Annotated in this window: 39 protein-coding genes, 1 tRNA gene and 2 pseudogenes (1 of these 42 running past the window's edge); 34 read left to right on the top strand and 8 right to left on the bottom strand. The window is 71.3% G+C overall.

Annotated features, from left to right (window positions below):
- Positions 1–206 precede the first annotated feature (206 nt).
- From ndk to B073_RS0110540, 6 genes are all read left to right on the top strand, one after another.
- Positions 207–620: a nucleoside-diphosphate kinase gene (ndk, locus tag B073_RS0110565; protein WP_018538063.1), complete on the top strand. Its 414-nt coding sequence runs from the start codon at positions 207–209 to the stop codon at positions 618–620.
- A 298-nt stretch (positions 621–918) separates the two neighbouring features.
- Positions 919–1,938, top strand: coding sequence for a rod shape-determining protein (locus B073_RS0110560; RefSeq protein WP_003985182.1), 1,020 nt, complete (start codon positions 919–921; stop codon positions 1,936–1,938).
- 239 nt (positions 1,939–2,177) lie between these two features.
- Positions 2,178–3,107 (top strand): rod shape-determining protein MreC, encoded by a 930-nt coding sequence (gene mreC / locus B073_RS0110555; RefSeq protein WP_018538062.1) that lies wholly within the window; start codon positions 2,178–2,180, stop codon positions 3,105–3,107.
- Positions 3,108–3,110: 3 nt separating this feature from the next.
- Positions 3,111–3,845 (top strand): rod shape-determining protein MreD, encoded by a 735-nt coding sequence (gene mreD, locus B073_RS0110550; protein ID WP_018538061.1) that lies wholly within the window; start codon positions 3,111–3,113, stop codon positions 3,843–3,845.
- A 51-nt stretch (positions 3,846–3,896) separates the two neighbouring features.
- The gene (gene mrdA / locus B073_RS0110545) at positions 3,897–6,038 is read left to right on the top strand and encodes a penicillin-binding protein 2 (RefSeq protein ID WP_018538060.1); all 2,142 of its coding nucleotides are present in this window, start codon (positions 3,897–3,899) and stop codon (positions 6,036–6,038) included.
- On the top strand, positions 6,035–7,249 hold the full coding sequence (locus B073_RS0110540) for an FtsW/RodA/SpoVE family cell cycle protein (protein ID WP_018538059.1): 1,215 nt from the start codon (positions 6,035–6,037) through the stop codon (positions 7,247–7,249). Before mrdA ends, B073_RS0110540 begins: the two co-directional genes overlap by 4 nt.
- 20 nt (positions 7,250–7,269) lie before the next feature.
- Here B073_RS0110540 and B073_RS0110535 read toward each other — a convergent pair whose 3' ends face one another.
- Entirely contained in the window at positions 7,270–7,716 is a 447-nt protein-coding gene (locus B073_RS0110535) for an ATP-binding protein (protein WP_018538058.1), read from the bottom strand.
- A 154-nt stretch (positions 7,717–7,870) separates the two neighbouring features.
- Between B073_RS0110535 and B073_RS0110530 the strand changes: the two genes are divergently transcribed.
- The 5 genes and pseudogenes from B073_RS0110530 to B073_RS0110510 all read left to right on the top strand — a co-directional run bounded on the left by B073_RS0110530 (position 7,871) and on the right by B073_RS0110510 (position 14,436).
- Entirely contained in the window at positions 7,871–9,466 is a 1,596-nt protein-coding gene (locus B073_RS0110530) for a CYTH and CHAD domain-containing protein (RefSeq protein WP_018538057.1), read from the top strand.
- A 127-nt stretch (positions 9,467–9,593) separates the two neighbouring features.
- Positions 9,594–11,513 (top strand): TIGR03960 family B12-binding radical SAM protein, encoded by a 1,920-nt coding sequence (locus B073_RS0110525; protein ID WP_018538056.1) that lies wholly within the window; start codon positions 9,594–9,596, stop codon positions 11,511–11,513.
- A 229-nt stretch (positions 11,514–11,742) separates the two neighbouring features.
- Positions 11,743–13,227 carry a hypothetical protein gene (locus B073_RS47110; protein WP_199788129.1) on the top strand — a complete coding sequence of 495 codons (1,485 nt, stop codon included), beginning with the start codon at positions 11,743–11,745 and terminating at the stop codon, positions 13,225–13,227.
- 25 nt (positions 13,228–13,252) lie between these two features.
- A pseudogene (locus B073_RS0110515) lies at positions 13,253–13,929 on the top strand (IS630 family transposase); the annotation flags it as partial.
- Between the two features lie 165 nt (positions 13,930–14,094).
- On the top strand, positions 14,095–14,436 hold the full coding sequence (locus tag B073_RS0110510) for a hypothetical protein (RefSeq protein WP_018538054.1): 342 nt from the start codon (positions 14,095–14,097) through the stop codon (positions 14,434–14,436).
- Positions 14,437–15,041: 605 nt separating this feature from the next.
- On the opposite strand, the pseudogene B073_RS43800 reads toward B073_RS0110510, so the two are convergent.
- A pseudogene (locus B073_RS43800) lies at positions 15,042–15,239 on the bottom strand (recombinase family protein); the annotation flags it as partial.
- A 332-nt stretch (positions 15,240–15,571) separates the two neighbouring features.
- Between B073_RS43800 and B073_RS0110500 the strand changes: the two are divergent.
- Entirely contained in the window at positions 15,572–16,744 is a 1,173-nt protein-coding gene (locus B073_RS0110500) for an alpha/beta hydrolase family protein (protein WP_234025044.1), read from the top strand.
- Between the two features lie 517 nt (positions 16,745–17,261).
- Complete coding sequence (locus B073_RS0110490) at positions 17,262–17,822, top strand: sugar O-acetyltransferase (RefSeq protein WP_026247247.1); 561 nt, start codon at positions 17,262–17,264, stop codon at positions 17,820–17,822.
- Positions 17,823–17,935: 113 nt separating this feature from the next.
- On the opposite strand, the gene B073_RS0110485 is transcribed toward B073_RS0110490, so the two are convergent.
- Together B073_RS0110485 and B073_RS0110480 are read right to left on the bottom strand one after the other, a co-directional pair.
- Positions 17,936–18,250: a DUF1330 domain-containing protein gene (locus B073_RS0110485; RefSeq protein ID WP_018538050.1), complete on the bottom strand. Its 315-nt coding sequence runs from the start codon at positions 18,248–18,250 to the stop codon at positions 17,936–17,938.
- Positions 18,251–18,359: 109 nt separating this feature from the next.
- Positions 18,360–18,776 carry a MarR family winged helix-turn-helix transcriptional regulator gene (locus tag B073_RS0110480; protein ID WP_018538049.1) on the bottom strand — a complete coding sequence of 139 codons (417 nt, stop codon included), beginning with the start codon at positions 18,774–18,776 and terminating at the stop codon, positions 18,360–18,362.
- 182 nt (positions 18,777–18,958) lie between these two features.
- Between B073_RS0110480 and B073_RS0110475 the strand changes: the two genes are divergently transcribed.
- Entirely contained in the window at positions 18,959–19,678 is a 720-nt protein-coding gene (locus tag B073_RS0110475) for a class II aldolase/adducin family protein (RefSeq protein ID WP_018538048.1), read from the top strand.
- A 6-nt stretch (positions 19,679–19,684) separates the two neighbouring features.
- Positions 19,685–20,566: an alpha/beta hydrolase fold domain-containing protein gene (locus B073_RS39620; protein WP_018538047.1), complete on the top strand. Its 882-nt coding sequence runs from the start codon at positions 19,685–19,687 to the stop codon at positions 20,564–20,566.
- Positions 20,567–20,816: 250 nt separating this feature from the next.
- Here B073_RS39620 and B073_RS46305 read toward each other — a convergent pair whose 3' ends face one another.
- Positions 20,817–20,990 carry a hypothetical protein gene (locus tag B073_RS46305; RefSeq protein WP_018538046.1) on the bottom strand — a complete coding sequence of 58 codons (174 nt, stop codon included), beginning with the start codon at positions 20,988–20,990 and terminating at the stop codon, positions 20,817–20,819.
- 425 nt (positions 20,991–21,415) lie between these two features.
- On the opposite strand from B073_RS46305, the gene B073_RS0110460 reads away from it, so the two are divergent.
- The 6 genes from B073_RS0110460 (at position 21,416) to obgE (ending at position 29,452) form a co-directional block, all read left to right on the top strand.
- Entirely contained in the window at positions 21,416–21,946 is a 531-nt protein-coding gene (locus B073_RS0110460) for a GNAT family N-acetyltransferase (protein ID WP_026247246.1), read from the top strand.
- 269 nt (positions 21,947–22,215) lie between these two features.
- Positions 22,216–23,043, top strand: coding sequence for a TIGR03936 family radical SAM-associated protein (locus B073_RS0110455; RefSeq protein ID WP_018538044.1), 828 nt, complete (start codon positions 22,216–22,218; stop codon positions 23,041–23,043).
- 215 nt (positions 23,044–23,258) lie between these two features.
- On the top strand, positions 23,259–26,978 hold the full coding sequence (locus B073_RS0110450; protein ID WP_018538043.1) for an Rne/Rng family ribonuclease: 3,720 nt from the start codon (positions 23,259–23,261) through the stop codon (positions 26,976–26,978).
- A 246-nt stretch (positions 26,979–27,224) separates the two neighbouring features.
- Positions 27,225–27,545, top strand: a complete 321-nt coding sequence (gene rplU, locus B073_RS0110445) for a 50S ribosomal protein L21 (RefSeq protein WP_018538042.1) — start codon at positions 27,225–27,227, stop codon at positions 27,543–27,545.
- Positions 27,546–27,559: 14 nt separating this feature from the next.
- Positions 27,560–27,817, top strand: coding sequence for a 50S ribosomal protein L27 (gene rpmA, locus B073_RS0110440; protein ID WP_018538041.1), 258 nt, complete (start codon positions 27,560–27,562; stop codon positions 27,815–27,817).
- Positions 27,818–28,015: 198 nt separating this feature from the next.
- Positions 28,016–29,452: a GTPase ObgE gene (gene obgE, locus B073_RS0110435; RefSeq protein WP_018538040.1), complete on the top strand. Its 1,437-nt coding sequence runs from the start codon at positions 28,016–28,018 to the stop codon at positions 29,450–29,452.
- Positions 29,453–29,643: 191 nt separating this feature from the next.
- On the opposite strand, the gene B073_RS0110430 is transcribed toward obgE, so the two are convergent.
- Positions 29,644–31,731 (bottom strand): hypothetical protein, encoded by a 2,088-nt coding sequence (locus B073_RS0110430; protein ID WP_018538039.1) that lies wholly within the window; start codon positions 31,729–31,731, stop codon positions 29,644–29,646.
- Between the two features lie 364 nt (positions 31,732–32,095).
- On the opposite strand from B073_RS0110430, the gene proB reads away from it, so the two are divergent.
- The 5 genes from proB to B073_RS0110405 all read left to right on the top strand — a co-directional run bounded on the left by proB (position 32,096) and on the right by B073_RS0110405 (position 37,214).
- Positions 32,096–33,214 carry a glutamate 5-kinase gene (gene proB, locus B073_RS0110425; protein WP_086023773.1) on the top strand — a complete coding sequence of 373 codons (1,119 nt, stop codon included), beginning with the start codon at positions 32,096–32,098 and terminating at the stop codon, positions 33,212–33,214.
- 215 nt (positions 33,215–33,429) lie between these two features.
- On the top strand, positions 33,430–33,927 hold the full coding sequence (locus B073_RS0110420) for a hypothetical protein (RefSeq protein ID WP_018538037.1): 498 nt from the start codon (positions 33,430–33,432) through the stop codon (positions 33,925–33,927).
- 121 nt (positions 33,928–34,048) lie between these two features.
- Positions 34,049–35,317 (top strand): glutamate-5-semialdehyde dehydrogenase, encoded by a 1,269-nt coding sequence (locus tag B073_RS0110415; RefSeq protein WP_018538036.1) that lies wholly within the window; start codon positions 34,049–34,051, stop codon positions 35,315–35,317.
- An 86-nt stretch (positions 35,318–35,403) separates the two neighbouring features.
- A complete protein-coding gene (locus B073_RS0110410) occupies positions 35,404–36,030 on the top strand; it encodes a hypothetical protein (RefSeq protein WP_018538035.1) in 627 nt (208 codons plus the stop codon).
- 59 nt (positions 36,031–36,089) lie between these two features.
- On the top strand, positions 36,090–37,214 hold the full coding sequence (locus B073_RS0110405) for a hypothetical protein (protein ID WP_026247245.1): 1,125 nt from the start codon (positions 36,090–36,092) through the stop codon (positions 37,212–37,214).
- Here B073_RS0110405 and B073_RS0110400 read toward each other — a convergent pair.
- Positions 37,177–38,271: a M48 family metallopeptidase gene (locus B073_RS0110400; protein ID WP_018538033.1), complete on the bottom strand. Its 1,095-nt coding sequence runs from the start codon at positions 38,269–38,271 to the stop codon at positions 37,177–37,179. The genes B073_RS0110405 and B073_RS0110400 overlap by 38 nt on opposite strands.
- A 130-nt stretch (positions 38,272–38,401) precedes the next feature.
- Between B073_RS0110400 and B073_RS47105 the strand changes: the two genes are divergently transcribed.
- The 8 genes from B073_RS47105 (at position 38,402) to B073_RS0110355 (ending at position 43,868) form a co-directional block, all read left to right on the top strand.
- Entirely contained in the window at positions 38,402–38,551 is a 150-nt protein-coding gene (locus tag B073_RS47105; RefSeq protein WP_018538032.1) for a hypothetical protein, read from the top strand.
- A 167-nt stretch (positions 38,552–38,718) separates the two neighbouring features.
- On the top strand, positions 38,719–38,880 hold the full coding sequence (locus B073_RS47100) for a hypothetical protein (protein ID WP_018538031.1): 162 nt from the start codon (positions 38,719–38,721) through the stop codon (positions 38,878–38,880).
- Positions 38,881–38,933: 53 nt separating this feature from the next.
- Positions 38,934–39,545, top strand: coding sequence for a nicotinate-nucleotide adenylyltransferase (nadD, locus tag B073_RS0110385; RefSeq protein ID WP_026247244.1), 612 nt, complete (start codon positions 38,934–38,936; stop codon positions 39,543–39,545).
- Positions 39,546–39,569: 24 nt separating this feature from the next.
- Positions 39,570–41,417 carry an LCP family protein gene (locus tag B073_RS0110380; protein ID WP_018538029.1) on the top strand — a complete coding sequence of 616 codons (1,848 nt, stop codon included), beginning with the start codon at positions 39,570–39,572 and terminating at the stop codon, positions 41,415–41,417.
- Positions 41,418–41,600: 183 nt separating this feature from the next.
- Positions 41,601–42,035 carry a ribosome silencing factor gene (gene rsfS / locus B073_RS0110375; protein ID WP_018538028.1) on the top strand — a complete coding sequence of 145 codons (435 nt, stop codon included), beginning with the start codon at positions 41,601–41,603 and terminating at the stop codon, positions 42,033–42,035.
- Positions 42,032–42,685 carry a histidine phosphatase family protein gene (locus B073_RS0110370; protein WP_026247243.1) on the top strand — a complete coding sequence of 218 codons (654 nt, stop codon included), beginning with the start codon at positions 42,032–42,034 and terminating at the stop codon, positions 42,683–42,685. Before rsfS ends, B073_RS0110370 begins: the two co-directional genes overlap by 4 nt.
- A 115-nt stretch (positions 42,686–42,800) precedes the next feature.
- Positions 42,801–42,873, top strand: a tRNA-Ala gene (locus B073_RS0110365).
- Positions 42,874–43,634: 761 nt separating this feature from the next.
- Positions 43,635–43,868, top strand: coding sequence for a hypothetical protein (locus B073_RS0110355; RefSeq protein ID WP_018538025.1), 234 nt, complete (start codon positions 43,635–43,637; stop codon positions 43,866–43,868).
- Positions 43,869–44,179: 311 nt separating this feature from the next.
- On the opposite strand, the gene B073_RS0110350 is transcribed toward B073_RS0110355, so the two are convergent.
- Positions 44,180–44,595 carry the end of a glycosyltransferase 87 family protein gene (locus B073_RS0110350; RefSeq protein ID WP_018538024.1) on the bottom strand. It continues 979 nt past the right edge of the window, so only the last 416 of its 1,395 coding nucleotides appear in the window; its start codon lies beyond the right edge, outside the window — the gene reads right to left on this strand; the stop codon is at positions 44,180–44,182.

Here is a 44,595-nt window from a genome sequence, read left to right as displayed (position 1 = left end):
CCCCCTGCCCCTCCGGCCCGTCCCCTCCCGTGGGGGGGGGTGGGAAAGACGGTGGGTGGGGGCTTCCGTGGGTGGGCGGGTAAAAGGCGGGGCGCAGGCCGCAAAAGCGGCGAACCCTCACGGCAGGGGAAGCCGGCAACCTCCGCCCCGTACCCAGGCGATAGCCTGGCGCCCCTGATCGTCGTTCAGATACCGGGAGTCCCTCCGTGAGCCAGCGCACCCTCGTCCTCCTCAAGCCCGATGCCGTCAAGCGCGGTCTGATCGGCGAGATCATCCGCCGCATCGAGCGCAAGGCCGACTGGACGATCACCGCGCTGGAGCTGCGCACCCTCGACCGCGAGGTGCTGGAGCAGCACTACGCCGAGCACGTCGGCAAGCCGTTCTACGAGCCGCTGGTGGAGTTCATGTCCTCCGGGCCGGTCGTCTCGCTGGTCGTCGAGGGCGAGCGGGTCATCGAGGGTGTCCGGGCGCTGGCCGGGCCCACTGACCCGATTGCCGCGCCCAGTGGGTCCATTCGTGGGGACTTCGGAACGATCACCCGAGAAAATCTCATCCACGCCTCGGATTCCGAAGAGTCCGCCGAGCGCGAGATCAAGATTTTCTTCCCTGGCATTTCTTGATCCGAAGAGTACGGCCAACCCCCTTGTGACCAGGGGCGACCGGTGAAATCATCGGTCGCCCCTCGGTGTATTCGCCGCGAGCGGGGGAACGCGTTCCCGCGACACGACGTCACCATTAAGGGGGGCGGGTGCGTGTACGGCTGACAATGGCGGAACGGCCTCCTGCCGTGTTCGAGTGGGAACCCACTACGAACTACGATGGGGGCTTCCGCGCCGCACGGCGCATCACCTCCTGCCGACCTCAAAGTAAGCATTCGCTCCAGTTGGGAAGGCCAGACGTATCCTCATGGGGAACAACATGTCGTTCATCGGCCGTGACATGGCTGTCGACCTCGGGACCGCCAACACGCTGGTGTACGTCAGGGGCCGCGGAATCGTCCTCAACGAACCGTCGGTCGTGGCCATCAACACCAACACCGGCGGCATCCTCGCCGTCGGCGCCGAGGCGAAGAAGATGATCGGCCGGACCCCCGGCAACATCGTCGCCGTACGGCCCCTGAAGGACGGGGTGATCGCCGACTTCGAGATCACCGAGCGGATGCTCCGTTACTTCATCCTCAAGATCCACAAGCGTCGCTACCTCGCCCGTCCGCGGGTGGTGGTCTGCGTTCCCTCCGGTATCACGGGAGTTGAGCGCCGCGCGGTCATCGAGGCGTCGACCCAGGCCGGCGCCCGCCAGGTGCACATCATCGAGGAACCGATGGCGGCCGCGATCGGCTCCGGCCTCCCGGTCCACGAGGCCACCGGCAACATGGTCGTGGACATCGGCGGCGGCACCACCGAGGTCGCGGTCATTTCGCTCGGCGGCATCGTCACCGCCCAGTCCATCCGGGTCGCCGGCGACGAGCTGGACAACGCGATCATCCAGCACATCAAGAAGGAGTACAGCCTCCTGCTGGGCGAGCGCACCGCCGAGTCCATCAAGATCACCATCGGTTCGGCGTACGACCTGGAGCAGGACGAGCACACCGAGATCCGCGGCCGCGACCTGGTCTCCGGTCTGCCCAAGACCGTCGTCATCTCCGCCGCCGAGGTCCGCAAGGCCATCGAGGAGCCGGTCAACTCCATCGTCGACGCCGTCAAGACGACCCTGGACAAGTGCCCGCCGGAGCTGTCCGGTGACGTGATGGACCGCGGCATCGTTCTGACGGGTGGCGGCGCCCTGTTGCGCGGCCTCGACGAGCGGCTGCGCCGGGAGACCGGCATGCCGATCCACATCGCCGAGGACCCGCTCGACTCGGTCGCGCTGGGATCCGGCAAGTGCGTCGAGGAGTTCGAGGCGCTCCAGCAGGTCCTGGACTCCCAGCCGCGCCGCTGAACCACCGGTCCCGGCCCGTCGCGCGGGCGTCACACGGCGTTCGCGCGGGCCGGGCACCATACAGAAACGGCCGATCCGCCCGGCGGATCGCCGGGCCATACCGCAACGCCCCCACAGACACGGTGCACTGACGCTCCACCACCGCGCCGTCACAGCAAGGCACAACGCTCAACCCCCGAACGAGACCGGCGGGGCCCGCAGCCGGCCGGTCCTTACGAGGAAGGACACGGCCGCCGCACGTGAGGGACACACGAGAGAGCCGGCTGCTGCTGGTGCTGCTGATCGCGATCGCGTTCGCGCTGATCACGGTCGATATCCGCGGCGGCGAACAGTCCCCGCTCGATGGCGCCCGGCAGGCCGCCGCCTCCGCCTTCGGCCCGGTCGAACGCGGCGTGGCCCGCCTCGTCAACCCGGTCGGCAACGCCGTCAGCGCCGTACGCGACTCCGGCGAGCGCCACAACCGCATCAGCGACCTGGAGCACGAGAACGCCGCGCTGAAACTCAAGCTCGGCTCCCCGGACCGCAACCGCAACCGCGCCGCCGAACTCGACAAGATCCTCAAGACCGCGGCCGCCGGCCAGTACGCGATCAAGGGCGCCGAGGTCATCGCCATCGGGTCCGCGCAGGGCTTCTCCTGGACCGTCACCATCGACGCCGGCAGCCGCGACGGCATCGTCCGCGACATGACCGTCCTCAACGGCGACGGGCTGGTCGGCCGGATCACCACCGTCACCCCGCACACCTCCACCGTGCTGCTCGCCGCCGACCCGGAGTTCACCGTCGGCACCCGGATGGAGAAGACCAACGAGATCGGTTTCGCCAACGGGCAGGGCGTCCGCTCGCTCCGCGTCGAGCTGCTCAACGGCCGGGCCGACGTCAAGAAGGGCGACCGGCTGGTCACCTTCGGCTCCAGCAAGGACAAGCCGTTCGTGCCCGGGGTCCCGGTCGGCGCGGTCACCAAGGTCGAGCCGCTCAACGGCGATCTGACCCGCACCCTCCAGGTCCGGCCGTTCGTCACCTTCTCCTCCCTCGACGTCGTCGGCGTCGTCGTCCAGCCGCCCCGCAAGGACCCGCGGGACACCGTCCTCCCACCCCCGGTCAAGCCCAGGCCGACGCCGACGGTCACCGTCACGGCCACCCCCTCCGAGAGCGCTTCACCCAGGAGCTGACCGATGCGCATCAACCGGATCCTGCTCGCCGCCCCGCTGGCGGTGGTCGCCCTGATCGTCCAGGTCGGCATCCTCGCCAGACTCCATCTGCCGGGCGCCGTACCGGATCTGCTGATGCTGGTGGTGGTGGGCCTGGCCCTGGTCTACGGTCACGTCGGCGGCTCGCTGATCGGCTTCGGCGCCGGGCTGCTCGCCGACCTCGCCCCGCCCGCCGACCACGCCATCGGCCGCTACGCCCTCGTCCTGTGCGTCATCGGCTACGCCGCGGGCCTGACCAAGCCGGACACCGGCCAGCACCGCTCGGCGACCCTGCCGCTGGTCGTCGTGACCGGCGCCGCGATCGGCTCGACGCTGCTGTACGCCGGCGTCGGCTCCCTCGTCGGCGACACCGCGGCCCGTCATGTCGGCCTGGTCGGGCTGCTGCTCAGCGCCACTCTCTACGATCTGCTGCTCGCCCCCTTCACCGTTCCGCTGGTGATGGCGGTGGCGCGCAGAACCGAGCACGATCCGCTGGCCACGGACGCCGGCGGCACCACCGGGGCGGTCGCCGGGCGACAGGGCTGGGTGGGCGGCGGCTCCGGCGGCGGGTCGTGGGCCGGCGGGTGGCTCACCACCGGCACCGGCCTGAAGGCCAGCCGCAACGCCATGAAGGCGATCCGCACCGGCCGGGTGCCCAAGCCGGGCCGCGGCGGGCGCACCAAGGGGGTCAAGGGCATCAAGGGGGTCAAGCGCCTGTGAGCAATGCCCACCCGTCGCCCGCCGCCACCCTCAAAGGAGGCGCTGCGCGCCATGAGTAACATTCCTGAGACGGGGCGGACCTCCCGTATCAACACCCGGCTGATCGCCATTCAGATCCTGGTCTTCTCGCTGCTGGCGACGCTCGGCGGGCGGCTCTGGTACCTCCAGATCCGCAACGGCCAGGAGTACGCGGCCAAGGCCAGGTCCAACCACGTCCAGCAGGTCATCGAGCCCGCCACCCGCGGCTCCATCCTCGACGCCCGCGGCGTGCCGCTGGCCGACAACCAGACCCGGCTCGTGGTCTCCGCCAGCCGCACCGACCTGATGAAGATGAAGGACGGCGGCAAGGCCGTCCTCGCCCGGCTGGCCAAGGTGCTGGACATGCCGGTGCAGGAGATCCGCAACAAGGTCCGGCTCTGCGACGCCAAGACCCCGCAACCCTGCTGGAACGGCTCGCCCTTCCAGCCGATCCCGATCACCGACAAGGCCACCACCCAGCAGGCCCTGCAGATCCGCGAGCGCGCCGAGGACTTCCCCGGCGTCAGCGCCCAGCCCACCGCCGTCCGCCGCTACCCGGCCCCCGGCAAGGCCAACACCGCGCAGGTCCTCGGCTACCTCTCGCCGGTCACCGACGCGGAGATCCAGAAGGCCAAGAACGGCCCGTCGCCGCTGCTGCGCTCGGACCAGGTCGGCCGGTCCGGCCTGGAGCGGCAGTACGACAACTACCTGCGCGGCAAGGCCGCCGTCACCCGCTACGAGGTCGACAACCTCGGCCGGGTCATCGGCCAGGCCGACAGCGACAAGGGCCAGGCCGGCTCGACGCTGGTCACCAGCATCGACGCCCGCGTCCAGGCCATAGCGGAACAGCAGCTCGACAAGGCCATGAAGGACGCCCGCACCCAGATGGACCGGAACACGGGCACCAACTACAAGGCCGACTCGGGCGCCGTCGTCGTCATGGAGGCGAAGACCGGCCGGGTGGTGGCGATGGCCTCCAACCCCACCTACGACCCCAACTCCTGGGTCGGCGGGATCTCCGGCAAGGACTACGCCAAGCTGACCGGCAAGAGCTCCAACTACCCGCTGCTCAACCGCGCCATCCAGGGGCAGGCCGCCCCCGGCTCGATCTTCAAGGTCATCTCGACCTCGGCCGCGGTCAACGCCGGCTACCCCTTCGACGGCCACTACCCCTGCACCAGCGCGTACAGCATCGGCGGCCAGGTCTTCCGGAACTTCGAGGGCGAATCGGAGGGCGACATCAGCCTGGGCCGCGCGCTAGAGGTCTCCTGCGACACCGTCTTCTACCGGATCGGCCACGACGAGTGGAAGAAGGACGGCGGGGACAAGCCGGTCCAGAACCCCCGCGACTGGTTCTACAGGACGGCCCACCAGTTCGGTCTCGGCAAGGAGACCGGCATCGACCTGCCCAACGAGGTGCGTGGCCGGGTCCCCGACCGCCAGTGGAAGAACGCCTTCTGGAAGGCGAACAAGGACAGTTGGTGCGCGCACCCCAAGGACGGCAACGACTACGTCTCCAAGCTCGCCCGGGAGAACTGCCTCGAAGGCATGAAGCTGCACGCCTACGACTCGATCAACTACGCCATCGGCCAGGGTGACACCCTCGTCACCCCGATCCAGATGGCGACGATCTACGCGGCGCTCTCCAACGGCGGCACCCTCTACAACCCCCTCGTCGGCAAGGCCGTCGTCAGCCCGGACGGCAAGTCGGTGAAGACGATCCGGCCCCAGGCGCACGGCCACCTGCCGGACACCCAGGCGACCATCCAGCAGATCGACGCCGCGCTCCAGGGCGTGACCGAGCGGGGCACCGCCGCCTGGCGCTTCCAGGGCTGGCCGCAGGACAAGATCCCGATGCACGCCAAGACCGGTACCGCCGAGGTCTACGGCAAGCAGACCACCTCGTGGTTCGCGACGTACACCAAGGACTACGCGGTCGTGATGACCATCTCCCAGGGTGGTACCGGCTCCGGCGCCTCCGGCCCGGCCGTCCGCAACATCTACAACGCGCTCTACGGCGTCAACGACAAGGGCGAGATCGACCCCAAGGCCGCGCTGCTCCCCGCCCCGGAGAACAAGCTGCCCAAGATCGAGAGCGACGGCACCATCCTCGCGCCGCCCATCAAGCCGCCGGCCGACCCGTCGCCGTCCCCCTCCGGGAGCCCCCAGCAGTGACCACGCCGCTCTTCTCCCGGACCTTCTCCGTCCGCCGCTACGCCCCCGACCGCGGCGTCTGGGGCCGGCTGACGGCACGCGACTCCGTGGTGCGCCGGCTCGACTGGATACTGCTGCTGTCCTGCCTGGTGCTCTCCCTGATGGGGGCGCTGCTGGTCTTCTCCGCCACCCGCAACCGCACCGAACTCAACCGGGGCGACGAGTACTTCTTCTTCGTCCACCACCTGCTGAACACCACCATCGGCATCGGGCTGGCCGCCGGCACCATCTGGCTCGGCCACCGCACCCTGCGCGGCGCCGTGCCGGTCCTCTTCGGCGCCTCGGTGGTGCTGGCGATGCTCGTGCTGACGCCGCTCGGCGCCACCATCAACGGCTCGCGTTCCTGGCTGGCGATCCCCGGCGGCTTCTCGCTCCAGCCCGCCGAGTTCACCAAGATCACCATCACGCTGGGGATGGCGATGATCCTGGCGGCCCGGGTCGACGCCGGCGACCGCCCGTATCCCGACCACCGCACCGTCGTCCAGGCGCTGGGCCTGGCCGCCGTCCCGGTGGGCGTGATCCTCCTGATGCCCGACCTCGGCTCGGTGATGGTGCTCGGCGCCATCATCCTCGGCGTGCTGCTGGCCAGCGGCTGTTCGAACCGCTGGATCCTGGGCCTGCTGGGCACCGGCGTCGTCGGCTGCGTCGCCATCTGGCAGCTCGGACTGCTGGACGCCTACCAGATCGCCCGGTTCGCCGCGTTCGCCAACCCGAGCCTGGACCCGGCCGGCGTCGGCTACAACACCAACCAGGCCCGGATCGCCATCGGCGGCGGCGGGCTCACCGGCTCCGGCCTCTTCCACGGCAGCCAGACCACCGGCCAGTTCGTCCCCGAGCAGCAGACCGACTTCATCTTCACCGTCGCCGGCGAGGAACTGGGCTTCCTCGGCGCGGGCCTGATCCTCCTGCTGCTCGGCGTGGTGCTGTGGCGCGCCTGCCGGATCGCCCGCGAGACCGGCGAGCTCTACGGCACGATCGTGGCCGCCGGCATCATCGCGTGGTTCGCCTTCCAGGCTTTCGAGAACGTCGGGATGACCCTGGGCATCATGCCCGTCACCGGTCTGCCGCTGCCGTTCGTCTCCTACGGCGGCACGTCGATGTTCGCGGTGTGGATCGCCATCGGGCTGCTGCAGTCGATCCGCGTCCAGCGGCCGGTCTCCGCCTCCCGCTGAGGCCGCCGCGCCCGCGCCGGTCAGCGGCCCGTGTGCAGCTCGAACCACAGGGACGTGGTGTGCGGCGGCCCCTCGAACGGGGTCGTCCCCCAGTCGTCGGCGAGCCGGCTGATCAGCAGCAGCCCGTGCGCCGGGTCCCGGTCGCCGGGCGGACGGGACGGGGACGGGAGCAGCGCCGGGCCCTCGTCGTGCACGCTGATCCGCAGACCGTGCGCCGCGGTCAGCACCCGCAGCAGGATGTCCGCGGAACCGGGCGTGCGGAGATGGGCCCTGGTGACCGCCTCCGAGGTGAGCAGGACGGCGGTGTCCCGGAGCGCGGCGAGCGGCCCGTCGCCCAGCACCGCCCGGACGAAGTCCCGGGCGGTCTTCGGGGTGCCGGGCCGGCTGGGCGCCGTCAGCAGATATGGGCGGGCGCCCGCCGCGACGCGGAAGGCGGGCCGGGCGAGGGCTGCGGTGTCGGGGTGCACGGTGTCTCCCGGAGTCGGTCGAGCCGATCACCACGCTGTGTGCGCGGCTAGTCACACACCGTAAAACACCGTGCGCCGGCGGTGCCACCCGTTCTTGGCGCATATCGATGCCGGACGGCTGGTCGGCCGCCGCGTGGCTGACTAGATTCGATGCATGGCGGACACCGTGCGGGAAATCGAGCGGAAATACGAAACGGGCCCCGACGCCGGCCGGTTGCCCGACCTGACCCGCGCCGGCCGGGTCGCCACCGCGACGGAACGCGCCCCCCAGGACCTGGACGCCGTCTACTACGACACCGCCGACCAGCGCCTCGCCGCGGACGGCGTCACCCTCCGCCGCCGCACCGGCGGCCCCGACGAGGGCTGGCACCTCAAACTCCCGGTCGCGCTCCCCGAGGTCACCGGCGCGGTGCGCGACGAGATCCGCGCCCCGCTCTCCGACGCCCCGCCCGCCGAACTCACCGCCCTGGTCCGCTCCCGGGCCCGTGGCGCCGCCCTCGTCCCCCTCGTCCGCCTCCGCACCCGGCGCACCGTCCACGACCTCCGGGACGCCGCCGGCCGGCCGCTCGCCGAGGTCGCGGTGGACGAGGTGCGGGCCCGGCGGCTGCACCCGGAGGGCGCGAAGCGGAAGACCCGCTGGCGGGAGATCGAGGTCGAGCTGGCCCCCGGGGCCGGCGCCGGGGCCGGACAGGAACTGCTGGACGAGGTCGAGCGGGTCCTGACCGAGGCCGGTGCGCGTCCCGCCGCGGCGCCGTCGAAACTGGCCCGCGCCCTGGCGGAGACCGCGCCGGGGAACCTGCCGGAGGCCGCCGCCCGGCCCGCCCCCGAGGGACCCGAGGCCGCCAAGGGCGCCGACCGCCCCGCCGACACCGCCGGTGACGTGGTCCTCCGCTACGTCCGCGCGCAGGTGCGGGCCCTCGTCGAACTGGACCCGGCGGTCCGGCGCGATCTGCCCGACGCGGTGCACCAGATGAGGGTCGCCACCCGTCGGCTGCGCAGCGCCTTCCGCTCGTACGCCAAGGTTCTCGACCGTGCCGCCACCGACCCGCTGGGCGCCGAACTCCAGTGGCTGGCCGCCGAGTTGGGTGCCGGTCGGGACCAGGAGGTGCTCGCCGACCGGCTCACCGCCGCACTGGCCGAGGTACCCCGCACACTGCGGCTGGGACCGGTCTCGGCCCGGCTGCGCACCTGGTCGGTCCGGCGCCGCGCGGGCGCCCGCGACCGGCTGCTCGACGCCCTCGACGGCCCCCGCTACCTCGCCCTCCTGGACGACCTGCACGCCCTGCTCGGCGCCCCTCCGCTGCGCGGCCCCGCCGCCCGCCCCGCCCGGTCCGTCGTCGCCGGCGCCGTCCTCAAGGACTACCGGCGGCTGGCCCGCCGCATCGAGACCGCCCTCGACACCCCCGCCGGGCCGGCCCGCGACGAGGCCCTGCACAGCGCCCGCAAGGCCGCCAAGCGCACCCGGTACGCCGCGGAGGCGGCCACCCCGGCGCTCGGCCGCCCGGCCCGGAAGTTCACCCGGCGCGCCAAACAGCTCCAGCAGCTGCTCGGCGACCACCAGGACAGCGTGGTCGCCCGCGCCGCCCTGCGCGAGCTGGCGACCCAGGCCCACGGGGCCGGTGAGAGCGGCTTCACCTTCGGCCTGCTCCACGGCCGCCAGGAGGCCCTCGCGGACCGCCGCGAACAGGAGCTGCCGGGGCTGTGGGCGAAGGTCTCCCGCCGCCGGCTCCGCGAGGCGCTGCGGGCGTGAACGGGGCGGCGCCCCCGCCCGTCCCCACGGCGTCCCGGGGCGCCGCCTTCCAGGATCGCCGTCCGGAGGGCACCCCCGAGCGGGTTACGCTTGTGAGTCGCCCCTTGTCCGTCCACGAAGGTTCGAGATGTCCGAGTCGGTTTTCCCGCAGCTCGAAGCTCTGCTCCCGCATGTGCAGAAGCCCATCCAGTACGTCGGCGGTGAGCTGAACTCCACGGTCAAGCCGTGGCAGGAGTGCGACGTCCGCTGGGCGCTCATGTACCCCGACGCCTACGAGGTCGGCCTGCCCAACCAGGGCGTCATGATCCTCTACGAGGTCCTCAACGAGCAGCAGGGCGTCCTCGCCGAGCGCACCTACAGCGTCTGGCCGGACCTCGAAGCGCTGATGCGCGAGCACAAGGTGCCCCAGTTCACCGTGGACAGCCACCGGCCCGTCGGCGACTTCGACGTGTTCGGCCTGAGCTTCTCCACCGAGCTCGGCTACACCAACATGCTCACCGCCCTGGACCTCGCCGGCATCCCGCTGGAGGCCAAGGACCGCACCGAGGACCACCCGGTGGTCCTGGCCGGCGGCCACGCCGCGTTCAACCCCGAGCCGATCGCCGACTTCCTCGACTGCGCGGTCATCGGCGACGGCGAGCAGGCGGTCCTGGACATCACCCGGATCATCCGCGAGTGGAAGACCGAGGGCCGCCCCGGCGGCCGCGACGAGCTGCTCTTCCGGCTGGCCCGCACCGGCAACGTCTACGTCCCCAAGTTCTACGACGTCGAGTACCTCGCCGACGGCCGCATCTCGCGCGTCGTCCCGAACCGCTCCGGCGTCCCGTGGCGGGTCTCCAAGCACACCGTCATGGACCTCGACGAGTGGCCCTACCCCAAGCAGCCGCTCGTCCCGCTGGCCGAGACCGTCCACGAGCGGATGTCGGTCGAGATCTTCCGTGGCTGCACCCGCGGCTGCCGTTTCTGCCAGGCCGGCATGATCACGCGCCCCGTGCGGGAGCGAAGCATCACCGGCATCGGCGAGATGGTGGACCGTGGCCTGAAAGCCACGGGATTCGAGGAGGTCGGCCTGCTGTCGCTGTCCTCCGCGGACCACACCGAGATCGGCGACGTGGCCAAGGGCCTCGCCGACCGGTACGAGGAAGACAAGATCGGCCTGTCGCTCCCGTCCACCCGGGTCGACGCCTTCAACATCGACCTCGCCAACGAGCTGACCCGCAACGGCCGCCGCTCCGGCCTGACCTTCGCCCCCGAGGGCGGCAGCGAGCGGATCCGCAAGGTCATCAACAAGATGGTCTCCGAAGAGGACCTGATCCGGACCGTCGCCACCGCCTACGGCAACGGCTGGCGCCAGGTGAAGCTCTACTTCATGTGCGGTCTGCCGACCGAGACCGACGAGGACGTCCTCCAGATCGGCGACATGGCGGTCAACGTCATCGCCAAGGGCCGCGAGGTCGCCAAGTCCAACGACATCCGCTGCACGGTCTCCATCGGCGGCTTCGTCCCCAAGCCGCACACCCCCTTCCAGTGGGCGCCCCAGCTCTCCGCCGAGGAGACCGACGCCCGCCTGGCCAAGCTCCGCGACAAGATCCGCGGCGACAAGAAGTACGGCCGCTCCATCGGCTTCCGCTACCACGACGGCAAGCCCGGCATCGTCGAGGGCCTGCTCTCCCGCGGTGACCGCCGGATCGGCGCGGTCATCCGCGCGGTCTACGAGGACGGCGGCCGCTTCGACGGCTGGCGTGAGCACTTCTCCTACGACCGCTGGATGGCGTGCGCCGAGAAGACGCTGCCCGACTTCGGGGTGGACGTCGACTGGTACACCACCCGCGAGCGCACCTACGAGGAGGTCCTGCCCTGGGACCACCTCGACTCCGGCCTCGACAAGGACTGGCTCTGGGAGGACTGGCAGGACGCCCTCGACGAGACCGAGGTCGAGGACTGCCGCTGGACCCCGTGCTTCGACTGCGGCGTGTGCCCGCAGATGGACACCCAGATCCAGATCGGCCCCACCGGCAAGAAGCTGCTGCCTCTGAGCGTGAAGTAGCCCACGGCCGGCAGAAACGGCCACGGACGCGAGCGGCACCGTACGTCGGCGGAGGCCCTCGGAACGCCTCTGCCGGCGCAGGGAGGCCCCTCGCATATCCACTCAGAGGTTGAGTGGGTGTGAGGGGCCTTCGGGCTGTCTTGTGGGCCTCTGCCGTCCGATGCTCGCCCTGGGGTGCGGGTGTGTGTCATTGCTGCAATGGCGGCAGCGGAGAGGTCACCCTTTGCTCGTGAGCAACCAGCCTCTTGTCGTTGTGGAGGCCCCGGACGGTCGGGGCTTGCGGGCCGTGCGCCTCCGGGGTGAAGTCATCGGCCGGATCTGGTCGCCGCGCGGCCTGCGAAGACTTCTGCGCCGGGCTGGCCTGCCTCCGGACATCGATCTCGATGATCCTGCATGCGTCAACTGGTTGGCGGACCCGACTTGTTGGCCCGACCGCCCGTGGCGACGGCGTGCTACCGGCGTGGGGATGGCGCTGGGACTTCTCGCATCCGCTGCGGTGCTGTTCCACGTAGGCGCGACGGACGCGTTCGGCGCTCTGGCGTACGGCGGGCGCATCGTGGGGGTCATCTTCATGACCGCGGCACTGGTGGAAGTGGTCGCGGTCCTGGCATTGTGCGATTACTGGGGGAAGAGGGCCCTGCGTTACTCAGGTGTGGCGGTCCTCCTGGGGGTTGGCACCGTAACGGTCACAGATCTAGTGTTCCTGATCGTTCAGTTTCAGGGTAGGGACTACACCCCTTTTCTCTGGCTGTGGATTGGCTTGGCGCTCTGGGCGTTCTGGGCGTTCTGGACGCTGACCCGGCAGAAAGTGTGGCGGGGGATTCCGCATCCTAAAGGCGTCGCTATGAGCGTGGTGGTGTCCGGTGCCATCGGACTCGCGAGCGTCGGCTATTCACAGCTTTATGTCCCATACGCAAGTCCGACAAAAATGCCGTTCAACGTCGCATTTGGTCAACCCGCCGTGAGTGCGGACGGGTCTTTGCTTCACGTTCCAGTGCATTTCAAAATCAGCAATCCCGGCTTGGCGGGAATTTTTGTTGCGGGTTCGTTTTGGGTGACCCAAGGTTATGTGACAAAGTTTAATTCCAAAGGTAGCGGGATGAGTGATTGGAAGCGCGACCTAGGGGCGCCGGGGGGACCTCAAACGCTGAGACATGTAACTTTCTCCCCCTCTCGCATGCTGGGCGCTGGACACATTTGGATCCCGGGTGTCTGGGTCCTCTCAGGTGCCGAATCATCGTCGGAGTCCATCATCGATGTGCCGTTGCGGTCCGGCCTCGGCCGTATCGCGGTTTTCACGTCCTTCGGGTTCGTAAGAGGCGATAAGTGTAAGCCGGCGAGCGACTATGGTGATTCTCTCGAAGTCTCTTGGGATGTGAAATCAAAAGACGAGCGACACACTCGGGATGCGCCTAGCTGGCTTGCGTATCCGGGTGACGAATTCTTGCGCTATCACGCCGAAATTTACCACAGTAGTGAAATGTTGAACCTGACGCACAGTGCTCGCTATCTGAACTCCTGGTGGGTTATTCCGCGATGGCGCGAGGGGGTGCCATTCGCCAAGGGTGACACCCTCCCTTACATGTACGCAGGGATCTCCCGCGACCCTGAAGCAACTCAGAGTCCGCCAGAAGGGGATTTGTGCGGAATGTACCAGATCAATCGGAAGACCGAAGCCACAGTTGCTCAGCTCCTGAAAGCGGCAAAAAGGTAGCTCACTTCCCACGCCGCTACTGCCCGCCCGTGTGAAGACCTTGATCGGGCGGCTGTTCCACGTCGGCTACACGGTGGAGGGCACGTGACGGCAGCTGAAACGTCATGGCTGGTCGTGGCAGCAGCCGGCTCGTCGGGCGATCGAGCGGGACGACGAGTCCGTCGAGCTGTGGAAGAAGAAGGTGTGGCCGCGGGGAAAAGCACCGCGGCGGCCGGCGGTGCCTGGATCGTCTGCGAGGGCGAAGCCAGCCAGTCACTGAGGCCGCCACGGGCCAGGACCTGGGGCCGCGTGGGCCGGACTCCGGTGGTGAGCGTCCGCGGCCGGGGCTCCGGACGCGTCTCCGTGGCCGGAATGACCTGTTTCAAGAAGGGGGAGCGTTCGCGGCTGATCTACAGCTTCCGCGTGCATCGCGGCCGCCGAGGCGAGCCCAAGGGCTTCATCCGGCGGGACCACCGCGACTTCATCGTGCGGGCACACATCCGGCTTGGCAGCCCGATCGTGCTGGTCTGGGACAACCTGCGAACTCACCTCATGCCGCAGATGAAGGCTTTCATCGCCGCGAACGAGGACTGGCTGACGGTCTTCCACTTCCCCGCCTACGCGCCCGACCTCACCCCGCAGGAAGGCATCTGGTCCCTGGTGAAACGGACCATCGGCAACCTCGCCGCCGCGAACCTCGACCAGATGGCCACCGCCGTCAAAACTGGCTGAACCAGGAGAGCGGAGTCACCAAAAGTCTGCCTCAATAGGTAGTTCAAACCATATGCCGCACAAAAGCCCCTGAACGCTCCGGCTTGGCTCGTTGTCATCCCCGTCAGTTATGGTGCTCTTCGTTTGTCCAACAGGCACATTTATCCAGGGGGATTCATGCGCAAGACGTTGACCACCATCGGCATGGGCGCATCGGCTGTGGCGTCGCTTCTTTTGCTGTCCGCGCCCAGTGCGTCGGCCGCCACCACCCACACCTTCTACGCGACGGAGTCGGTGAAGATCCGCGCGAAGACCACGACCAACAGCTCGGCCCTGGGTCTGCTCCCCAAGGGGGCCAATGCCAAGGCCCTTATGAACGGCGGCAGCGTCATGGTCTTCAGCGGCGGTAAGCACAACGCCTGTGGCAGCAAGGGCTACATCCAGGCCGACGCGTGGAACAAGGTGACCTATAAGGGCATCACGGGTTACGTCCCCCACCCCTGCATGATGCCCCGCTGAACCCGTCAACTCCACGGCAGGACAGGGAATGTGTCACTGTCATGTGAGTTCTGCTGTGTGACACCCTAGGCGTATCCTGCTCGCTTGAATTGCCCCCGCTCCGGCCAGTTGCCGGGGCGGGGGCATTCGTGTTCGGTCAGGGGCGCAGGCCGACGACTGTTCTCGACGGATTGACGAGGTCGGCCAGGCTCCGCCCCCGACCAGTCCGACGGGGGTGACGCGGGCGGCAACGCCTGGCACGACGTGGATGACGCCCGCCCGGTGCCCACATGACCGGGCCGACGGGCTCCTTGAATGCTGGCCGGTAAGTACACGCCGTAGGTCATTCACGAGACTGCGGCCAAGGCCACTGTCCCGCGGTGTAGCGTTACGAGCATGATGGTTTGGATCTTCATCGCTATGGCCATAGTCCTTGGGAACGTGACGATTTGGCTGTCCTTGCGTAGCAGGCGTGAGCAGTACAGCAGTGTTGTTCGGTAGCCCTGCTACAGCCCTGGAGTTGGCGTTCCGGAACGATACTGCTGTGTAGTGCAGTCGACTGGGATGCGCCTACGCAGGTGGCGCGCATGGCGTCGAAGCGGCGGATGATGTTCCGCCGAACTTCACGCCGCTCTTCGGCACCAGTGCAGCGCGCGGTGGGCGTCCTTATCGATACGGAGGACCACCTTGCCGTTCTTGTCCACGTCGGTGGCGTAGCCGTAGGCAGGCTTGCCCACCAATCACTCGCTCTGTGTCTTGGTGTAGTCCCAGAGGCTGGCCACCCGGGTGCTGGTGTTGGCGGCTTCGATCTCGGCGATGCCACCGTCCGCCGCTGTCCACTCGGACTCGGCGGCTTGCTGTCCCTGGTCTGTCTTGGCGTTCGTCCTCTTACGACGGATCGCCGACGCTGTGACCGATGTCGCAGAGGTTGAGATGGCTGAGATGCTGAGCGCGCTCGGCGCCGGAGTCTCGGAGCGTCGGCGGTCCGTCGCGTCGGCAGAGGTGCCCAGAACGCCTCGTCCGACGCAGGGAGGCCGCTCGAACGTCCACTCCGAAGTGGAATGGCCCTGAGGGACCTTCGGGCATTCTCGTGGGGGCTTGGCGTCCGGTGAGCCGACTCGGGACGCCGGCCCTGGCGTCGTCGTACCGTTCCTTCGTGATCAGACTCCGCCGTGCCGCGACAACCGCGCTGCTCGCCCTTTCCCTGTCCCTGCCGATCGCTGCATCCGACATGGCTTTTGCTGCGACCGCTCCCGCGCCGATATCCGCCAGAACCGCGCGGGCCGTTCACCTCGAACTCCCCCGCCCCACCGGCCCCCATGCGGTGGGGCGCAGCATCGTGCCCCTCGTCGACAAGAGCCGTCGCGATCCTTGGGTTCCGCAGTCGGGGGCACGGGAGCTGATGCTCTCCGTGTACTACCCAGCGCACCAGGGAAGCGGGCGCTCCTCTGCTTACATGTCCACTGAAGAGGCTCGATTGCTCCTGGCGAGCCAGCACTTGGAGGACCGGGTACCAGCTCAGACGCTGAGCGCTACCCACACCTATGCGCGTACCAGCGCGCGGCCGGCATCCGGCAGGTATCCGCTCGTGGTGCTCTCGCCCGGCTTCGGGCTGCCGCGCACCACCCTCACCCTCCTCGCCGAGGACCTGGCCAGCCACGGGTATGTGGTCGCGACTGTCGACCACGCCTACGAAGCCGTTGGCACGACCTTCCCGGGCGGCCGTACGCTCACCTGCGTCGCCTGCGAAACGGTCAAGCCGGGGCAAGAAGGCATCGTGACCAAGAACAGGACCAAGGACCTGTCGTTCGTCATCAACGAGCTGACCGGACCTCACTCCGCCTGGAAATACGGGTCGATGATCGACGCGAAGCGGATCGGGGTGGCCGGGCACTCCATCGGCGGGGACAGTGCAGCGCACACCATGGCTTCCGACGGCCGGGTGCGAGCGGGCATGAACATGGACGGGATGTTCAACGTGCCCCTCCCCGCGTCCGGACTTCAGGGCAGGCCCTTCATGCTGCTGGGCAACGCCGATCACAGGCCCGGTCAGGACGCGACATGGGATGAGGGGTGGGCCCGGCTGAACGGATGGAAGCGGTGGCTGACCGTCGCCGGCAGCAATCACCTCAGCTTCCTCGACCTCCCCGTCCTCGCGACCCAACTCGGTGTGAGCGCCCCTTCTGCGCCGCTGCCGGGACAGCGCGCCGCGCAGATCACGCGAAGCTACGTTGGCGCGTTTTTCGACCAGCATCTGCGTGGCATCCAGAAGCCGCTGCTGGACGGCCCCTCGAAGGCCAACCCGGAAGTCCGGTTCGAACTGCCTTAGTACGCCGACCAGGGTGGGAGTTCGAGCGGTCGTTGGCGTGGCGCTAGTGCAGGTCCTCCCAGCTCTTTAGGAGGCACCGGCACCGGCACCAGCACCGGGATCGGCGGTGCGCAGGAGTGTTCTGCGACGCCTGTCCACAGATGGACCCCCAGATCCAGATCGCCCCCACCGGCAAGAAGCTGCTGCCTCTGACCGTGAAGTAGCCCACGGCCGGCAGAAGCGGAAGCGGCCACGGACGCGAGCGGCACCGTACGTCGGCAGAGGCCCCCGGAACGCCTCTGCCGGCGCAGGGAGGCCCCTCGAACGTCCACTGCGAGGCGGAGTGGGTGCGTGAGGGGCCTTCGCATTTTCAGGGGGCCTTGGCGCCGCGTGGGGCCGACTCGGGACGCCTTGCCGAGATGGCCGGCCGTCCGGCACTGGCTTCTCTGGCGGGCTGTCTTGCAGGCTCCGAGTCCCTGGTGCGATCGGCTTCGCTTCGGGGCAAGATCTGGGAGCTTGCAGCGGGAAGGGAGCCTTGATGGACGAGACCAGGCGTCACACGTCAAGTGGTGACTGGTACCTGCCCGACATGCCCGAGTTGGATGAACTGGACCCTGACATGCTGCGGCGGGAGGAGTTGTGCGCGGCATACAACGCAGGCAGGAGCGTCGACGAACGGCAGGCGATTCTGGGAGAGTTGCTGGGCTCGGTAGGCGAACTTGTCCGGATCCGGGCACCTTTCCACTGTGACTACGGGTATCGCATCCACATCGGCACCGGCACGTTCGTCAACTTCGGGGCCGTGTTCCTGGACGTCGCCCCCATCACCATCGGCGCACATGTTCGGATCGGGCCCAACGTGCAGTTGCTGACCCCGGTCCATGAGCTGGATGCGGAGCGGCGGCGGGCCGGTTGGTCGAAGGCGCTGCCGATCACGATCGGCGACAACGTGTGGCTGGGCGGCGGGGCGATCGTCTGTCCTGGTGTGAACATCGGTGAGAACACGGTGGTCGGTGCGGGGGCTGTGGTCACCAAGGACCTACCGCCCAGCGTGCTGGCCGTGGGCAATCCGGCCCGGGTGATCCGCAAGCTGGCCTAGGGCGCTTCTGACGGATCTCCGCGGCGTCGCGGCGCCTGGCACGCACTCCCCCCACGCCTGAACGGCGCGGGGGGACCCCCATGCGGCGTTGCCGGAATGTCTCCAGAAGCGGCCTAGGCCGGGAGCGAGAAGCCCTCGGGCGGCGCGCCCTCGACGAACAGCATCGCCACCCGAACCTTGCCCTCCCGTATCGCTCGGGCGCGCCGGTACTCCGGGGAGTCGTACCACTGCCGGATCCGGTCCATGTCGGGAAACTCGATGACCATGAAACGGGAGGCGTCCCAACTGCCTTCCACCGGCTCGGGCGTGGGGCCCGCGACCAGGTAGCGGCCACCGTGGCTGAGGATGGACTCCTGGGCCACGGGTGCGTAGGCCAGACCGGCCTCCTCGTCGAGCACATCGACGTTGACGATGACGTAAGCGGGCATGAGGTTCCCCGTTCTTAGGGCACGGCGCGTGCTGATATCACGGCCACTGACGCAACGGATGCCTTGCGTGAGGCTGGCCCTCTGGTCGGGTCCCGTTACGGGCCGGCGCTCACAGTCTGCCGAGGAGGTCCAGCAGGGTCGCGCGCTGCCGTGGGGTGAGGGGGGCGAAGACGTCCTCGACGACGCGCACGCGCTCGGCGTGGAGCGACCGGCGCATGTCGGAGCCCTGGTCGGTGAGTTCGACCAGTGTGGAGCGGCGGTTGTCCGGGTCGGCCAGGCGGCGTACGAGCCCTGCCGCCTCCAGGGCGTCGATGAGGGGAGTCACCGCGCGTGGCACCACGCCCAGTCGCTCCGCCAGTTCCGTCATCCGCGGTGGCGTCCCGCTGCGCGCGAGGAGGCCGAGCACGCGGGCCTGCGCGGGGGTGATGCCGAAGGGCGCGAAGCGTTCCGCCTGCCGGGCCCGCACCTGTTTGGCCACGTTCAGGAACAGCTCTCCCAGGCGCCCGGACGCCTCGTCAGTCTCCATGGTCGGTCTCCATGTGCCGAGGTTAGCAGCCAACTGAACCACCTTCTTTATGAAGGTACATCTTAATGAGGGGTGCTAATTAAGAGGCACCTTCAGTATGTTGGTGGCTGTGAGCGGATCAACCGACGGGAACGGGCCCAGGAACGGGCCCAGGAATGGGAAGTCGAGGGGGAGTGCGGCGTATGACACTCAGTCAGGACGGGGGCGCGGCGGAGACGGCTGCGGTGGTGTTGGGCAGCCGGGTGCTGGCGGCGGCTGGGCAGGGTGACATGGTGTGGGGGCACCTGGCGGTGCGCGACCCGGAGGGGCGGGGGGTGTGGATGAAGGCCCCCGGCTGGGGGCTGGAGGAGGTCAGGCCGGACCGCGTCGTTCTGGTCGGCTGGAACGGCCGTTCCCTGGCCGGTCCGGACCAGGTGCACAAGGAGTATCCGATCCACACCGAGCTGATGCGGGCCCGTCCGGACGTGAACGTGACGGTCCATACGCACGCCGCGGCCGTCAACGCCTTCGCCGCGCTGAACCGACCGCTGCTGCCGGTCAGTCACGACGCGGTCGTCTTCGCCGAGCACGGTCTGCCGCGCTATGCGGCCACAGCCGGTCTCGTCAGCACTCCCGCGCTGGGGCGGGCGTTGGCCGAGACGCTCGGCCCGGCGCGCGCCTGTTTGATGCCCCAGCACGGCCTGGCCGCCGTCGGCCAGGACGTCGCGCACGCCGTGATGACCGCCCTGTTCCTGGAGCGGGCCTGCCGGATACAGCTCACCGCACAGGCCGCCGGCGAGATCCGGTGCTGGACCGGCCCCGAGGAGAGCGTGCGCAAGTCGGCGGAGTGCTGGCCGGCCGGTCAGATGTGGGCGGGCTGGCGTTACTGGACACGCCGGGTCGGCCACGCCGCGACCCGATGAGGGGCGGTGTGCACCGTGCCGCCGCTCCACCCCGCAATCGCCACCACCCGACCCGGTGGCCGGCCCTACGACCTGCCCGATGTGGAGATCGAGTACACCACGGCCGACGGTGTCCCCGTCCGGGTCTACGTCCCCCGGGGGACCCCAGCCGCGGTCGGTCTCGTCTGGATGCACGGCGGCGGCTTCACCCAGGGCGGCCTCGATGTGCCCCACGCGCACCTGGTCTCGGCGCAACTCGCCCATCGGACACCGGCGGTGGTGGTCTCGGTCGGCTACCGGCTCGCGACCGGCGGCGTGCACTACCCCGTACCGCATGACGACGTCCGGTCGGCCTGGGCCTGGGCGTGCGGCCGTGCGCGGGAGCCGGGTCCGGCGCCGGAGCGGTTCGCCATGGGCGGGGCGAGCGCCGGCGCGAACCTGGCCGTCGGAGTCGCCCAGCATCTTCGCGACGACGGAGCGCCGCTGCCCGCGGCCCTGCTGCTGGCCTATCCCCTCGTGCACGAGGTGGTCCCCGAGGCGTCCGCCGAGCTCATGGCGCGCTTGGCGGAGCTGTCCGGGCCGGTGCCCGGCGTCCGGCGGTTTCCCCCGGAAGCGGTCACGGCGATGTACCGCCACTACGCGGGTCCCCGTGGCGGCCGTTACGTCCACCCGGCCACCGCCGGTGCCGCCGGACTGCCACCGACCCTGATCGTCACAGCCGAGTACGACGATCTCCGGCCGTCCGGCGAGGCGTTCGCCGCACAGCTCGCGGCCGCCGGGGTGCGGGTGGACCTGGCGATGGCCAGGGGGATGCCGCACAGCTTCCTCAACTGGCCGCCGGAACTTCCCGCGATCTCCTGGACGTTGCGTCGCTTCACCCGTGTACTCCGTGAACTCGGGCGCCCGTGACGGCTGTTGTGTGGTGCGTGCCGTACGGGATGACCGCGTCGGCGGGACTCGCGCGAACAGGGCTTCCCGGCCGCGCGACCGCAGGCTGAAGGCCGCCGCCAGGACAATCAGCGGTAGTCCTCGTGGCGCCGACGGATTCCGGTGGAGTCAGTGAACTCGGCTGTGACGTGGCCCAGTTGAGCGGAGTGCTCGTTCGGGGGCTGCTGGGGCGGGCGGGCTCGGAAGTCGGCCGGCGGTTGCCCTGCCGTCGCTAGAGGGAGATGAGGCAGCCGATGACGGGCGGACAGTGCCCGTGGATGTGGAGGTGGAGGAAGTCGTCGTCGCCCTCGCCTCCGAGGGGGCGCGCCTGGGCGGGTGCGATGAGTCCGAGGGTCAGGATTGCACTTGCTGCTGCGAGGGTCGCTATTCGACGAAGATGCGTCATGGCTTGTTCCTCCTTGGCGGGAGTGGGCGGCGCCTGAAGACAGGCGCGCCAGGAGCTGCGCATGGACACAACGGTACCCATTTGGCGGACTTTGCCGTGAAAAGAGATGGTCCGTTTGCGTGAGGCGCGCCACGCCCCCAGTCCGGGCCGGCCTCGGTGTCCAGGTGGTCGGCCTCGATGTGTTGCGTCGCCAACTCGCCAGGCGGCACAGGCGGGTTGGGGATTTCCGGGCGCGGTGGGAGGTGAAGCCGGTTGGCTTTCGGGTGACTTCTTGGGCGCCTCGCAGGGGACTCGAAGGGGACGGGCGGGCAGGGGGAGCAGGCTGGCTGTCTGGAGGACGGCGGCGGGACCGATCGTGGGTCGCTGACGCACGCACCCGCGGCCGCCCCTGTCGCGCGACGACGACGGCCCGCAGAATGATCGCCATGGCACCGCAGCTGAGCGCACCGACCGTTCGTGTTCATGAGTCGTTCCTCGCCGCCATGGCGGAGTTCCGGGCCGAGGGCGTGCACCGTTCCCCCTCTTCCAGCCTTGGTCGCGACCTGCGGGCCTGGCACACCCGGTGGCAGTCCGCCGAGGGCTTCGCCGACTACGTTCGCCAGACGGGCGGGGTCGGCATGGACGAGCGGTCCGAGGGCCCCGTGCCGATGACCACGTTCTGGTGGGTGGACGGGACGGAGTACCTGGGGCGGATCACCGTCCGGCACCGGCTCACCGCGTCGCTGCGCGAGTTGGGCGGCCACATCGGCTATGCGGTGCGTCCCACCGCCCGTCGCCGGGGTCACGCCACCGCGATGCTGCGGGCCGTGCTGCCGCACGCGCACCGGCTGGGCATCGACCCGGTGCTGGTGACCTGCGACGCGACCAACACCGGCTCGCGCCGGGTGATCGAGGAGTGCGGCGGGGTTTTCGAGGACCGCCGGGCGGAGAAACTTCGGTATTGGATCTCCGCGTGATCTCCGCGTCGGCGCAGTGTCCGGGCCGTAGCCGGCCCACCCGTCCGAAGGGTTTTCCCCGGGGCGGACGGGATCGCGGCACCCGGCCCCGGCGCCCCGCCGGGAACTGTCCGGGACGCCGGCACGTACTCTAGGCAGAGACGTCCGGGTCGATGTATCCGCGCCCACGCGGGGACGATCCGGACGGGGCGGCGCCAGCCGCGCCCTGACACCAAGGAGAAGTAACACTGGGCAAGCGACAGCCCGAAGGCCCGCCGCCTGCACCGGCGGTGCAGCGCATCCGACTGCGTTACACCAAGCGCGGCCGCCTCCGGTTCACCAGCCACCGCGACTTCCAGCGCGCCTTCGAGAGGGCCCTGCGCCGCGCCGAGGTCCCCATGGCCTATTCGGCGGGCTTCACCCCGCACCCCAAGGTGTCGTACGCCAACGCGGCGCCCACCGGGACCGGCAGCGAGGCCGAGTACCTGGAGATCCAGCTGGCCGAGCACCGGGACCCGGAGACGCTCCGCGCACTGCTCGACGCCTCCCTGCCCGCCGGTCTCGATGTGACCGACGCCGTGGAGGCCCGCACCAGCGGTCTCGCCGACCGGCTCCAGGCGTCGGTGTGGGAGATCCGGCTCGACGGGGTCGCCCCCGAGGAGGCCGGGCGCGCCGTGGAGGCGTTCCTCGCCGCCGAGGAGGTGCCGGTCGAGCGCCGCACCAAGAACGGCATGCGGACCTTCGACGCCCGGGCCGCGGTCGCACGTCTGGAGGCCGTCCCGGCGGAGGGCGACACCGTGGGCCCCGCTCAGGGCGATAGGCCCGACGGCAGTGCCTGTGCGATACTGCGGCTGGTTGTTCGGCATCTGACACCTGCCGTTCGACCCGACGACGTCCTGTCCGGCCTCCGGGTTACGGCCGACCTGGCGCCGCCGGTCCCCGCAGCGGTGACCAGGCTGGCGCAGGGGCTGCTCGATGAGGAGACCGGCACGGTGACCGACCCGCTGGCGCCCGACCGCGACGCTGCCACGGCCGCCCCATCCACGGCCGCCGGGCTGAGTACCGCGACGGTGCAGGGCGGGGCCTCCCCGGCCACTTCCGGGGACGGCACTGCGTAGGACGCGTCGTCGCGTCGCCGATCAGCCAGGGTGCCACCCCGGTCCGGCGGACGCACTGACCAGAAGACTTTCGCCGGTCCGGACCCCGGGCCCGGCGAGCGAGACGACAGCTCCCGTGCGGCGCACGCGCCCCGGACGGCGGGACCGCGCCCAGCGCGCGGACCGTGGCCGGAATCAGGCGCGGCGCCCGGGAGCGTGACGGGAGAACCGCCCGCATGCTCGAAGCTATTGAGCCCACCGAGTCCTCGCGGCCCACGGACCGCGAGAGCGACAACAACCACTCGCCCAGCGACACGCTGCCGCCGCGCCGCCGGCGCCGCGCGGTGTCCCGCCCGGCCGGTCCGCCGGCCGGCGCCGCCGAGGCCGCCGTGGTGAGCACCGACCGCCCGGCCGCGGGCTCCGACACCGCAGGCGCGGCCGACACCGCGCCGCAGGCCGCCGCCGTCGAGGAGAAGCCGGCCCGCCCGCGCCGCCGGGCGACCCGCAAGGCCACCTCCCCGGCCGGCTCCCCGCGCGCCTCCGTGTCCGCGGAGACGCCCGAGCCCGCCGAGGCCCCGGCCGCTGCCGCCGTCGAGGAGGCTCCGGCCGCCGCTGCCGAGGAGGAGCCGCGTCCGGCGCGCACCCGTCGCCGGGCCACCCGCAAGGTCACCGCTCCGGCCGGCGCGCCGCGGCCCGCCGCCGAGGAGAGCGCCGCCCCGGAGGCGGTCGAGGCGCCCGCCGCCGCGGAGGAGGCCCCGGCCGCCCCCGTCGAGGAGGAGCCGCGTCCGGCCCGTACGCGTCGCCGGGCGACCCGTAAGGCGACCGCGCCGTCGGCCGCCCCGGAGCCGGTCGTCGAGACGCCGTCCGCCGAGGAAGAGACGGAGGAGGAGGCCGAAGAGGCGGTCGAGGCCGTCGAGGCGCCCGCCGCCGAGGAGGAGCCGCGTCCGGCCCGTGCCCGTCGTCGGGCCACCCGTAAGGCGACCGCTCCGGCCGCCGCCGCTGAGCCCGCGGCCCCCGCCGCCGAGCAGCCGCCGGCCGGCGAGGCCGAGGCGCCGCGCCGCCGGACCCGCCGCCGCGCCGAGCGGCCCGCGGAGCCCGCGGCCGCCGAGGCGCCCGCGCCGCAGGCCGAGGAGGAGCCTCCCGCCGAGGCGCCGGCGCGTGGCCGCCGCCGGGCACAGCGGCCGCCGACGGCCGTCTTCCAGGCCCCGGTCTTCGCGGAGCCGATGTTCCAGACCCCCGAGAGCGCCGCCGCCGAGCACGCCGCCCGCCGCGAGGCGGAGACGACCACGGAGACGCCGGAGGAGGCGCCGGCCGGTGCCCCGCGCCGCCGTCGCCGGCGCCGCGGCGAGCCGGCCGAGGCCGCCCAGGCGGCTCCCGCGCAGGTCGAGGAGCCCGTGACGGAAGAAGCCGCGGAGGCCGCCGAGGCCGCCGAGGTCGAGGAGCCCGAGGAGGAGCACGAGACCGGGACCGGCGAGGACGGCGACCGTCCCGCGCGCCGCCGCCGCCGGGGCGGCCGTCGCCGCCGCCGCGGTGAGATGGCCGAGGATGCCGAGGAGCAGCCCGGCGAGGCCGGTGCGGGCGAGGAGCCGGCCGAGGAGGCCGCCGAGGGCGAGGAGCCGGGCGCCGAGGAGCACCCGGAGTCCAGCACCAGCAGCAGCCGCCGTCGCCGGCGCCGCCGCCGGCGCAGCGGCGACACCGCAGAGGCCGAGACCGCGCACGTCGACGACCCGGAGCGCACCGTCGTCAAGGTCCGCGAGCCGCGCAAGAAGGAAGAGAGCACCGGCGCCGACGAGGTCCAGTCCATCAAGGGCTCGACCCGTCTGGAGGCCAAGAAGCAGCGCCGCCGCGAGGGGCGCGAGCAGGGCCGCCGCCGGGTGCCGATCATCACCGAGGCGGAGTTCCTGGCGCGCCGGGAGGCCGTCGAGCGGGTGATGGTGGTCCGCCAGAGCGGCGAGCGCACCCAGATCGGCGTGCTGGAGGACGACGTCCTCGTCGAGCACTTCGTCAACAAGGAGCAGGCCACCAGCTACGTCGGCAACGTCTACCTGGGCAAGGTCCAGAACGTCCTGCCGTCGATGGAGGCCGCCTTCGTCGACATCGGCAAGGGCCGCAACGCCGTGCTGTACGCGGGCGAGGTCAACTTCGAGGCGCTGGGCATGGCCAACGGGCCGCGCCGCATCGAGACCGCGCTGAAGTCCGGCCAGTCCGTCCTGGTGCAGGTCACCAAGGACCCGATCGGACACAAGGGCGCCCGGCTGACCAGCCAGGTCTCGCTGCCCGGCCGCTACCTCGTCTACGTGCCCGAGGGCTCGATGACCGGTATCAGCCGCAAGCTCCCGGACACCGAGCGGGCCCGGCTGAAGCAGATCCTCAAGAAGATCGTCCCCGAGGACGCGGGCGTCATCGTCCGCACCGCCGCGGAGGGCGCGAGCGAGGACGAGCTGCGCCGTGACGTGGAGCGGCTGCAGGCGCAGTGGGAGGAGATCCAGAAGAAGGCCAAGGCGTCCAACACCAGCTCGCCGAGCCTGCTCTACGGCGAGCCGGACATGACCGTCCGGGTCGTCCGCGACATCTTCAACGAGGACTTCTCCAAGGTCATCGTGAGCGGTGACGACGCCTGGCAGACCATCCACGGCTATGTCTCGCACGTCGCGCCGGACCTCGTCGACCGCCTGCAGCGGTGGACCTCCGAGGTCGACGTCTTCGCGACGTACCGGATCGACGAGCAGCTGATGAAGGCGCTGGACCGCAAGGTCTGGCTGCCCAGCGGCGGTTCGCTGGTGATCGACAAGACCGAGGCCATGGTCGTGATCGACGTCAACACCGGGAAGTTCACCGGTCAGGGCGGCAACCTCGAGGAAACCGTCACCCGGAACAACCTGGAGGCGGCCGAGGAGATCGTGCGCCAGCTGCGGCTGCGCGACCTGGGCGGCATCGTCGTCGTCGACTTCATCGACATGGTCCTGGAGTCCAACCGGGACCTGGTGCTGCGTCGCCTGCTGGAGTGCCTGGGCCGGGACCGGACCAAGCACCAGGTGGCCGAGGTCACCTCGCTCGGCCTGGTCCAGATGACCCGCAAGCGGGTCGGTCAGGGCCTGCTGGAGTCGTTCTCCGAGCAGTGCGTGCACTGCAACGGCCGCGGCGTGATCGTCCACATGGACCAGCCGTCGGCCGGCGGCGGCAAGCGCAAGAAGAAGGGCAAGGCGGGCGCGAACGGTGCCCAGCCGGAGCAGGTGGCCGAGGTCGCGGCCGAGGCCGTGCCGGCGGTCGCCGCCCCGGCGGAGGAGCTGCCGGAGCTGGAGCCGGTCGCGGTGACCGAGGCCCAGCTGCAGCCGTCGGTGGACGGCACCGACGAGTGGTTCGGCAGCCCCGCGGAAGCCGAGGCCGCCGCGACGGGCCGGAGCCGTGGCCGCCGCCGGGCCAGCCGGAAGGCGACGGCACCGGCCGGCGCCCCCAAGGCCACCGAGGCCGCCGCGATCGTGGTGCCGGCCGCCCCGGCGGTCGAGCCGGAGCCCGCTCCGGAGCCGGTCGCCGAGCCCGCGCCGGTGGCGGAGACCGCCCCTGCGGCCGAGCCTGCGCCGCCGCGTCCGCGCCGCCGGGCGACCCGCCGGGTGTCCGCTCCGGCGGGCTCGCCGGAGGCCGCCGACGAGGCGGTGGGGACGATCGTGGTCGGCGCGCCGGCCGCGGAGGCCCCCGCCGAGGCTCCCGAGCAGCCCGCCGAGGTCGCTGAGCCCGCCGAGCCGGCGCCCGCGGCGAAGAAGACCGCGAAGAAGGCGGCGGCGAAGAAGACCACGGCCAAGAAGGCCGCGGCGAAGAAGACCACGGCCAAGAAGACGGCGGCGAAGAAGACCACCGCCAAGAAGGCCGCGGTCAAGAAGACCACCGCGAAGAAGACGACGACGAAGAAGGCGGCGGCCAAGAAGACCGCGGCGGCTTCGGGGTCGGCGGAGGACTGAGCAGTGGCCGGCCCCGGACCGTCGCGAGGCGGTCCGGGGCCGGTTTGACCCCCTGGTCGAGGCCCCGTAACCTTGACCGTCGGTGTCTGTGTGGCACCACCCCTTCTGAGCAAACACCTCTCGGCCCCGCCGAGGGAGGCCGCTCGTCCCGCTCGTGGTCCACGGGTCGGATTCCACAGGACGTCCCTGAGCCTGTGAGAGCGGCTGGCATCAGAGGATCCGTTACCTAGCGAGAGAGAGTTCCGCGTGTACGCGATCGTGCGCACCGGCGGACGCCAGCAGAAGGTTGCTGTTGGCGACGTCATCGAGGTTGACCGCATTTCCACCAGCAAGGTCGGCGACACCGTCGAGCTCTCCACGCTGCTGGTCGTCGACGGTGACGCGGTCACCAGCGACCCGTGGGTCCTCGCCGGCGTGAAGGTCCAGGCCGAGGTCGTGGACCACCACAAGGGCGACAAGATCCGGATCCAGAAGTACAAGAACAAGACCGGTTACAAGAAGCGGATCGGCCACCGCCAGCTCCACACGGCGCTGAAGATCACCGGCATCGACGCTCCGGCGAAGTAAGGGACTGAGGAGACATGGCACACAAGAAGGGCGCATCGTCCACTCGGAACGGTCGCGATTCCAACGCTCAGCGGCTCGGCGTGAAGCGCTTCGGCGGTCAGGCCGTCCTCGCCGGTGAGATCCTGGTCCGCCAGCGTGGCACCCACTTCCACCCGGGCGCGGGCGTCGGCCGCGGCGGCGACGACACCCTGTTCGCCCTGCAGCCCGGTGCGGTGCAGTTCGGCACCTTCCGCGGCCGCAAGGTCGTGAACATCGTCCCGATCGCCGAGTAATTCGGCCCGGACGACGCACGTCGACAGCACGTCAGGGGCGGACCGCCTCTTTCCGCGCGAAGCGGGAAGACCGGTCCGCCCTTGGCGCGTTAGGAAGAAGACGAAGCAGACCCCGCCGCGATGCGCGCGGCACCCCGGCGTCCGCGGACATCCCGCGCAGTACGCAGACAACCCCGCTGATCTGGAGGCATCCCCACCATGACCACCTTCGTGGACCGCGTCGAGCTGCACGTCGCCGCGGGTAACGGAGGCCACGGCTGCGCCTCCGTCCATCGGGAGAAGTTCAAGCCGCTCGGCGGCCCCGACGGGGGCAACGGCGGCCGCGGCGGCGATGTGATCCTGGTCGTCGACCAGGACGTCACCACGCTCCTCGACTACCACCACCACCCGCACCGCAAGGCCACCAACGGCCAGCCGGGCGCGGGCGACAACCGCGAGGGCAAGAACGGCCAGGACCTTATCCTGCCGGTGCCCGACGGCACCGTCGTCCTCGACAAGAACGGCGAGGTGCTGGCCGACCTGGTGGGCCAGGGCACGCGGTTCGTCGCCGGCCAGGGCGGCCGCGGCGGCCTCGGCAACGCCGCGCTCGCCTCGGCCCGCCGCAAGGCCCCCGGCTTCGCGCTGCTCGGCGAGCCCGGCGAGGCCCGGGACATCGTGCTGGAGCTGAAGACCGTCGCGGACGTCGCGCTGGTCGGCTACCCGAGCGCCGGCAAGTCCTCGCTGATCTCGGTCCTCTCGGCCGCCAAGCCGAAGATCGCCGACTATCCGTTCACGACGCTGGTGCCCAACCTCGGCGTGGTGACCGCGGGCGAGACGGTCTACACCATCGCCGACGTCCCCGGTCTGATCCCCGGCGCCAGCCGGGGCAAGGGCCTGGGCCTGGAGTTCCTGCGGCACGTCGAGCGCTGCGAGGTGCTGGTCCACGTCCTGGACACCGCCACCCTGGAGTCGCACCGCGACCCGGTCTCCGACCTCGACGTCATCGAGGAGGAGCTGGCCCAGTACGGCGGCCTCGGCGACCGGCCGCGGGTGGTCGTCCTCAACAAGATCGACATCCCGGACGGCAAGGACCTCGCCGACATGATCCGCCCGGACCTGGAGGCGCGCGGCTACCGCGTCTTCGAGGTCTCCGCGGTCGCCCGCCAGGGCCTGAAGGAGCTGTCGTACGCGCTGGCGGAGATCGTCGCCACGGCGCGTGCCGCCAAGCCCGTCCAGGAGGCGACCCGGGTCGTGATCCGCCCCAAGGCGGTGGACGACGCGGGCTTCACGGTCACCAAGGAGGCCGACGGGTTCTTCCGCGTCCGCGGCGAGAAGCCCGAGCGCTGGGTCCGCCAGACCGACTTCAACAACGAGGAGGCGGTGGGCTATCTGGCCGACCGGCTCAACCGCCTCGGCGTGGAGGACGCGCTGCTGAAGGCGGGCGCCCGCGCGATGGACGGCGTGGCGATCGGGCCCGACGACAACGCGGTGGTCTTCGACTGGGAGCCGTCGTTGTCGGCCGGCGCGGAGATGCTCGGCCGCCGTGGCGAGGACCACCGCTTCGACGCACCGCGCCCGGCCGCCCAGCGCCGCCGCGACCGCGACGCGGCCCGCGACGAGGCGCAGCGCGACTACGACGGCTTCTCGCCCTTCTAGTTCCGGCGCCCACTGGTTCCAGGGCGTACCGGTCCAGGGCGTACGGCCGGAAGCGGTCCGGAGCGTATGCAGCACGAAGGCCCCGGGAGGAGCGTTCCTCCCGGGGCCTTCGTACCGTCTCCGTGCGAATGGTCCCCTTGCGAATGGTCCCTTGCATACGGTTTGCGGGGCCGTGGACGACCCGCTGCGGGCTAGACGGCGGCGGGGGCGTCCGGGGCGCCGTCGGTGCCCTGCCGGGCCGTCCCGGCGGCGGGTACGGCCCGCTGCGAGCGCTGGACGGGGATGCCGGAGAGTCGGCTCTCCATCCGCCGCCGCCGCTCGTCGGCCCGGGCGCACAGCTCCACCACGGCCTGGTTGAAGCGGACCGCCGACGGCGGGTCGGACGGGCCGAGCAGATGCTCCTTGAGTTCGGCGCGGGCCGCGGCCAGGCCGTCCCGCTCCGGATGCCGGACCGCCTCCAGGAGCGCGGGCACCCCGGCCGCGTCGGGCGCGAGGATGGTCGCCGCCCGCACGGTCGGGTACTGCGCCCGGAAGTCGTCCTCGTCGAGCCCCGAGGTGTTGGCGACCGCGTACGGCTTCTCGCTGGTCAGGTAGTCGGAGACCACGCTGGAGACGTCGCTGATCAGCAGGTCCGCCTCGTTGAAGCAGGCGAAGATGCCGGGGCGCGCGGTGACGACGACGCGGTGCTCCCACTCCGGGAGGGAATTCCAGTACGCCTTCTCCCAGGCGGTGACCGCGGCCTCGACGGCGGCCGCGCGGCCCTCCTCGGGGGTGCTCTGGAGCCGCATCCGCTCCAGCTCGTCGGCGCTCTTGCGGAAGTCGGCGGTGGTCAGCCGGTCGAGTTCGGCGGTGCGGCGGTCCAGTTCGGCTGCGGTCTCGGGGGCGGGCCGCGGGCCGCCGCGCCGGGCGTTGGCCGCGGCGATCATGGCCTGGATACGGAGGTTGGCGGCGCCGGCCTGCGGGTCCACCGAGCCGGTCATCGGGTGCGGTTTGTAGAGCAGCCGGACCGAGGGGTCGGCAAGCAGGGCGCGGACGATGTTCTCGCCGGCCAGGATCACCGAGGTGTTGCCCGGGTTGCCGTCCCAGCCCTCCCAGGTGGGCGCGTAGAGCACGGTGGTGTACCGGCCGACCGGGGCGCCCTCGTAGGGCCGGATCGGCGCGAGTTGGGGGCGGCCGACCTCGACGACGTCCTTGTCCTCGATGCCGATGTCGGCGAGCTGGTAGCGGTCCCGGGCCGCCGGGCCGGCCACCCACACCTCGTCGTACGCCTTGGCGTACGGGTTGCAGGAGGAGAGCTTGTCGCTCTCTCCGTGGTTGATGAAGGCGTGCTTGATGGAAGGGATCCGCAGGATCTGCGAGGTCTTGCCGGAGTTCGCCGGGTGCAGCAGCACCTTGAGGGTGGAGTGCTCCAGCCGCATCAGGTGGGAGACCTTGGGGATGCAGACGATCGGGATGTCGGTGGCCTCGATCTTCTGCACCATGAACCGCTCGCGGAGCACGATGATCGGCCGGCCGTCCAGCCCGGCCAGGGTGTCGAGCCACATGTTGGCCTGGTAGGCGGAGGCGGCGCCGCCGGAGAAGTACATGCCGACCGTCGGCCGGTAGGCGGCCAGCCAGCGGTCCAGCCATTCCAGGGCGCGCTGTTCGCCGACGACCTGCTTGTGGGGCAGCAGCCAGGTGCTGAGGTAGAGGGTGCCGCCGGCCGAGAGCAGCAGTGCGACGCCGATGCCGAGACCGCCCCAGAAGGCGTTGCCGGTGATCGCGGTGACCATCATCCCGGCCGTGGTGGGCACCGAGAAGCGCAGCAGCCGCCGGCCCGTCTGGCGGTAGAGCAGCCGCGGTGGGGCGTCGGTGAGGCCCAGCGCGCCGGCGTCGACGTTGCGGGTGACGATCGGCAGACTCCGGGAGCGGCGGACCAGGACCGCGACCGCCTGGCACACGAAGTGGGTGCCGTAGAAGGCGAGCAGAGTGATGGTCAGGGGGGCCTGCTCCTCCAGGGGGTTGATCCCGTCGATGTGCAGCAGGCCGACCAGCATCAGCATGTCCCGCAGCAGCTGACGCACCGTCACGTCGAAGCGGATCCGGCCGAGCAGGGCGAGCAGGGCGGGCTGCTGGTGCTGGAGGACCAGGTCAAGAACCAGGTTGACCACGGAGGCTGCGATGAACAGCGGAATGACGGACAGCAGCGCGCCGAGCAGCTGGGCGGTGAACGCGACCATCATCGCGAAGAGCGCCGCGAGCTGGACGGCTCGTCTGGGGGCGATTCCGGCGGAAGGCACGGGGGAGGGCTCCTGGCAGCAGAAAGGTCATGGGGGGAGGCCGGGGGCGGTGGCCAGGTCCCGCGCTGCGACACCGCCGAGGCGACGAAACGGGACCGACGGACACCCGACCGTATGACCTTGCCGGCCTTGGTGACAATCTGCTGTGGCGCTCTTCGCCGCGAAACGGACCAGTCGAACGCAACCTTCGAGTGTCAATAGCCGTCTTAATTTTTTACGCCCTTCCTCGGATTCGGCGGGCCCGGATGTCCGCCGGCGCGTCCGCCAGGCGATATGGCGGAGCGTCCGCCCGGTGTGCTGCCGTAGATTGCGGCTGTACGGCTTTCCCGTACGGCCAAGGGTTCGCGAGCACAGGGGTACGCAGGTGGCAGGGGCAAGGCAGGACGTGGAAGACGCCCGCCGGATCGTGGTGAAGATCGGCTCGTCCTCGTTGACCACGGCCGCGGGGGGACTGGACGCGGACCGGGTCGACGCTCTGGTGGACGTCCTGGCCAAGCACCAGGACAAGGAGATCGTGCTGGTCTCCTCCGGGGCCATCGCCGCCGGCCTCGCCCCCCTGGGGCTGGAGCGCCGTCCCCGGGACCTCGCCCGGCAGCAGGCCGCCGCCAGCGTCGGTCAGGGCCTGCTGGTCGCTCGCTACACCGCCTCCTTCGCCCGCTACGGCCGCCGGGTCGGCCAGGTGCTGCTCACCTCCGACGACACCAGCCGCCGGGCCCACTACCGCAACGCCTGCCGCACCCTGGACCAGCTGCTGGCCATGGGGACGGTGCCGATCGTCAACGAGAACGACACCGTCGCCACCGACGAGATCCGCTTCGGCGACAACGACCGGCTGGCCGCCCTCGTCGCCCACCTCGTCCGCGCCGACCTGCTGGTCCTCCTCTCCGACGTGGACGGCCTCTACGACGGCGACCCGTCCACCCCCGGCACGTCCCGGATAGCGGTGGTCACCGGCCCCGGCGACCTGGAGGGCGTCTCCATCGGGAGCGCCGGCCGGTCCGGCGTCGGCACCGGCGGCATGGTCACCAAGGTGGAGGCGGCCCGGATCGCGGCCGCGGCCGGCATCCCGGTCGTCCTCACCTCCGCCGTGCACGCCGCCGACGCGCTGGCCGGCGCCGACACCGGCACGCACTTCCTGCGCACCGGCCGCCGCTCCGCCGACCGGCTGCTGTGGCTGGCGCACGCCTCCACGCCGCAGGGCGCCCTGGTCCTGGACGACGGTGCCGTGCAGGCCGTCGTCGAACGGAACTCCTCGCTGCTGCCGGCCGGGATCTCCGCCGTGGAGGGCGAGTTCGCCGCCGGGGACCCGGTCGAGCTGCGGGACGCCGGCGGCCGCGCGGTCGCCCGCGGGCTCGTCAACTTCGACGCCCGCGAAATCCCCCGATTGATTGGTCGTTCCACCAGGGATCTGGCCCGCGAGCTCGGACCGGCGTATGAGCGCGAGGTCGTGCACCGCGACGACCTGGTGCTGCTGCACCACTGACCCGCCCCCGAGGGGCGCCGGCGCGGTCCCGTACGGGGCCGGCCTTCATCAGCCCTTCACCGAGGACCTTCGGCAAAACCGCCCCGCGAGCCGCCGCGGACTGGTCAACTTTGTTGAGGGGCGCCGCAGTACGCGAGCGCAGACGCCGAAGGACGACCGCACCAGTCGGCTCCGCCCCCAGGGGACGGAGCGATTCGCATCACAGGAGGCCGCCGGTGACACGAGGGCGCCCAGGGGCTCCGGCCCGAGGGACGGCGGAGCGCGCACTGACCAGCGTCGGGACCGCCGCGCCCGCCGCCCGGCCGGAGGAGGGCCGGCGGACGGAGCGGGAGCGGACGGCACCGCGGCCGCGGGAGGCCGAGCGCCGGGAGGCGTCCCGGCTGTGGCACGTCACCCTCAGCGTCTCCGGCGCCGAGGCCCCGCTGAAGGAGGTCCGCCGGGCGCTCGAACAGCTCGCCCACGACCACCCCTTCCTGCTGACCAGCCGCTACGCCAACGACCACGCCGAGATCCGCTACTGGGAGGAGGCCCGGGACCTGCACGACGCGGCGGCGGTCGCGCTCCGGCTGTGGGGCGAGCACCGCTCGACGGCCAAGCTGCCGCCCTGGGAGATCGTCGGCCTGGAGGTCATCGACCGGGAGACCTACCACCAGCGCGTCGCGGAGGGCTACGGTCCGCCGCCGGCCTCGCCGGTCGGCGTCCATCCGTACTGACCCGCCCGCCGTACCGCGGCGGCCCGCGGGGCCGTCCACAGCCCGCACCGCCGGTGCGACCGGCGTCCCGCTCTGTGGAATCCGGCGCGGCCGCCGCCCGGCGCGGCGTTAGGCTGCGGCCATGACCAGCAGTGCATCCCAGTCCTCGCCCGTCCTCGACACCGCCCGCCGCGCCAGGGAGGCGGCCGCCGTCCTGGCCCCGCTGCCGCGCACGGCCCGCGATGGGGCGCTGCTCGCCATCGCCGACGCCCTGGTCGCGCAGACCGACGCCCTGGTCGCGGCCAACGCCCGGGACGTCGAGGCGGCCCGGGCCGCCGGCACCTCCGAGTCGATCGTGGACCGGCTCACCCTCACCCCCGAGCGGATCGCCGCCATCGCCGACGACGTGCGCAAGGTCGTCGCGCTGCCCGACCCGGTCGGCGAGGTGCTGCGCGGCTCGACCCTGCCCAACGGCCTCGACCTCCGGCAGGTCCGGGTCCCGCTCGGCGTCGTCGGCATCATCTACGAGGCCCGGCCCAATGTGACGGTGGACGCCGCCGCCCTCTGCCTCAAGTCCGGCAACGCCGTACTGCTGCGCGGCTCCTCCTCCGCCTACGCCTCCAACAGCGCGCTGGTGGACGTACTGCGCGGCGCCGTGGAGAGCGCCGGGCTGCCGGCCGACGCCGTGCAGCTGGTCCCCGGCGAGAGCCGCGACTCGGTGCGCGAGCTGATGCGGGCCCGCGGTCTGGTCGACGTGCTCATCCCGCGCGGCGGCGCCGCCCTGATCCGCACGGTCGTCGAGGAGTCCACCGTCCCGGTCATCGAGACCGGCACCGGCAACTGCCACGTCTACGTCGACGAGGCCGCCGACCTCGACATGGCGATCGACATCCTGGTCAACTCCAAGGCCCAGCGCCCCAGCGTCTGCAACGCCGCCGAGACCGTGCTGGTGCACGCCGGCATCGCCGAGAAGTTCCTGCCGCGCGCCCTGGAGGCACTGACCCAGGCCGGCGTGGTGGTGCACGGCGACGCCGCCTGGCAGCAGGCCGGCCCCGGCCTCGTCGCCCCCGCCACGGACGAGGACTGGGCGACCGAGTACCTCTCCTACGACATCGCCGCCGCCGTGGTGCCCGACCTCGACGCCGCGGTGGCGCACATCCGCCGCTGGTCCTCCGGCCACACCGAGGCCATCGTCACCGGGTCGCAGGCGGCCGCACGCCGGTTCACCCAGTTGGTGGATTCCACGACGGTCGCGGTCAACGCCTCGACCCGCTTCACCGACGGCGGCCAGTTCGGCTTCGGCGCCGAGATCGGCATCTCCACCCAGAAGCTGCACGCCCGCGGCCCCATGGGACTGCCGGAGCTGACGTCCACGAAGTACATCGTCACGGGCGACGGCCACACCCGCTGACCCACCCCGCGCACGGCCCCGTTCACGCCGCTGTCCGGTCGCTTCTCTCCCTGCCCAAAAGGCCCCGCCGGGGCTACCCTGGACGGGTGCCGGACGACGCGGGGGGCACGCCGTTCCCGGACGGCGAAGAGCCCGACGAGCACCACCACGGGAGCCACGGACGAGCGGACGAGGAGTTCGCTTCCGTGGTCTTCGACGAGGACTTCGTACGGGCCGCGACGATCCACGAACCCTCGGCGGTCGAGCGCATGCTCGCCGCCGCCGAGGCGCGCGCCGAGGCCGAGGCGGCCGCCCGCCCCGGCGGCGGCTTCGGCCCGGACGACGACTACGACCACGACGATCTCGCCGAGCGCCCCGACGACCGCGACGGCTTCGGCCCGGACGACCCCTATGGCGCCTATGGTCCCTACGGCGGATCCCTGCGCCCCTACCGCGGCGCCGCCCGCTGGCACCGCCCCATCGCCTGGGTGCTGGCCGTGGTGATGGGCGTCGGACTGGTCGCGCTGGCCTTCAGCGCCGTCTACCGCGGCGCCGCCGGCCGTACCCAGAGCCCCGCCCCGGCCAGCTCCACCGGCGTCGATGCCCCGGCCTCCGGCACGCCCCCCAAGGGCGGCCGGGACGCGCTCGGCACGCCCCGCCCCGGGGTGCCCACCCCCGGCGCTCCCGCCGAGCCGCTGCGCCCGTCCTTCTCCGCCGGCTCCGGGTCGCACTGACCCGAAATCGCGGCGTCCTCCGGCGTTTACGTCGGCCCCGTCAGACCTACCCTTGTTGTATGACCGGGCCTGGTGACCCTCCCGAAGGGACGCCCGACGGCGCCCCGGGAGGCGGTGACGACGAGTACCGATCCGTGGTCTTCGACGAGCGGTTCGTCCGCGCGGCGCGACTGCAGGAGTTCTCCGCCGACGAGCGACTGGGCGAGCACCACGCACCGGCGGTGAAGACCCGCCACGCCTGGCTGCGGCCGGGCGGCTCCCGCCAGGCGGTCCTGTTGGTGCTGCTGATCGTGCTGGCCTTCGGCACCGCCGTCTACATGGGCATACGCCACCCGTACAAGACCCCCGAGCCCGCCCCGGCCCAGCCGCTGCGGTCCTCGGTGGTGCCGCTGGCGCCGTCCGGCACCGTCCCGGGAGCGACCCCCGCGGACCTCTTCGCGCACAGCCCGGCCGCCGGCTACCGCATCGGCGCGGCCGGCATCAACCTCCCCACCGTCCAGCGCACCGCGCACTTCTCCGACGGCCAGATCGTCACCGCGATGAGCATCGCCAAGGACTACCTCGTCCGCTCGTCGGTGGATCCGGCCACCCTCACCGGCGGCTCCGTACGCCCCGTCAGACTGCTGCTGGACACCGGCCAACTCGACCAGTTCGACCGGAGCCTGGCGCACCCCGACGACAACGGCCGGGATGCGGCGACCGGTTGGCTCGTCCGCTTCGACCCGAAGCAGATCACGCTCGCCGACCGCGACGTCCGCGTCGACGGCACCCTGAGCGCCACGGAGGTGAGCGCCGACACCCTCGACGTGGCCGCCGACTACACCTTCGTCTACGCCGTCCAGCCGGCACCGGGAGCCCCGCGGGACGCCGCCGGGCAGCACACCGGCACCGCGACGCCGGGCGCCGCCTCGCTCGTCACCGTCCGGCGCGAGATGCACTTCCGGATCGGCCGGGACGACCTCGCCGACCACCGCCTGTCCGTCGTGCAGAGCAGCCTCCAGGCCGGGCCGCTGAGCTGCTCCGCCGACCCGGCCGGCACGCTGCACCCGCTGCTCGCCGGGCAGCACGCCGGCCCCGACCGGCCCGCCGGCACTGACCCCTACGCCCGGGGCCGGGCCGACGCCGCGCTCTGCGGCCGGCTTTCGGCTACTTCCCAGCCGACCCCGAGCCGTCCGATCCGCTAGCGCCGTCCGCTCCGCCCGTGCCGCCGGACCGCGAGCCGAAGACGGTGTCGCGGAGCTTGCCGCCCAAGTCCCCGGCGCCGCCCGCGATATCGCGCACCAGACCCATCAGCGGGTCCTTGCTGGTGCGCACCGACTCGGCGTAGTGCGCCGCGGAGTCCCGGAAGGAGTCGGAGACCGAGGCGTCCTTGTCCTCGTCGCGGCGCGGGTAGTGGCCGTCCATGATGCGCTGGTAGTCGCGGCTCTCGGCCCACTTCTTCAGCTCGGCGGCGCGGACGGTGGTGAACGGGTGGCTGCGCGGCAGGACGTTGAGGATCTTCAGCACGGAGTCGCGCAGATCGCCGCCGGACTCGTACTCCTCGGCCTGCTTGAGGAAGGCGTCGACGTTCATCTCGTGGAGGTGGTTGCCGCCGGCCAGCTTCATCAGGCCGCGCATCGACGCCCGGAGATCCTGCCCGACCAGCAGGCCCGCCCGGTCGGCCGACAGCTCCGACTTGCGGAACCACTCGCGCAGCGCCGTCACGATCGCCATGACCGCGACATTGCCGAGCGGGATCCAGGCGACCTTCGTCGCCAGGTTGGTCAGGAACAGCAGGATCGTGCGGTACACCGCGTGCCCCGAGAGGGCGTGGCCCACCTCGTGGCCGATGACGGCCCGCATCTCCTCCTCGTCGAGCAGCTCGACGAGGCCGGTCGTCACCACGATGATCGGCTCGTCCAGGCCGATGCACATGGCGTTGGGCTGCGGGTCCTGATTGACGTACATCGGCGGGACCTTCTCCAGGTCCAGGATGTAGCAGGCGTCGCGCAGCATCGCGTGGAGGTGGGCGAACTGCTGGTCGCCGACGCGGACCGAGTCCGACAGGAAGAGCAGCCGCAGGCTGCGCTCCGGCAGCAGACCGCTGAGCGTCTTGAAGACGGTGTCGAACCCGCTCAGCTTGCGCAGCGCGACCAGCGCCGAGCGATCCGCCGGGTGCTCGTAGGACCGCGACGAGATTCCGGGGAACCGCTTGCGGTTCCGGCCCGGTACGTTCGCGTCGCTGTCTGGGCTCTCCGTCATTGGGGCCTCCCCCTGTTCGACTGCGTGTGATTCAGCCTAGAGGACGCCGCTGACAGCCGAATGGATGCCCGGGCGTACGCTGGCGAGCGGACCAGTCCCCGTCAGGCCCGCACAAAAGGGAGCCATCGTCATGCCGCATCCGAGCCTGCTGCTCGCCGTCGCCGAGACCTCCAGGGACAGCGGCCCCGGCTGGATCCTGCGCACCGTGATCATCGTCGGTGTGCTGGGCGCCGTGCTGCTCGCCTGGATCCTGCTGCGCGGCTACGGCAACCAGGACTGAACACCGCACCGGACATCGCACCGGCAGGACCGACACCGCACCGGGAAGGGGCCCTGACGTCGGCCGGGCGCCTTCGAGGAGGAGTCGGCGTGAGCCCGCGGTGACGTGGCGCTTACGATGTGGCGGAAAGCCTTGTCCGAACCCCGCCCGGATTGGTCCCGCCAACGATGAGCCTGCACTCTGCCGCACAGTCCCTGGTCACCCTCGCCGAAGCCGGGCAGAAGGGCGGCCAGCACGAAAGCCTGAGCCCCTACCTCACCGGTGGCAGCGCCCTTTTCATCCTGCTTCTCCTGCTCTGGATCACCACCCGCTTCAACCGCGACCGCTGAGCCTTCCGGACCCGGCAGCCGGGACCGCGTCCCGCCAAGTAGGGTCTGCTCGCATGGGAGAGCACACAGGGCCTGTGAAGCGGCGGCTGGGCGTGATGGGCGGCACATTCGACCCGATCCATCACGGACACCTGGTCGCCGCCAGCGAGGTGGCCAGCCAGTTCCACCTCGACGAGGTCGTTTTCGTGCCCACCGGGCACCCGTGGCAGAAGAGCCACAAGACGGTGTCGCCGGCCGAGGACCGCTATCTGATGACGGTCATCGCGACCGCGTCGAACCCTCAGTTCTCCGTCAGCCGTATCGACATCGACCGCGGCGGCAAGACGTACACGATAGACACGCTGCGTGATCTGCGGGCGGAGCACCTCGACGCGGACCTGTTCTTCATCACCGGCGCCGACGCCCTCAGCCAGATCCTGACCTGGCACGACGCGGCGGAACTGGTCTCGCTCGCCCACTTCATCGGGGTGACCCGGCCCGGCCACGTCCTCGCGGACCCCGGGCTGCCCGAGGGGGCGGTGTCCCTGGTCGAGGTGCCCGCGCTGGCCATCTCCTCGACCGACTGCCGGGCGCGCGTCGCCCAGGGGGATCCGGTCTGGTACCTCGTACCGGACGGTGTGGTGCGCTACATCGACAAAAAGCAGCTGTACCGCGACGACCGCTGACGGGGCAGACGGAAAGGGGCGCCGGTGAGCGACCGACACGATCCGTACGGGCCGCAGGACCCGTATGCCCAGGACCCGTACGCCCCGCAGCAGGGGCAGCCGGAACAGGGCTACGCCTACGACGCGTACGGCCGGCCGGTGCCCCACGAGGCGCCGCAGCAGTACCAGGCGCAGCAGTACGAGCAACAGCAGTACGGGCAGCAGCAGTACGACGCCTACGGGCAGCCGGTCGCCCCGGGCGCGCCCGGTTCCTACGACCCCTATGCCCCCTACGGGCCGCAGGGCGGCCAGGCACCGCCGGCCCAGCAGCCGTACCAGGGGCAGGGGCAGCAGGAGTACGGCTACGACGGCTACGGCCGGCAGGTACCGCAGCAGACCGGCTACCCCCAGCAGTACGACCCGTACGCCCAGCCCCAGCAGCAGCCGCCCCACCAGACGGGCTGGATCCCGCAGCAGGCCCAGCAGCCGCCGTACGAGCAGGACCCCTACGGGGAGGGCCGGCCGCACACCGGTCAGGCCGCCGCGGCACCGACGGCCGCCCCCGAGGAGCCGTCCGCGCCCGACGGGGCTGACAAGAGCGCCGGTAGGACCGCCGGCGGGAGTGCCGGGGTTCCGGGGGAGGAGTACCACACCGAGCAGTTCGCGTTCGTCGAGGATCCGGACGAGGACTCCGAAGACGTCATCGACTGGCTGAAGTTCACCGAGAGCCGCACCGAGCGGCGCGAGGAGGCGAAACGTCGCGGCCGCAGCCGCCTGATCGCCCTCTCCGTCGTCCTGGCCCTCCTGGTGGCCGGCGGCGTCGGCTATCTGTGGTGGGCCGGCAAGCTGCCGGGGCTGTCCGGCGCGGGCGGCGGCACCGCCGCCGAGGCCGGCGGGCAGAAGCGCGACGTCCTCGTGGTGAACCTCCGGGACACCAAGACGGGCAACAGCTCCACCGCTCTCCTGGTGGACAACGAGACCACCCACAAGGGCACCACCCTCCTCCTGCCCAACAACCTCATCGTCACCAAGGACGACGGCACCACGACGACGCTCGGCAAGTCCGTCAAGGACGACGGCACCGACGCCACCCGGGAGGCCCTCAACACCCTCCTCGGCGCCGACCTGAAGGCCAGCTGGCGGCTGGACACCCCCTACCTGGAGAACCTCGTCGAGACCGTCGGCGGGATCACCGTCGACACCGACACCGCCGTCCCCGGTGACAAGAAGGGCGGCACCCCGGCCGTCAAGCAGGGCGCCGGCCAGCTCCTCAACGGGCAGGCCGCCGTCGCCTACGCCACCTACCAGGGCCCCGGGGACACCCAGACCAAGCAGCTGGCGCGGTTCGGGCAGGTCATGCAGGCCACCCTGAAGAAGGTCTCCAGCGACGCGGACGGCGCCACCGCCACCGTGAAGTCGCTGCTCCAGATCCTCGACCCGCCGCTCACCGAGGCCCAGCTGGGCAGCTCGCTGGCCCAGCGGGCCGAACTGGCGAAGACCGGCAAGTACGACACCGAGGTGCTCCCGGTGCAGGCCGACGGGACCATCGCCCAGAACACCGCGGCCGGCGCCGTCAAGGACATCCTGGGCGGCACGGTCAAGAAGACCGCACCGGGCGCGACCCCGCGCGTCGCGGTCCGCAACGCCACCGGCGACAAGGCCGCCACCGGCAAGGCCCAGGTCGCGCTGCTCAACGGCGGCTACACCTTCGTCGACGGCGGCAGCGGCGGCACCACGGCCACCTCCCAGGTGACGTACGGGGACGCCGCGCAGCGGGCCAAGGCCGGGGAGGTCGCCAAGACGCTGGGCCTGCCGGCGGGCGCCGTCCGGCAGGGCAAGGTCGCCGACAACGCCGACATCGCGGTCGTCCTGGGCCAGGACTACAAGGGCTGACCAGGCAGGATGCGGTCACCTCCCGGCGGGGCGGAAATGCCCGCCGGGAGTGTCGGTGGTCCGTGAGACCCTAAAGGGGTACCTGACGCCGCTCCGGCCGCCCAGGACCGCAGGTGCGCCGCGGCCCCGCCGCGCGTCCCGCGTCCCGGCCGGCAGCGGCCCCACCGACCCGGAAAGCCGCTTGTGACCGCCACGGACCGCTCCCTCGAACTCATCAACGCCGCCGCCCTGGCAGCCGCCGACAAGCTCGCGCACGACATCATCGCGTACGACGTCAGCGACGTCCTCTCGATCACCGACGCCTTCCTGCTGGCCTCCGCGCCCAGCGACCGCCAGGTCAAGGCGATCGTCGACGAGATCGAGGAACGCCTCAACAAGGACCTCGGCGCCAAGCCCGTCCGCCGCGAGGGCGACCGCGAGGCCCGCTGGGTGCTCCTCGACTACGTCGACATCGTCGTCCACGTCCAGCACAGCGAGGAGCGGGTGTTCTACGCGCTGGAGCGCCTGTGGAAGGACTGCCCGGAGATCGACCTCCCGGAGGACGCCAAGGCCACCCGCGGCAAGGCCGCGGAGCACGCCCGGACCACCGCCGTGGACGAGGACGGAGACGCGCGCTGAACGGCAGCAAGGGCGGTCGTGGCCGTCGCATCGTCCTGTGGCGCCACGGCCAGACGGCCTGGAATCTGGAACGCCGCTTCCAGGGCTCGACCGACATCGAGCTGACCGAGACCGGTCTCGCCCAGGCCCGCCGGGCCGCCCGGCTGCTGGCCGCGCTGCGCCCGGACACCATCATCGCGTCCGACCTCCGCCGGGCCATGGCGACGGCCGGCGAGCTGGCCGCCCTGACGCGGCTGGACGTCTCCTACGACGCCGCGCTGCGGGAGACCTACGCCGGCGTCTGGCAGGGCCTGACGCACGACGAGATCCTCGCGCGCCACGGGGAGGAGTACACCGCGTGGAAGCGCGGTGAGCCGGTGCGCCGCGGCGGGGGCGAACTGGAGACCGAGGTCGCCGACCGAGCCGCCCCGGTCGTCCTCCACCACGCCGACAAGCTGCCCGACGACGGCACGCTGGTCGTCGTCAGCCACGGCGGCACCATCCGTACCACCATCGGCCGGCTGCTCGGCCTGGAGGCCCACCACTGGGAGGGCCTGGGCGGTCTGTCGAACTGCTGCTGGTCCGTGCTGGGCGAGGGCGCACGGGGCTGGCGGCTGCTGGAGCACAACGCCGGCACCCTGCCGGAACCGGTGCTCGGCGACGACGCCTGAGCCCTGGGGGCAGCGCCGCCGGGATCGGATTTCACATCCGGGCAGGTCGCAGGCTAAAGTTCTTCTTGTTCGCGGGGAACGCGGGGGAAACCCCGAAGGAACCGCAGCAAGACCAGGGGCTATAGCTCAGTTGGTAGAGCGCCTGCATGGCATGCAGGAGGTCAGGAGTTCAATTCTCCTTAGCTCCACAATCCGGAAGATCCCCGCCTCCCTCGGGAGGTGGGGATCTTCGCGTTGCGGCCGGATGTCGCACCGGCGGCCGGGCGTTCACAGTCAGCCGCCGACCCGGCTGTGCGCTACGTCACTCCGTCGGGATGCTCGGCTCTCGGCTCTCCCTGGACGCGATGCCGCCGGGCTCGCCGGGCTTCCCTCTCCGCTCCAGAGCCGCGCGGGCTTTACGGGCGGGCCGCGGGCCGCGGGCGGCCGGTCCGGCCGACGACCGGATGGTGAACTCCGGGGCCCGCGGCGTTGGTTCCCGGCTGGGGTTCGCTCGCGGTCCTCACCGGCTCCTCACCGGCTCCTCGCCGGCTCCTCACGGCTCGTCGCCGGCGAGCCGGTCTGGCCGGGGTACTCCACGGCCGTCCGCGCGGAGGGTCCGGAGGGCGTGGCGGGGCCTGGCGGGGCGTTGCGGCGCCGTGGGTGGGCCGTTCGCGCGCCGAGTGGGGCGGGAGCGCTCGACGGGGTGGCGGAGGCGCCGCGCGGGCGGGCCTGACCCGGTGGGCGGTCCGTGGCAGAATCGGACGGCGCCGCCAGGGGAGGAGAGATCGCGATGCCCACGAGCATCCTTGGGGAGGCCGAGGGCCTGCCCGCCCCCACTGCCGCGTGCGCCGCCGGGGGGGTAGCTCTCCAGTGCCCCTCGTGCGGTTCCTCCCATGTCGCGCAGGTGCTGGGCGACAACGGCGGTGTTTCCTTCGTCTGTACGGCCTGCGGCCACAGTTGGAGCTGATCGATGGGCGCCCACAGCAGGAAGTGCGACTGGTGCGGCAGCGGCACCCCGATCGTCCGGGACATGGAACCGGTCAACGCCGATTACCAGTACTGGTGCGAGGAATGCGCGCGCGCCCTGGTCATAAAGGGCGACCCCATCGAGACCTACCGTGAGCTCGAAGGGGAGCCGATCTACGGCCGGCTCCTGGACGAGCACTGCACGCTGAAACGGTTCTATTCCTTCGCCACGGCCTGAGTTGGGTCCGGCCAGCGAGACCGGACCGCCCGGGGTCGTCGCCAATCGATCGTTTTCCCTGCCGCGTTGGGCGAGAGCGAACACTTTCGATCACTTCCGGTGTTCCGGAATTCCCTTGGAACGGCGGGGCGTTCACGTGTCAGGACGGCTGGTGGGACGGCCGTCGGAACCGCTGCCGGAACGGCCGGCGGCGTACGGACGGACCGTGGCAGCGCGTACCGGAGACGGGCGCGTGAGGCGGTCGAAGGCGAGGGCGGACATGGCAGCGGACATGACGGGGGCAAGCAGCGGACGAGCGGTGGCGCGGCCGGTCACGGGCGAGGAGGCCCGGAGGGGGCGGCGGGGCCGGACGCCGTACCGGCCAGGGGCTCGGGTCTGGCCTCCGGCCGCGTCGCGGGCTCGGATATCGCGCCCGCACCGGCCGGCCGCCGCAGCCGGGCCGCGGTCAGCACCAGCAGCGTGAGCCCGGCCAGTGGGTAGATCGCGGAGAGCAGCATCTGCCCGGCGTTCTGGTGGAGTTCCTCGTGCTGGTGCCAGCGGTGCGGCACCCACCACAGCGCGAACGAGCAGAACAGCAGCCCCATCGTCCCGGTCGTCGCCCACCAGCGGCGGGCCGCGGGGCCGGTGTGCCGCAGTGCCTCGGAGCCCAGCAGGATCAGCATCGGGACGCCCCACACCCAGTGGTGCGACCAGGAGATCGGGCTGATCAGCAGGGCGGTGGCCGCGC

The sequence above is a fragment of the Streptomyces sp. MspMP-M5 genome, assembly GCF_000373585.1.
Classification (GTDB): Bacteria; Actinomycetota; Actinomycetes; order Streptomycetales; family Streptomycetaceae; genus Streptomyces.
Note: the sequence above shows the minus strand (reverse complement) of the source record. Positions and strands in the feature narration are given on the sequence as shown.

Bases quoted from the DNA above. Each gene is read 5' to 3' on its own strand.
- B073_RS0110355 (WP_018538025.1), top strand. From the start codon at position 43,635: ATGGGCGCCCACAGCAGGAAGTGCGACTGGTGCGGCAGCGGCACCCCG.
- B073_RS47100 (WP_018538031.1), top strand. From the start codon at position 38,719: ATGAGCCTGCACTCTGCCGCACAGTCCCTGGTCACCCTCGCCGAAGCC.
- B073_RS0110405 (WP_026247245.1), top strand. From the start codon at position 36,090: ATGACCGGGCCTGGTGACCCTCCCGAAGGGACGCCCGACGGCGCCCCG.
- B073_RS0110525 (WP_018538056.1), top strand. From the start codon at position 9,594: ATGTCCGAGTCGGTTTTCCCGCAGCTCGAAGCTCTGCTCCCGCATGTG.
- B073_RS0110450 (WP_018538043.1), top strand. From the start codon at position 23,259: ATGCTCGAAGCTATTGAGCCCACCGAGTCCTCGCGGCCCACGGACCGC.
- nadD (WP_026247244.1), top strand. From the start codon at position 38,934: ATGGGAGAGCACACAGGGCCTGTGAAGCGGCGGCTGGGCGTGATGGGC.
- B073_RS0110510 (WP_018538054.1), top strand. From the start codon at position 14,095: ATGCGCAAGACGTTGACCACCATCGGCATGGGCGCATCGGCTGTGGCG.
- B073_RS0110400 (WP_018538033.1), bottom strand. From the start codon at position 38,271: ATGACGGAGAGCCCAGACAGCGACGCGAACGTACCGGGCCGGAACCGC.
- B073_RS0110485 (WP_018538050.1), bottom strand. From the start codon at position 18,250: ATGCCCGCTTACGTCATCGTCAACGTCGATGTGCTCGACGAGGAGGCC.
- mreD (WP_018538061.1), top strand. From the start codon at position 3,111: ATGCGCATCAACCGGATCCTGCTCGCCGCCCCGCTGGCGGTGGTCGCC.
- obgE (WP_018538040.1), top strand. From the start codon at position 28,016: ATGACCACCTTCGTGGACCGCGTCGAGCTGCACGTCGCCGCGGGTAAC.
- B073_RS46305 (WP_018538046.1), bottom strand. From the start codon at position 20,990: ATGACGCATCTTCGTCGAATAGCGACCCTCGCAGCAGCAAGTGCAATC.
- B073_RS0110560 (WP_003985182.1), top strand. From the start codon at position 919: ATGTCGTTCATCGGCCGTGACATGGCTGTCGACCTCGGGACCGCCAAC.
- B073_RS0110475 (WP_018538048.1), top strand. From the start codon at position 18,959: ATGACACTCAGTCAGGACGGGGGCGCGGCGGAGACGGCTGCGGTGGTG.
- rpmA (WP_018538041.1), top strand. From the start codon at position 27,560: ATGGCACACAAGAAGGGCGCATCGTCCACTCGGAACGGTCGCGATTCC.
- B073_RS0110460 (WP_026247246.1), top strand. From the start codon at position 21,416: ATGGCACCGCAGCTGAGCGCACCGACCGTTCGTGTTCATGAGTCGTTC.
- B073_RS0110415 (WP_018538036.1), top strand. From the start codon at position 34,049: ATGACCAGCAGTGCATCCCAGTCCTCGCCCGTCCTCGACACCGCCCGC.
- B073_RS0110480 (WP_018538049.1), bottom strand. From the start codon at position 18,776: ATGGAGACTGACGAGGCGTCCGGGCGCCTGGGAGAGCTGTTCCTGAAC.
- B073_RS0110490 (WP_026247247.1), top strand. From the start codon at position 17,262: ATGGACGAGACCAGGCGTCACACGTCAAGTGGTGACTGGTACCTGCCC.
- mrdA (WP_018538060.1), top strand. From the start codon at position 3,897: ATGAGTAACATTCCTGAGACGGGGCGGACCTCCCGTATCAACACCCGG.
- B073_RS47105 (WP_018538032.1), top strand. From the start codon at position 38,402: ATGCCGCATCCGAGCCTGCTGCTCGCCGTCGCCGAGACCTCCAGGGAC.
- B073_RS0110530 (WP_018538057.1), top strand. From the start codon at position 7,871: ATGGCGGACACCGTGCGGGAAATCGAGCGGAAATACGAAACGGGCCCC.